48 protein-coding genes and 2 pseudogenes (1 of these 50 running past the window's edge) are annotated in these 57,671 nt (G+C 68.2%); 28 read left to right on the forward strand and 22 right to left on the reverse strand.

The genetic code is table 11. The features are described from left to right. Positions 1-910: pseudogene (locus AP428_RS37315) on the forward strand (hypothetical protein); the annotation flags it as partial. 274 nt (positions 911-1,184) lie between these two features. Here the strand turns inward: AP428_RS37315 and AP428_RS37320 are convergent. Together AP428_RS37320 and AP428_RS32090 are read right to left on the reverse strand one after the other, a co-directional pair. Beyond that, positions 1,185-1,355 (reverse strand): hypothetical protein, encoded by a 171-nt coding sequence (locus tag AP428_RS37320; RefSeq protein WP_006397039.1) that lies wholly within the window; start codon positions 1,353-1,355, stop codon positions 1,185-1,187. Positions 1,356-1,525: 170 nt separating this feature from the next. Further along, positions 1,526-2,437 carry a DUF72 domain-containing protein gene (locus AP428_RS32090; protein WP_011549922.1) on the reverse strand — a complete coding sequence of 304 codons (912 nt, stop codon included), beginning with the start codon at positions 2,435-2,437 and terminating at the stop codon, positions 1,526-1,528. A 279-nt stretch (positions 2,438-2,716) separates the two neighbouring features. Here AP428_RS32090 and AP428_RS32095 point away from each other — a divergent pair, with 279 nt between their 5' ends. Then, positions 2,717-4,894: a TonB-dependent siderophore receptor gene (locus AP428_RS32095; RefSeq protein ID WP_054928652.1), complete on the forward strand. Its 2,178-nt coding sequence runs from the start codon at positions 2,717-2,719 to the stop codon at positions 4,892-4,894. A gap of 21 nt (positions 4,895-4,915) precedes the next feature. On the opposite strand, the gene AP428_RS32100 is transcribed toward AP428_RS32095, so the two are convergent. Beyond that, positions 4,916-5,731 carry a response regulator gene (locus AP428_RS32100; RefSeq protein ID WP_011549920.1) on the reverse strand — a complete coding sequence of 272 codons (816 nt, stop codon included), beginning with the start codon at positions 5,729-5,731 and terminating at the stop codon, positions 4,916-4,918. Between the two features lie 380 nt (positions 5,732-6,111). Beyond that, entirely contained in the window at positions 6,112-6,255 is a 144-nt protein-coding gene (locus AP428_RS37035; RefSeq protein ID WP_156349366.1) for a hypothetical protein, read from the reverse strand. Positions 6,256-6,871: 616 nt separating this feature from the next. On the opposite strand from AP428_RS37035, the gene AP428_RS32105 reads away from it, so the two are divergent. Beyond that, entirely contained in the window at positions 6,872-10,465 is a 3,594-nt protein-coding gene (locus AP428_RS32105) for a YadA family autotransporter adhesin (protein WP_011549918.1), read from the forward strand. A 360-nt stretch (positions 10,466-10,825) separates the two neighbouring features. Then, positions 10,826-11,233 carry a VOC family protein gene (locus tag AP428_RS32110; RefSeq protein WP_012336869.1) on the forward strand — a complete coding sequence of 136 codons (408 nt, stop codon included), beginning with the start codon at positions 10,826-10,828 and terminating at the stop codon, positions 11,231-11,233. A gap of 27 nt (positions 11,234-11,260) precedes the next feature. On the opposite strand, the gene AP428_RS32115 is transcribed toward AP428_RS32110, so the two are convergent. After that, positions 11,261-11,800: a toxin gene (locus AP428_RS32115; RefSeq protein ID WP_054928653.1), complete on the reverse strand. Its 540-nt coding sequence runs from the start codon at positions 11,798-11,800 to the stop codon at positions 11,261-11,263. A gap of 89 nt (positions 11,801-11,889) precedes the next feature. After that, positions 11,890-12,276 (reverse strand): MerR family transcriptional regulator, encoded by a 387-nt coding sequence (locus tag AP428_RS32120; protein ID WP_011549915.1) that lies wholly within the window; start codon positions 12,274-12,276, stop codon positions 11,890-11,892. Between the two features lie 88 nt (positions 12,277-12,364). Here AP428_RS32120 and AP428_RS32125 point away from each other — a divergent pair, with 88 nt between their 5' ends. Beyond that, the gene (locus tag AP428_RS32125) at positions 12,365-13,273 is read left to right on the forward strand and encodes an alpha/beta fold hydrolase (RefSeq protein ID WP_011549914.1); all 909 of its coding nucleotides are present in this window, start codon (positions 12,365-12,367) and stop codon (positions 13,271-13,273) included. A 10-nt stretch (positions 13,274-13,283) separates the two neighbouring features. Here the strand turns inward: AP428_RS32125 and AP428_RS32130 are convergent, their stop codons facing one another. From AP428_RS32130 to AP428_RS32140, 3 genes are read right to left on the reverse strand one after another with little or no spacing between them, the layout of a single operon-like run. Next, complete coding sequence (locus tag AP428_RS32130; RefSeq protein ID WP_011549913.1) at positions 13,284-14,096, reverse strand: ABC transporter ATP-binding protein; 813 nt, start codon at positions 14,094-14,096, stop codon at positions 13,284-13,286. Beyond that, complete coding sequence (locus AP428_RS32135; protein WP_011549912.1) at positions 14,093-14,950, reverse strand: ABC transporter permease; 858 nt, start codon at positions 14,948-14,950, stop codon at positions 14,093-14,095. The genes AP428_RS32130 and AP428_RS32135 overlap by 4 nt, the downstream gene beginning before the upstream one ends. 17 nt (positions 14,951-14,967) lie before the next feature. Then, positions 14,968-15,960 (reverse strand): aliphatic sulfonate ABC transporter substrate-binding protein, encoded by a 993-nt coding sequence (locus AP428_RS32140; protein WP_011549911.1) that lies wholly within the window; start codon positions 15,958-15,960, stop codon positions 14,968-14,970. Positions 15,961-16,294: 334 nt separating this feature from the next. Between AP428_RS32140 and AP428_RS32145 the strand changes: the two genes are divergently transcribed. Then, positions 16,295-17,722: an MFS transporter gene (locus AP428_RS32145; protein WP_011549910.1), complete on the forward strand. Its 1,428-nt coding sequence runs from the start codon at positions 16,295-16,297 to the stop codon at positions 17,720-17,722. A 127-nt stretch (positions 17,723-17,849) separates the two neighbouring features. Here AP428_RS32145 and AP428_RS32150 read toward each other — a convergent pair whose 3' ends face one another. Together AP428_RS32150 and AP428_RS32155 are read right to left on the reverse strand one after the other, a co-directional pair. Next, complete coding sequence (locus AP428_RS32150; RefSeq protein ID WP_006483335.1) at positions 17,850-19,250, reverse strand: LLM class flavin-dependent oxidoreductase; 1,401 nt, start codon at positions 19,248-19,250, stop codon at positions 17,850-17,852. After that, complete coding sequence (locus tag AP428_RS32155) at positions 19,247-20,518, reverse strand: acyl-CoA dehydrogenase family protein (protein WP_011549908.1); 1,272 nt, start codon at positions 20,516-20,518, stop codon at positions 19,247-19,249. The genes AP428_RS32150 and AP428_RS32155 overlap by 4 nt, the downstream gene beginning before the upstream one ends. A gap of 307 nt (positions 20,519-20,825) precedes the next feature. Between AP428_RS32155 and AP428_RS32160 the strand changes: the two genes are divergently transcribed. Then, complete coding sequence (locus AP428_RS32160; RefSeq protein WP_054928654.1) at positions 20,826-22,064, forward strand: SfnB family sulfur acquisition oxidoreductase; 1,239 nt, start codon at positions 20,826-20,828, stop codon at positions 22,062-22,064. Positions 22,065-22,115: 51 nt separating this feature from the next. Here AP428_RS32160 and AP428_RS32165 read toward each other — a convergent pair whose 3' ends face one another. From AP428_RS32165 to AP428_RS32200, 8 genes are all read right to left on the reverse strand, one after another. Next, positions 22,116-22,943, reverse strand: a complete 828-nt coding sequence (locus AP428_RS32165) for an ABC transporter permease (RefSeq protein WP_011549906.1) — start codon at positions 22,941-22,943, stop codon at positions 22,116-22,118. Beyond that, positions 22,936-24,126, reverse strand: coding sequence for an ABC transporter substrate-binding protein (locus AP428_RS32170; RefSeq protein WP_011549905.1), 1,191 nt, complete (start codon positions 24,124-24,126; stop codon positions 22,936-22,938). Before AP428_RS32170 ends, AP428_RS32165 begins: the two co-directional genes overlap by 8 nt. Before the next feature lie 11 nt (positions 24,127-24,137). Continuing rightward, on the reverse strand, positions 24,138-24,932 hold the full coding sequence (locus AP428_RS32175; RefSeq protein WP_011549904.1) for an ABC transporter ATP-binding protein: 795 nt from the start codon (positions 24,930-24,932) through the stop codon (positions 24,138-24,140). Continuing rightward, a complete protein-coding gene (locus tag AP428_RS32180; RefSeq protein WP_054928655.1) occupies positions 24,929-26,044 on the reverse strand; it encodes an acyl-CoA dehydrogenase family protein in 1,116 nt (371 codons plus the stop codon). The genes AP428_RS32175 and AP428_RS32180 overlap by 4 nt, the downstream gene beginning before the upstream one ends. After that, on the reverse strand, positions 26,017-26,583 hold the full coding sequence (locus tag AP428_RS32185; protein WP_011549902.1) for a carboxymuconolactone decarboxylase family protein: 567 nt from the start codon (positions 26,581-26,583) through the stop codon (positions 26,017-26,019). The genes AP428_RS32180 and AP428_RS32185 overlap by 28 nt, the downstream gene beginning before the upstream one ends. Before the next feature lie 122 nt (positions 26,584-26,705). Further along, positions 26,706-27,665 carry an AraC family transcriptional regulator gene (locus AP428_RS32190; protein ID WP_011549901.1) on the reverse strand — a complete coding sequence of 320 codons (960 nt, stop codon included), beginning with the start codon at positions 27,663-27,665 and terminating at the stop codon, positions 26,706-26,708. A 175-nt stretch (positions 27,666-27,840) separates the two neighbouring features. After that, positions 27,841-28,929, reverse strand: coding sequence for an aldose epimerase family protein (locus AP428_RS32195; protein ID WP_011549900.1), 1,089 nt, complete (start codon positions 28,927-28,929; stop codon positions 27,841-27,843). Positions 28,930-28,956: 27 nt separating this feature from the next. After that, positions 28,957-30,150: a DNA-binding transcriptional regulator gene (locus AP428_RS32200; protein WP_011549899.1), complete on the reverse strand. Its 1,194-nt coding sequence runs from the start codon at positions 30,148-30,150 to the stop codon at positions 28,957-28,959. A 273-nt stretch (positions 30,151-30,423) separates the two neighbouring features. Here AP428_RS32200 and xylA point away from each other — a divergent pair, with 273 nt between their 5' ends. The 5 genes from xylA to AP428_RS32225 all read left to right on the forward strand — a co-directional run bounded on the left by xylA (position 30,424) and on the right by AP428_RS32225 (position 37,161). Beyond that, on the forward strand, positions 30,424-31,746 hold the full coding sequence (xylA, locus tag AP428_RS32205) for a xylose isomerase (protein ID WP_011549898.1): 1,323 nt from the start codon (positions 30,424-30,426) through the stop codon (positions 31,744-31,746). Positions 31,747-31,750: 4 nt separating this feature from the next. Beyond that, entirely contained in the window at positions 31,751-33,229 is a 1,479-nt protein-coding gene (gene xylB, locus AP428_RS32210) for a xylulokinase (RefSeq protein ID WP_011549897.1), read from the forward strand. 88 nt (positions 33,230-33,317) lie between these two features. Beyond that, positions 33,318-34,346, forward strand: a complete 1,029-nt coding sequence (gene xylF / locus AP428_RS32215) for a D-xylose ABC transporter substrate-binding protein (RefSeq protein WP_011695050.1) — start codon at positions 33,318-33,320, stop codon at positions 34,344-34,346. Positions 34,347-34,405: 59 nt separating this feature from the next. Continuing rightward, a complete protein-coding gene (gene xylG / locus AP428_RS32220) occupies positions 34,406-35,965 on the forward strand; it encodes a D-xylose ABC transporter ATP-binding protein (protein WP_011549895.1) in 1,560 nt (519 codons plus the stop codon). Next, a complete protein-coding gene (locus tag AP428_RS32225) occupies positions 35,962-37,161 on the forward strand; it encodes a sugar ABC transporter permease (protein WP_011549894.1) in 1,200 nt (399 codons plus the stop codon). The genes xylG and AP428_RS32225 overlap by 4 nt, the downstream gene beginning before the upstream one ends. 197 nt (positions 37,162-37,358) lie before the next feature. Here AP428_RS32225 and AP428_RS37625 read toward each other — a convergent pair. Beyond that, positions 37,359-37,529: pseudogene (locus AP428_RS37625) on the reverse strand (alginate lyase family protein); the annotation flags it as partial. Between the two features lie 171 nt (positions 37,530-37,700). On the opposite strand from AP428_RS37625, the gene AP428_RS32230 reads away from it, so the two are divergent. From AP428_RS32230 to AP428_RS32255, 6 genes are all read left to right on the forward strand, one after another. Beyond that, positions 37,701-39,191, forward strand: coding sequence for a PAS domain-containing sensor histidine kinase (locus AP428_RS32230; RefSeq protein ID WP_041489581.1), 1,491 nt, complete (start codon positions 37,701-37,703; stop codon positions 39,189-39,191). Continuing rightward, complete coding sequence (locus AP428_RS32235) at positions 39,173-40,549, forward strand: sigma-54 dependent transcriptional regulator (protein ID WP_011549892.1); 1,377 nt, start codon at positions 39,173-39,175, stop codon at positions 40,547-40,549. Before AP428_RS32230 ends, AP428_RS32235 begins: the two co-directional genes overlap by 19 nt. A gap of 421 nt (positions 40,550-40,970) precedes the next feature. Then, positions 40,971-41,543 carry a hypothetical protein gene (locus AP428_RS32240; protein WP_231691728.1) on the forward strand — a complete coding sequence of 191 codons (573 nt, stop codon included), beginning with the start codon at positions 40,971-40,973 and terminating at the stop codon, positions 41,541-41,543. A 42-nt stretch (positions 41,544-41,585) separates the two neighbouring features. Next, the gene (locus AP428_RS32245; RefSeq protein ID WP_011549890.1) at positions 41,586-42,134 is read left to right on the forward strand and encodes a hypothetical protein; all 549 of its coding nucleotides are present in this window, start codon (positions 41,586-41,588) and stop codon (positions 42,132-42,134) included. A gap of 21 nt (positions 42,135-42,155) precedes the next feature. Further along, on the forward strand, positions 42,156-43,421 hold the full coding sequence (locus tag AP428_RS32250) for an MFS transporter (protein ID WP_011549889.1): 1,266 nt from the start codon (positions 42,156-42,158) through the stop codon (positions 43,419-43,421). A 37-nt stretch (positions 43,422-43,458) separates the two neighbouring features. After that, positions 43,459-44,712, forward strand: a complete 1,254-nt coding sequence (locus AP428_RS32255) for an arsenic transporter (protein ID WP_011549888.1) — start codon at positions 43,459-43,461, stop codon at positions 44,710-44,712. A 35-nt stretch (positions 44,713-44,747) separates the two neighbouring features. Here AP428_RS32255 and AP428_RS32260 read toward each other — a convergent pair whose 3' ends face one another. Then, positions 44,748-46,853: a TonB-dependent siderophore receptor gene (locus AP428_RS32260; protein ID WP_011549887.1), complete on the reverse strand. Its 2,106-nt coding sequence runs from the start codon at positions 46,851-46,853 to the stop codon at positions 44,748-44,750. Positions 46,854-47,243: 390 nt separating this feature from the next. Between AP428_RS32260 and AP428_RS32265 the strand changes: the two genes are divergently transcribed. The 9 genes from AP428_RS32265 to AP428_RS32305 all read left to right on the forward strand — a co-directional run bounded on the left by AP428_RS32265 (position 47,244) and on the right by AP428_RS32305 (position 56,338). Then, positions 47,244-48,824, forward strand: a complete 1,581-nt coding sequence (locus AP428_RS32265) for an acetolactate synthase large subunit (RefSeq protein ID WP_054928656.1) — start codon at positions 47,244-47,246, stop codon at positions 48,822-48,824. Positions 48,825-48,873: 49 nt separating this feature from the next. Beyond that, positions 48,874-49,686 (forward strand): SDR family NAD(P)-dependent oxidoreductase, encoded by an 813-nt coding sequence (locus AP428_RS32270; RefSeq protein ID WP_011549886.1) that lies wholly within the window; start codon positions 48,874-48,876, stop codon positions 49,684-49,686. A gap of 15 nt (positions 49,687-49,701) precedes the next feature. Then, complete coding sequence (locus AP428_RS32275) at positions 49,702-50,739, forward strand: sialidase family protein (protein WP_054928657.1); 1,038 nt, start codon at positions 49,702-49,704, stop codon at positions 50,737-50,739. Positions 50,740-50,751: 12 nt separating this feature from the next. Then, on the forward strand, positions 50,752-51,267 hold the full coding sequence (locus tag AP428_RS32280) for a VOC family protein (protein ID WP_011549884.1): 516 nt from the start codon (positions 50,752-50,754) through the stop codon (positions 51,265-51,267). Positions 51,268-51,315: 48 nt separating this feature from the next. Further along, positions 51,316-51,921 carry an amino acid synthesis family protein gene (locus AP428_RS32285; RefSeq protein ID WP_054928669.1) on the forward strand — a complete coding sequence of 202 codons (606 nt, stop codon included), beginning with the start codon at positions 51,316-51,318 and terminating at the stop codon, positions 51,919-51,921. Positions 51,922-51,948: 27 nt separating this feature from the next. After that, positions 51,949-52,848, forward strand: a complete 900-nt coding sequence (locus tag AP428_RS32290; protein WP_011549882.1) for an alpha/beta fold hydrolase — start codon at positions 51,949-51,951, stop codon at positions 52,846-52,848. Further along, entirely contained in the window at positions 52,845-54,473 is a 1,629-nt protein-coding gene (locus AP428_RS32295; protein ID WP_011549881.1) for a bifunctional 3-(3-hydroxy-phenyl)propionate/3-hydroxycinnamic acid hydroxylase, read from the forward strand. The genes AP428_RS32290 and AP428_RS32295 overlap by 4 nt, the downstream gene beginning before the upstream one ends. After that, positions 54,463-54,795 (forward strand): NIPSNAP family protein, encoded by a 333-nt coding sequence (locus AP428_RS32300; RefSeq protein WP_011549880.1) that lies wholly within the window; start codon positions 54,463-54,465, stop codon positions 54,793-54,795. The genes AP428_RS32295 and AP428_RS32300 overlap by 11 nt, the downstream gene beginning before the upstream one ends. Positions 54,796-54,880: 85 nt before the next feature. Then, positions 54,881-56,338 (forward strand): NAD-dependent succinate-semialdehyde dehydrogenase, encoded by a 1,458-nt coding sequence (locus tag AP428_RS32305; protein ID WP_011549879.1) that lies wholly within the window; start codon positions 54,881-54,883, stop codon positions 56,336-56,338. A gap of 54 nt (positions 56,339-56,392) precedes the next feature. On the opposite strand, the gene AP428_RS32310 is transcribed toward AP428_RS32305, so the two are convergent. Next, on the reverse strand, positions 56,393-57,460 hold the full coding sequence (locus tag AP428_RS32310) for an IclR family transcriptional regulator (RefSeq protein WP_231691729.1): 1,068 nt from the start codon (positions 57,458-57,460) through the stop codon (positions 56,393-56,395). Between AP428_RS32310 and AP428_RS32315 the strand changes: the two genes are divergently transcribed. Further along, a protein-coding gene (locus AP428_RS32315) for a porin (RefSeq protein WP_011549877.1) crosses the window boundary here: on the forward strand, positions 57,433-57,671 show its 5' end (the start). The gene runs 817 nt beyond the window's last position; 239 of the gene's 1,056 nt are visible here — the first part of the coding sequence; it begins with the start codon at positions 57,433-57,435; the stop codon falls past the right edge of the window. The genes AP428_RS32310 and AP428_RS32315 overlap by 28 nt on opposite strands.

Consider the following 57,671-nt stretch of genomic DNA (forward strand, 5'->3'; position numbering starts at 1 on the left):
GGGCGGCGTCGGTGGCGGGACCGGCGGCCTCGGCGGCGTCGTCGGCACGGTGGCGAACACGGCCACGGGCGCAGTCGGAACGCTGACCGGCGCACTGGGTGGTGTTGGAGGCGGGACCGGTGGTCTTGGTGGCGTCGTCAGTACGGTGGCGAACACGGCAACCGGCGCAGTCGGAACACTGACTGGCACACTGGGCGGTGTCGGTGGCGCGACCGGCGGTCTCGGCAGCATCGTCGGCACGGTAGCCAACACCGGCACGGGTGTCGTCAACGCCGTCACCGGTGTCGCGGGCAACGGCGGCGCGCTGATCACGCCGATCACGAGCATCGTCGGCAATCTCGGCGGATCGCTGCCGGTTGGTGCCGCCACCGGCGCGATCGGCGCAGTGTCCGGCGCGGTAACCGGCGTCGCCGGCAGCGGCACGGCGGCGATCACGCCGCTCGCATCGGCGGTCACGTCATTGATCGGATCGGCCACGAGCGGCGCAGGCGGCATCGCCGGCGCCGGAACCGGCGTTCTCACGGGCGCAACCGGCGCGGCCGGCTCCCTCGCGGCGGTCACGACCGGCCTGACGGGTACGCTGGCGAACACCGTAACCAGCACGACGGGCGCGATCGCAGGCACGCTTCCGGCACTGAGTGTCGCGCTCAACGGTGGCACGGCGGCCGGTGCGGTCGGCGGCGCGACCAATGCAGTCGGCGCGCTCGTCTCCGGCGGCGCGACGATCGCCAACGCGGCGGTGCATTCGGTCGGTTCGGCTGTCGGATCGGTGGCCGGCGTGCTCCCGGCGCTGGCGGTTTCGCTGAACAGCGATTCCGCGCAAGGGGGCAGTGCCGGGGCAGGCGGCGGTCTGCTGGCGCCGGTGACGTCGCTCGTCAGCTCGCTGACCGCGCCGCTGCCGAGGAAGTAAGCGACGTGAGCACCCGGCCGCCGCAGTCAATGGGTGGCCGGGAACATTCGGGCGCGTCACGTACAAGCACGGCGGGATCACGATTCGGGATTCCCGCTTGCTCGTTTCGCTGACGCGCCGCTTTGCATTCGACTGCAGATCGCCACCGTAGCGATGACGCACGACGTCCCACGCTAGATCGACCAGAAGCGTAAGGAATGCGAAGAATCGGATTGACGCTCGCACGTCGAACCCGACGCAACGAGCGACTACCGGCGCGCGACGCGCCGTGACACTACGACCGGTCGCGATTCCGGGCGCGCGTCGCGCCGGTGATGACCGCGATGCCGAACAGGATGACGGCCACGATCTCGATGATGTGCTGAGAGACGTGCAGCGTCATCAAACCCCAGGCGACGCCGCCGATGAAGATGATCCATCCGACCAGATAGATAAGCAGGGTCATCGTTTTTCTCCTTGCAGTATTGGCCCATGATGCCGGTTGCCGGTCTTGCAAAATTTACCGGCGCGCGGCGAGCGCGATGAAGGGCGCGATCCGCGAGTGCAGGAGCATATTGCGCGCCTGCCCATGCGACGGCGGACGACATTCCCGATGGTCATAGCCTGCCGAGCGTTTCATTGCGGCGCCGCATCGTGCGCATGCAGCCCGAGCCGATCCATCAGCCGCCCGGCGTCGAACGGCGCTTGCGTTTTCGTGTCGTTGTCGAAATAGCAGTACACGTCGCGCGTCGCCGCGCGCGGCGGTGGCAGCGCCGGTGCGGCGAGACGCGCATCGTCCGGCTGCGTGCCCCGGCTCCACGCTTCGATTCTGCGCGCCCATCGTTCGAGTGCCGCATCGGCGTATTCGCCCGAATACTTCGTTTCGGTGCCGTGCAGCCGGATGTAGACGAAGCGTGCGCTCAGATCCTCGAACTGCGGCCACGCCTCGGTCGAATCCGACACGACGAGCGCGACCTTGTGGCGGCGCAGCAGTTTCACGAACGCCGGGTCCACGAAGCTGTCGTGCCGCACTTCCACCGCATGACGCAACGCTCGCTTGCGGTCGATCTGCAGATACGGTTCACGCACCCGCGCATCGTGCCGTCGGGCGAGCGCGAGCGCCGCTTCCGTGTCGGGCGGCAGCAGGCTCAGGAAGCGTTCCATGTGCGCCGGATCGAAACGCAGCGACGGTGGAAATTGCCACAGCAGCGGCCCCAGCTTGTCCTTCAGCGCGAACAGCCCCTGAGCGAAAAAATTCGCGCACGCGGTCGTGGCCGTTTCGCCGCGAAAGCGCAGCATGTGCGTCAGATAGCGCGAGCCTTTCACGCTGAACACGAACCCGGGCGGTGTGTCGGCGTACCAGCGCCGCCAACTGTCAGGCGCTTGCAAGCTGTAGTGCGTGCCGTTGATCTCGATCGTCTGCATGCGGCCCGATGCATACTGCAGCTCGCTGGCCTGTTTCAGGTCGGCCGGATAGAACGTCCCTCGCCAGCCGGGGTAGCGCCAGCCTGAAATGCCGATGTGAATCCTGCCGGATGTGCGTGTCACGTCGATGCCCGGTTGCGCCGGGTTCCTGGTGCGGTCCGTGCGACGAGCAATCTGCGTGCCTCCGCCTTCGTCGATTTGATTTTTTTAAAGACCGCGCCACGTTCGGCCGGTATGATCGCTGCGCTCGCGAACGGCGCGACCGGACGGTGCATCCCGACGCTCCACGCCTCACTGCCTTCGCCAGCACGGCAATCACGACACCACCGGACGGACCCCGGCGACCCGCGGTCCGCCGATCCGGCCGAACGGGCCAACCCAGCACGACGGAGTATCGAAACGATGTGGATGGAGACAGGGACGGGGCGGCGCGCGCGGGCGATCGCGGCAGGCGGAGCGTGGTGCGTGGCCGCCGCGGGCGCGGCGCACGCGCAGGCACCGGCGCCGGGCGCGGCGGTGGCGGTGCTGCCGGCCATCGACGTGCGAGGGCCGGTCGATGCTGCTTCGTCCGTCGGACTGGTCGGGCGGCGCACCGCCACCGGCACCAAGACCGACACGCCGGTCGACGAGATTCCGCAAACGCTCAACCTCGTGACCGCGCAACAGATCGACATGACCGGCGCGGCCGACCTGAACCAGGCGTTGCGCTACGTGCCGGGTTTCGCGACGTTCGGCGCCGACAGCCGCACCGACTGGTATGCGGCGCTGCGCGGCTTCACGCCGACGCTGTACGTCGACGGCCTGCCGGCGCCGAACACGGCCGTGATCGCGAACTGGCGCGTCGATCCGTACACGATCGACTCGATCGCGGTGCTGCGAGGGCCGACGTCGGTGCTGTACGGCGCGGGCGAGCCGGGTGCGATCGTCGATGCACATACGAAACTCGCCGACGGCGAGCGCGTGCGCGAAGCCGGCGTGCAGATCGGCAACGATGCGCGCAAGCAAGCCATGCTCGACGTCGGCGACAGGCTTGATCCGGATGGAAAGTATGCCTACCGATTCGTCGGCATCGCGCGCGACGGCAACGCGGTGACCGGCCCGAACGGCGACCGCCGCGTCGCGCTCGCGCCGTCGTTCCGGTGGCGGCCGAACGCCGACACGTCGCTGACGCTTTCCGCGACGTTCCTGCAGGACAGCGGCGACATCTCGTCGAACTTCCTGCCCGCATCGGGCACGGTGCTGCCGAACCCGAACGGCCGCCTGTCGCAGGACCTCTACATGGGCGACCCGTCGTTCAACGACTATCGCAAGAAGCAATGGTCGCTCGGTTACGCGCTGGAACACCGCGTGAATGCGATCTGGTCGTTGCACCAGGACGTGCGCTGGTCGCACCTGTCGCTCGACGATGCGACGGTGTTCGGCAACGGCCTCGCGCCCCGCAGCACGACGAACATGATGCGTTTCGCGGGGCTGTTCCAGCTCAACTACAGCCGGTTCGACATCGACAACCACGCGCAGGCGCGCTTCGGCACGGGGTCGCTCGAACACACGCTGCTGTTCGGCGTGCAGTTCGACCGGCAGACGACGACCAACAGCGTATGGCTCGCGCTCGCGCCGTCGCTCGACCTGTACCACCCCGTCTATCGGCCCGTGACGGCCGCGATCTTCTCCGGCCCGACGTCGCTCGGCCACGTCGATCAGTACACCGCGATGAACGGTGTCGGCGTGTACGCGCAGGACCAGATCCGCTGGCAGCGCTGGACGCTGACGCTCGGCGGCCGCGAGGATGTCGTGAATGCGCGCTTCGACGACCGCACCGCCGGCACGCATGCGCAGCAGGACGTCAGTGCATTCTCCGGGCGGGTCGGGCTCACCTATCGCGGCGACGCCGGATTGTCGCCTTACGTCAGCTATTCGACGTCGTTCGATCCCGTCATCGGCGTGCGGATGTTCGGCGGCGGCTTGCCGAAACCGACCCGCGGCACGCAGACGGAGGCCGGGCTGCGCTGGCAGCCGGCCGGCCGGAACCTGATGCTGAACGCGGCCGTGTATCAGATCGACCAGACCAACGTCGTGACGCCGACGCCGGTCAATCTCGACCCGACCGCCACGACGTCGGTACAGACCGGCAAGGTGCGCTCGCGCGGCATCGAGCTGAGCGCGGTCGGCAAGGTGACGCACGGGCTGTCGATCGTCGCGTCGTATGCGTATCAGGACGTCAAGAACGTGCAGGCGAACGACGTATCGCTGAATCACTGGCCAGTGTCCGTGCCGCTGCCGCGGCAGATGGCGTCGATGTGGGCCGACTGGACCTGGCATACGGGCGCGCTGGCGGGCCTCGGCGTCGGCGGTGGCGTGCGCTACCAGAGCGCGTCGGCGGGCGCGCCCGACAATTCGCTGACGGTGCCGAGCGCGACGCTTTACGACCTCGCGATCCATTACGACCTGCCGCGCTGGCGTTTCGCGGTGAACGTCGCGAACCTGTTCGACCGGCGCTATGTGAGCGGCTGCCAGTCGTACGCGGTGTGCGTGTTCGGCAACGAGCGGACCGTGCTGGCCAGCGCGAAATACAACTGGTAAGCGCCCTCGCGTTGCATCGGCCTACGCGCGGCGTTGCGGCTGCCGGGCCGCGGCGCGCGCACCCGCGTGGCCCTGGCGGCGCCATTCGGTCGGTGTGATGCCGAACCGTTCGCGAAAGGCGGTCGCGAAATTGGCCGGCGTGGAAAAGCCGATTTCCTTCGCGATGCTGGCGATGCTGAGCGAGGTGGAATCCAGCAGATCCTGCGCGATTCGCAGCCGCTCGTAGCGGAGATACTCGAACACCGTCTGGCCGAGATTGTCGCGAAACGCACGCGACAAGCGTTTTTCGTGCGTGCCGACCGCACGCGCCAGTTCTTCCACCGTCGGCGGATCGTTCAGCGTGCGCGACAAGTGGCGGATCGCCGCGCGAACGATGATGTCGTCCTCCTTGCCGCCCGCGGACGGCCCTTGCACCTGTTGCGCCGCGGCCGGCCGTTCGCGTTTCGTGCGCGAGAGCTGCACGCGAATCCGCGCGATCACTTCCGCCGGCTCGAACGGTTTCACCACATAGTCGACGCCGCCGATCTCGAGCCCTTCGAGCCGCTCGTGCAATGCGTCGGCCACGGTCAGGAAGATGACCGGGATCGCGCACGTCAGCGGATCGGCGGCGAGCAGACGGCATGCGGTGAAGCCGTCCATGCGCGGCATGCGCACGTCCATCAGGATCAGGTCGGGCATCAGTGCCTGCGCGCGCTGGCACGCTTGCGTGCCGTCGAATGCGATGCTGATCCGGCATCCCGTGCTGCGCAGGATGTCGATCAGCAACCTTAGCTGGTCGGGTTGATCGTCGACGATCAGGATATGCGCGTCGCTCAATGCGGAGATCGATGAAGACATCGTGCACCTGTTGTGAAAAGGCGGTTGACTGCGTTTCCGCGGGTGGCCTGCCCGGTGCGGAGGAAACGTCGGAAGCCGCTCTGTGGCGATGCATCCATTGCATCGCATGCTCGCATCGAATCCGTACAGGGCGGAACCGCGCGGCAGGCAATCGCTCGGCGCATCGCACGGCGTTCGTTGTTTTGATCGCCAAGCCAGTCGACACGCGAGGGATTGCCGTGCTCGCGTGGAAATGATCGCGACTGCCGGAATCGGTGCGAGCGGAATTGTAGGAGCATATTTCGAATCCGGCCAGACATGGCGGCCCTATTCGCACGATTCACCCTTCACGATTATCGAAAATGGCGGTTTGCGACAGGAGCGTGAAGCGTCGATGTGCGTCAATGCTCGTGGTTTACGCGTATATCCGGCGTAAAAGCGCCGAGTCGGCCGGTTTCGAGGTCGCCTTTTTCGGAAAGTTTTTTAATTGAATCCGCTTTGGCAAAGTATTTATCCGCCCGGTAAAAGATTTTGAATAACGGCATGGGTGCGAAATCGTTTGCGAGATGAGTATATTTTACGTAAGTCGTTGAATATTTTAGATTTTACAATCTATAAAGAATGTCGGCTTTAATAATTTAATCTCGTGTCTCATAATTCGTCCGAACTTTGAATGACGGGTGGAGCAGGGCAGCGGAAGTGCCGAAAGCGGCGACGGACGTTTTCAGACCCGGGGCCTGCGCATCAATTGATGCTCGCCCAGGCACATGCTTGCTGCACGGAAATGGAACCCGGTTGCCGGGGATGAAATAAAAGAAGCGTGGTGGGTCGCGGTCGGCGCGACGACAAATCGGGGATGTTCATGACGACGGGTTGGATCTCCGGATTCAGCCGGGGGAAGACTCGTCCATAAGAATCAATACGTATTCCTAATGCAATAGCCGGATTAGCGGAACGGGACGTCGAACCGACGACATGCCCGGGGCTTTCGAACGCCCTGTCGAAACGAGCGTGCGCGATACGTGTCGTCTCGACATGGCTTGTGTCCGGGCCGTGGAATCCACTTCCGAGAGAAGTCTCAACCGTAATCGAAGTCGAAGCTGTCAATAAAAGTAAGTAGTCCGTATTCAAACCAGACGCTACACAACGGAGCAGAAGACCATGAAGAGGAAGCAGATTTCGGCGCTCGCCGCCGCGATGTTCACGGGTGCGGGTGTGCTGATCGCCGGCGCCGCCCATGCGGACAATTTCGTCGACCGCGGCAACCCCGACAACGCGCTGAACGGCCAGTGTATCGACGGCACCAACCCGCTATGCGTGGCAACGAAGAACGGCAGTTACGTGGCGGTCAGCACCGCGAACGTGACGCAGGGCACCAATGCGAAGGCCGGCACCAGCGGCATCGCGATCGGCGACCAGTCGAATGCGAGCAGCAAGGGCGGCACCAGCAGCGGCGGCGCGATCGCGATCGGCGTCGGTTCGCAGGCGCTGGCGAACTCGGCCACCGCGATCGGCACGGTGGCGGTCGCGCAGGGTAATACCGCGCTGGCAATCGGCCGTCAGTCGGCGGCGGTCGGCGATTTCTCGATGGCGCTCGGCAACGTCGCGGATGCGCACGGCACGAGTTCGATCGCGCTCGGCCACTCGGCGCTCGCCAGCGGCGACCGCTCGGTCGCGATCGGCGGCGCGAACCCGACGTCGAGCGACGGCGTATCGGCCGGCGCATCGTACGACGCGGCGACGCAGACGCGTGCCGGCGGCACGCAGTCGGTGGCGATCGGCGCCGGCGCGCAGACGAACGACAACAACCAGGTGGCGATCGGCTCGGGCAGCGTCGGCGCGAACAACGGCGGCACGCCGGTGTTCGGCGGCACGGCCGCACCGGTCGGCGGCGCGGTGTCGTTCGGCGCGCTCGGCAGCGAACGCCAGCTCAAGAACGTCGCGGCGGGCGCGGCCGATACGGATGCCGTCAACGTCCAGCAACTGAAGAACGTGAACAGTACGCTGAGCACGGGCATCGGCAACGTCGATGCACGCGTGACGTCGGTCGGCAATTCGCTGTCAACCACGATCTCGAACGTCGACCAGCGCGTGACCAGCGTCGGCAACAGCCTCAGCACGAGCATCGTCACGGCCACCAAGAACGTCGTCAAATACACCGACGACTCGCATGCGGCGATCGCGCTCGACGGCGCCGCCGGCACGACGATCGGCGGCGTGGCAGCGGGCGTGGCCGATACCGACGCGGTCAACGTCGGTCAGTTGAAGGGTAGCCTCACGCCGCTGCAAACGTCCATTTCGACGGCGGCGTCGAACATCACGAACCTGCAGAACAGCGTGACCGGCATCAACGGCTCGCTGAGCACGGCGGCCTCGAACATCGCCGGCCTGCAGGCGGCCGATACGCGCAACGTCAAGTACGACGGCGCGAGCGGCTTCGACTCGGTGACGTTCGCCGGCCCCAACGGCACGACGCTGCACAACGTCGCGGACGGCAAGGACGCGCACGACGCCGTCAACGTCGGCCAGTTGAACGGCGGCCTTGCATCGCTCAGCACGAGCGTGACGAACAACCTCAGCACGACGCTCGGCAACCTGAGCACGTCGATCACCAGCCAGATCGGCAACGCGACGAAGAATGCGGTGCAGTACGACGACGATGCGCATGGCGGCGTCACGCTCGGCGGCAAGGGCGCAACGGCGCCGGTCGGCCTGCACAACGTCGCGGATGGCGTGGCGGCGGGCGATGCCGTGAACGTCGGCCAGCTCGGCAAGGCGACCGACGCGCTCAACCAGTCGATCACGACCGTCGGCAACCAGGTGACGACGAATACCGGCAACATCGCGGCGCTCCAGCAGGACGCGCTGCAATGGAACCCGGGCCTCGGCGCGTACGATGCGAGCCACGGCGGCCACGGCCCGCAGCTGATCAGCAACGTCGCGGCCGGCAAGAGCGGCACCGACGCGGTCAACGTCGATCAATTGAACGCGGCGATTCACGACGGCACGAGCCAGCTCGACGCGCTCGCCGTGAAATACGACGATGCGAGCAAGCAGCAGGTATCGCTCGGTGCAGGCAACGGCGGCAATCCGGTGCGCGTGACCAACGTCGCGGCAGGCAACGTCGCGGCCGGCAGTACCGACGCGGTGAACGGCGCGCAACTGCGGCGCGCGACCGACGGCACCGCGGCCGCGCTCGGCGGCGGCGCGACGGCGAACCCGGACGGCTCGATCGGCGCACCGAACTACAAGATCGGCGGCAGTGCGTTCAACAACGTCGGCGACGCGCTGACGAACCTCGACGGCCGGGTCGGCAGCAACACGACGACGCTCGCGAATCACGAAACGCGCATCGACAATGCCGAAACGAATATCGCGGGCAACACGGCGGCGATCGCCGGGCTGCAACAGGATGCACTGCAATTCGACCCGACGCTCGGCGCGTTCAACGCCGCGCGCGGCAGTGCGCCGACGAAGCTGACCAACGTGGCCGACGGCAACGTCGCCGCGGGCAGCACGGATGCGGTCAACGGCGGCCAGTTGTCCGGCGTGAAGACCACGCTCGAACAGCAGATCACCAACGTGTCGAACCAGGCCGGCGAAGCGGTGAAGAACGTCGTCAAGTACGACGTCGACGCGAGCGGCAACCGGCTGAATTCGGTGTCGCTCGTCGGCGGCGACGCCACCTCGGCCGTCGTGCTGAAGAACGTCGCGGCGGGCACCAGCGATACCGACGCGGTGAACGTGAAGCAGTTGAAGGACGTGCAGTCGAACCTGAACCAGCTCGGCGCGCTCGCGGTGCAGTACGACGACAGCTCGAAGAGCACGATCACGCTCGGCGGCGCGGGCGGCACGCGCATCACCAACGTGCAGGCCGGCACGCTGAGCGCCACCAGCACCGACGCGGTGAATGGCTCGCAGCTCTATGCGACCAACCAGCAGGTGTCGAAGAACACCACCGACATTTCCAACCTGCAAGGCAGCGTGACCAACATCGCGAACGGCAAGGCCGGCCTCGTGCAGCAGCAGGACCCGAACGGCGCGATCACGGTCGGAAAGGATTCGGGCGGCACCAGCGTGAACTTCTCCGGTACGGCGGGCGACCGCGTGCTGACCGGCGTCGCGGCGGGCGTGAACGCGAACGACGCGGTCAACGTGGGCCAGTTCAACGCCGCGCTGCAGAACGTCGCGGCCAACGACAAGATCCGCGCGGCCGCGACCGATGCGAACACCACGTGGATCGCGCGCGCCGATGCGGGGGCGATCGGCTCGACGGCGACCGCAACCGGCAAGAATGCGGTGGCCGTTGGCCAGGGCTCCGTCGCCGATCGCGACAACTCGTTCTCGGTCGGCGCGAAGGGCAGCGAGCGCCAGATCACGAACGTCGCGGCCGGCACGGCGCCGACCGACGCGGTGAACGTGCAGCAGCTGAACGACAACCTCGCGACGGCGTCGACGCAGGCGAAGGGGTATACCGACCAGCGCATCGGGCAGGTGTACAACTCGTTCAACGACCTGAAGAAGGACATGTACGGCGGTGTCGCGTCGGCGATGGCGGTGGCCGGCTTGCCGCAGCCGACCGGCGCGGGGCGCTCGATGGTGTCGGCGGCGACGTCGAACTATCACGGCCAGCAAGGCTTCGCGGCCGGCTACTCGTACGTGACGGAGAGCAACCGCTGGGTCGTCAAGGCATCGGTGACGGGCAACACGCGCTCGGACTTCGGCGCAGTGGTCGGCGCGGGTTATCAGTTCTGATGCAGCTCGCGTAGCGTTGAGCGATGCGCGGGTGCCGGGCAATGCATGTCATGCCCGGCACCCGCGGTCGAGCGGTGGCCCGGGGTTCGTTTGCGAATCCCGGGCCGTCGTCGTTTGGCGCCTTCATCTGACCGGCCATCCCGCATCGACGGCACCTGTCGCGAATGCGAGTGGCGCCGTCCGCCGAGATCGCCTTCATCGCTCGACTACCGGCCCCGCAAGGGTTTCGCCCGCGTCCGGCGCAACGTTCAATGCGAGTTGTTGAATGTGAGCCCGCGCTCGTATTCTGAAGTCCTCGGGCGGCACGGCATGGGGCCTCCGCCCACCACCGCATCGGAGAGCACGACCATGACCATGACCATGACCGAAACGACACCCACGATGAAGCTCAACCACCTGAGCTTCCCCTCGGCCGATACGCTGGCGACGGCCCGATTCTTCGAGCGATACCTCGGCTTCACGATCGCGGGAAGCTGGGACAAATCCTGGATTCTCAAGCGCCCGGGCTTCGACGTCGTGATCGATCACGTCGGCGATGGCGTGCCCGCATGGCCGACCAATTTCCACGTCGGCTTCGAACTGCCGAGTCTCGATGCCGTGCACGCGTTGTTCGCGCGCTTCAAGGAAGAGGGCGTTGCAATGGAGACGGACGTGTTCAACAACGGGCGCGGCTCGCGCTTCTTTTGCCGCGCGCCGGGTGGCGTGATGTTCGAACTGAATACGCGTGCGGATGCCGCGCCGGAATATCAGGGTACCTTCGACGATTGACGCGAGGTGGCCGTTGTCGTGCCGCGTTCAGTCGCAGAGGCCGGTGCGGGCCAGCATCTCGATGACTGCGCGGGTATGCGACGGCTCGGTGATTTCCATCCATTGCAGATGCGCGTATTTCGGGTCGTCGCGCAAGCCGGCGAACTTGACGCGGTTTTTCGTGAACGTCGTGTACGACCACAGCAGCACCGAGTCGCGCGAACAGAACGCCATCCGCAGCGATTCCCGGTTGCCGTGAGAGAGCCGGGTGCGCATGAGCCCGCGGCCGATCGTGCGCCGCAGCACACGGGAAAACACCGTCCATCGGCCGAAGTTGAGCCACACGACGTGCGTGGCCCGCGACCACAGCACGTCGCACACCGCGCTGTAGTTTCCGTCGGCGACCCAGCGGTCGCCGGTCGTCGCCGCCAGCACCGCATGTTCGAACTGCGCGGGCGGCACGGCGGTCCAGCCGGGGCCCCAGTAGAGCCGATCGAGTTCGATGTATGGGCACGCTGCGGCGGTTGCCAGCGCGCTGGCGAAGGTGGATTTTCCCGATCCGCTCGTTCCGACGACGATGACGCGCATGAGTGTGACCACGGGCAAAAAGGTGAGGGCGCGTATTGTGCCCGATGCGCGTGGATGGGCTCGCATCCGTAGCGGGAAAGACGCACTGATCAATCGAGCGGCGGCACCGCACCATCCCGCAACATTTTGACGAGCCTTGCGCGTCGCTTCTCGAGATCGGCGATCTGACGGTCGATCGCTTCGAGGCGTTCGCGCTGGACGTCGGTGATCTGATCGCACGAACGCGCACCTTCGATCAGCAGCATGCAGTCCGGAAAACCGCGAATGTCGTCGAGGGTGAAACCGGTCGCGATCATGCGCTGAATCTGCTTGACCTGCGTCACAGCCTTGTCGGGAAACAGGCGATAGCCGTTGTCCGCGCGCACCGACGCGAGCAGGCCGTGCTCGTCGTAGTGCCGGATCGAGCGCACGCTCGCGCCGGTGAGCTGCGCGAGTTTGCCGATGGTCAGCAGCGGCTGGGTAGGCGGATTTTTCATGAAGGGCAGGTTAGCACGATTCGCTTGACTCTCACATCAGTGTGAGGGTTGAGACTGAGCGTCCGTTCATGCCTGGAGGAAAGAACCCATGACTACCCGAGTGCTGATCCGCTGGCTGATCGCCGTGATCTGGTGGGTGACGCCGTTCGCGTTGGCGTACGATGCGGCCGCCGCGCCGCTGACCTATACCGTGACGTCGACGGACGGCGTGAAGCTGGCCGTTCAGGAAAGCGGCGACCCGGACGGCGTGCCGGTCATCCTGATCCACGGCCTGCTCGGCAGCCGCCTGAACTGGGACGCGCAAGTCCAGAGCCCGGAACTGCGCGGCTTCCGGATCATCACGTACGACCTGCGCGGCCACGGGCTGTCGGACAAGCCGTCCGGCGCGCAGCCGTATCGCGACGGAACCCGCTGGGGCGACGATCTCGCCGCGGTCATCGACGGCGCGCATGCGCGCAAACCCGTCGTGGTCGGCTGGTCGCTCGGCGGCGTGGTGATCTCGAACTACCTCGCCAGGTACGGCGATCGCGCGATCGCGGGCGCCGTGTATGTCGACGGCGTGGTCGAGCTTGCGCCGGGCCAGATCGTCGATCATCCGGACGTGTATCGGGACATGAACGTGCCGGATCTGAAAACCCATCTCGACGGCGAGCGCACGTTCGTCGGCCTGTGCTTCAACCGTCGGCCGGACACCGCCACGTTCGAGCGCTTGCTCGCGAACGCCGCGATGGCGTCGTGGGACATGCAAAAGGCCATTCCAACGATGTCGGTATTCGCCGCCGCGGGGCTCGGCCACGCGCGCGTGCCGTTGCTGTTCCTCTACGGCGGTCGCGATGCGCTGGTCGATACGCACGCGACGCTGGCCCGCGCGGCTGAGCTGAATCCGCGTATCGCCAGCAAGGTGTACGCGGAATCCGGGCACGCGCCGTTCATCGAGGAAGCCGAACGGTTCAATCGCGATCTGGCCGCGTTCGTCCGGTCGGCGGCTGCTCAGTGAAGTGGCGAGGTCAGGCCGACGTGATCGGGATGCCTGCCGGGTCGCCCGCCGCGCGATCGTGAAAGCGCTGGAACGCATCGATGAGCCGCGCGCGCTGCGCGGCCAGCGACGGATCGCGCCGGTCGCGCGGCCGTGCGACGTCGACCTGGATTTCGTCGTCGACGCGGCCCGGGTTCGGCGCGAGCATCAGCACGCGATCGCCGAGATACAGCGCCTCGTCGAGATCGTGCGTGACGACGATCGCGGCCATCCGGTGCCGGTGGACGACGTCGAGCAGCAGCGTCTGCAAGCGCATCCGCGTGATCGCGTCGACCGCGCTGAACGGCTCGTCGAGCAGCAGCAGATCCGGCTCGCCGAACAGCCCGCGCGCGATCGCGGCGCGCTGCGCCATCCCGCCGGACAACGTGGCCGGCAGTTGCCGCGCGACGCCGGCCAGCCCAACCTCGTCGAGCAACCGCTCGACGCTGGGGTCGCGGCCGCCCCGCGCGCCGGACGCGAAGCCGACGTTGTCTGCGATCGACAGCCACGGCAGCAGCCGCGGCTCCTGAAAGATCACGCCGACGCGCGCGGACGGCCCGGCCAGCGCGCTGCCGTCGAGCGTCACGCTGCCGCGGAAATCCGGGTCGAGGCCGGCGACGATCCGCAGCAGCGTGCTCTTGCCGCAGCCGCTCGGGCCGACCACGCAGACGATTTCGCCGCGTGCGACCTGCAACGCGATATCGGAAAGGATCGTGCGATCGCCGTACAGCTTGCGGGCGATCCGCAGATCGAGCAGCGGCGGGGCGATGCCGGCTGTCGGGCGGATGGAAGGGGAGGCGCTCATTTCCTGCCCTCGCGCGATGCGCCATCGAACGCGTCGCGCCAGCCGAGCCAGCGCGACTCGATGCGGCGCATCGCGCCGTCGGTCAGCTTGCCGAGCAACGCGAGCAGCAGGATCGCGCCGAACACGAGATCGGGCCGCCCGGTTTCGCGACCGTCGCTCAGCAGGAAGCCGAGGCCGCGCGTGGCCGCGATCAGTTCCGCGGCGACCATGAACATCCACGCGAGACTGAGGCCGGTGCGCAGGCCGGTGACGATCTGCGGCAGCGCGGCCGGCAGCAGGATGCGGCGGAACAGCGCGAGCGGGCCGAGCCGGTACACCGCGCCGAGCTCGACGAGCTTGCGGTCGACGTCGCGAATGCCGGCGACCACCGCGAGGTGAACCGGAAAGAACGCGCCGATCGCGATCAGCGTGATTTTCGGTGCTTCATCGATGCCGAGCCACAGCAGCAGCACCGGCACCCACGCAAGCGACGGAATCGCGCGCAGTGCCTGGAACGTCGGTTCGAACAGCGCGTCGATCCGGCGGCTCAGGCCCATCGCCGCGCCGACGACGAGCGCGAGCCCGGCGCCGGCCGCAAACCCGGCCGCGACGCGCAGCGTGCTCGCGCCGACGTGACGTGCGACCCGGATGACGCCCATCCGCGCCAGCGTATCGAGAATCTCGCTCGGCGCCGGCACGAGATGATCGGGCAGCCAGCCGCGCCGCACCACGATCTCCAGCAGCACGAGCGCGGCGAACGGCAGTGCGAGGCCAGCGATTCGCCACGCGCGCAGCGGATCACGTCGGGCTCCAGGAGGCGGCGAAGCGGGCGGGTGCGACGCGAGCGCGTCGCCGCGCGCGGTGGTGTCCGTCATCGGCGGCACGCTCGGTCTCAGTGCGACGCGGCGACGATCGGGCGCGCGAACGACGGATCGATCAGCGTATCGACGATCTTCGCGGGATCGACGCCCGGTTTGGTCAACTGCTCGGCCGTCAGCACCGGCGCCGCGGCCTTCAGCGCCGCGCGCTGCGTGTCGCCCGGCACCGGATCGCTGAAGTCGTTGCGCTGAAGCTGCAGCTTCGCGACCGGCAGCGACACCTTCGATTCGTCGGCAATGATCTGCGCGGTTTCGGCCGGATGCGCGCCGATCCACTGGCGTGCGCGGTCGTAGACCTTCAGCACGCGCTCGACCGCCTGCGGATACTGGCTGGCGAACGCGTCGCGAACATTCAGGAACCCGTACGTATTGAACGCGACGTTGCGATACAGCAGGCGCGCGCCATCGTCGAGCTGGGCGGCGGCCATGTGCGGATCGAGCCCGGCCCACGCATCGACCTGACCGTTCGCGAGCGCGGTGCGGCCGTCCGGATGCTGCAGGTTGACGATCTCGACGTCGTCGCGCGTCAGGCCAACGGTGTGCAGCGCGCGCAGCGTGAACAGGAACGGATCGGTGCCGCGCGTCGCGGCGATCTTCTTGCCCTTCAGATCGGCGAGCGAACGGATCGGCGAATCCTTGCGTACCACGAGCGCCGTCCATTCGGGGCGCGAGAACACGTAGACCGTGTGGATCGGGTTGCCGTTCGCGCGGGCGAGCACCGACGCGAGCCCCGCGGCCGAGCCGAAATCGACCGCGCCGCTGTTCAGGTATTCGAGCGCGCGGTTGCTGCCGAGGCTCAGCACCCAGCGAATCGACGTACCGTCGGCCTTGAACGCATCGTCGAGCCAGCCGAAGTGGCGGATCACGAGACTCTCGGGCGAGTAGTACGCGTAGTCGACGCGGATTTCCGCAGGCGTCGCCGCCTGCGCTTGCATGGACATGAGGCCGGCAAGCGCGGCAACGACGAGGGCCGCGGATTGCCACACGCGGGACCAGAACGGCTTCATCGGGGATTCTCCGGAAGAGCGGCAACGCGCCGCGAACAGGCAGGTGACCGGCTAATGTAACGAAGCGCAAGCGATCCGTTAACGAAGAAATCCACGTTTGAACATGCGTGCGGCTGCTAAGCGCCGCCCGCGCAACTTTATGACGCACGCCGATTAATTTATCGGTTTATATCGCTTGGGATTGCCGGATCGAGGGAACAGAATTTCCGCTGCCGGAACCCGGCCGCAGCGGGGCCGCATGCGCTCGGCGCCGCGATGGTCGCGAAGGCGCCTGACCGGTTCCCCGGCTTCACGATCACCTTGCCGTGCATTCGGCATCAAACTAAGGAATCCGATGAGTTCGATCGATCTTGGCTCAGTCACGCCGGTTTCTTCCCCCATCCGCTCGGCCAGCGACGTCGCGCGCCTGATCAATACGGTGGACAGTTCGGTGAGCCACGCACGGATGATCGTGCTGCTGGCGCTCGGCGGCGTGTTTCTCGATGCGTACGACCTCACGACGCTGTCGTACGGCATCGACGACGTGGCGCGCGAATTCGGGCTGACGCCCGCGCTGACCGGGCTGGTCGGTTCGGCGATCATGATCGGCACGATCTTCGGCAGCCTGATCGGCGGCTGGCTGACCGACCGGATCGGCCGCTACCAGGTGTTCATGGCCGACATGCTGTTCTTCGTGGTCGCGGCGATCGCGGCCGGGCTCGCACCGAACGTGTGGGTGCTGATCGGCGCCCGCTTCGTGATGGGGCTCGGCGTCGGCATCGACCTGCCCGTCGCGATGGCGTTTCTCGCGGAATTCTCGAAGTTCAACGGCCGCGGCAACAAGGCGTCGCGGCTCGCCGCGTGGTGCCCGATGTGGTACGTCGCGTCGTCGGTGTGCTTCCTGCTGATCTTCGGCCTGTATTTCCTGCTGCCGGCCGAGCATGCGGGCTGGCTGTGGCGCGCCTCGCTGATCTTCGGCGCGGTGCCGGCGCTCGTCATCATCCTGTTCCGCAACCGCTTCATGAACGAATCGCCGCTGTGGGCCGCGAATCAGGGCGACCTGGCCAACGCAGCGCGCATCCTGCGCGAGTCGTACGGCATTCACGCGCACGAAGCGGACGATGCGCGGCGCGAACCGAGCCCGCCGCCGGTGCGGATTCGCGTGCTGTTCCAGCGTCCGTATCTGGGGCGCACGATCGTCGCCAGCGTGATGAACCTGTGCATCCCGTTCGAATACACGGCGATCGCGTTCTTCCTGCCGTCGATCCTGTCGCAATTCCTCGGCGCGGGCGTGTTCGAGACGATCGCGGCGTCGCTCGCATTGAACGTGCTGTTCGCGTTCACCGGCGGCTTGCTCGGCATGCGCCTCGCGTATCGCTATCCGTCACGGCATGTCGCGATCGCGGGGTTTGCGTTGCAAACGGTCGCGCTCGTCGCGCTGGCGCTGGCGGGGCATCCGCACGGTGCATTGGCGGTCGGCGTCGTGCTGCTGATGCTCGGTACCTGGCTGTTCGCCGAAGGTTTCGGGCCGGGCGCGCAGATGATGATCTATCCGACGCTGTCGTATCCGGCCGCGATCCGCGGCACCGGCGTCGGCTTCGGGCGGTCGCTGTGCGGCATCGGCCAGGCGCTCGCGCTGTTCGTGCTGCCGATCCTGCAGGCGCGTCTCGGCACCGACATGTTCTGGGTCGTCGCGATCAGTGCGGTCACGCCGATCGTGTTTCTGCTGATCATTCGCTATGAGCCGACGGCGAACGACGTCGACGACGAAAGCGTGGCGTAACTGTCGACGCGAAGCGCTCGTTGTTTCCCGGCAAATACAAACGGCTTCGTCAGACTGCACGAAGCCGTTTGTACTGAAGCCGGCCGTCGCATGAATGCGGACAGACCGGCTTCGACGTTGCCCGACGCTACGCGCTGACCGCTTCCCGCTCGGCCGCGCGCTTGACCTGTTCGATATCGCGAAACTGCGCGGCCGGATGCTCATCCGGCAGCCGCGCCGAGCCGCCGAAGAGTTTTTCGCGCAGCGTGCCCGGCGCATACGCGGTCGGATACACGCCGCGGCGCTGCAGCTCCGGCACGAGATGGCGCACGACGTCCTCGAAGGTTTCATGCGCGACCGCATACGCGAGATTGAAGCCGTCCACGTCGGTCGCGGCCACCCATTCCTGCAGGATGTCCGCGACGGTCGACGCCGACCCGACGAACACCGGGCCCATCCCGCCGATGCCGCCCCAGGCCGCCAGCGCCTCGATCGTCCACGCGGTGTCGCCGCCCGACAGGTGTTCGACCGCCGACACGATCGCGTTCGTTTCGACACGCCTGACGGGATCGGTCGGCGCGTACTGGCCGAAGTCGATGCCGGTCCAGCCGGACATGAACACCAGCGAGCCGTCGTACGACACGTAGCGCCGATACTCGTCGAACTTCGCTTGCGCCTTCTCGTCGGTCTCGTCGACGATCACCGTCACGAGGTTGTAGATCAGCACCTTCGCCGGGTCGCGCCCGGCGGCCGCGGCCTGTGCGCGCACGTCGGCCACGTAGCGCGCGAGCTGGTCGCGGGTCGGCGCGGCGACGAACACGCATTCAGCGTGCTGCGCGGCGAACGCCTTGCCGGGGCCCGACGCGCCGGCCTGGAACAGCACCGGCGTGCGCTGCGGCGACGGCTCGCACAGGTGATAGCCGGGCACGTCGAAGAAGCGGCCCTTGTGGCCGATCTCGTGCACTTTCTCCGGATGCGTGAACACGCGGCCGTCGCGATCGCGCACCACCGCGCCATCCTCCCAGCTACCTTCGAACAGCTTGTACAGCACCTCGACGTATTCGGCCGCGACCGCATAGCGGTCGTCGTGCGTGCGCAGCCCGTGATCGCCGACGTTCTTCGCGCCGCTCTCCAGATACGACGTGACGATGTTCCACGCGAGCCGGCCCTTCGTGTGATGGTCGGCGGTCGATAGCCGGCGGGCAAACGTGTACGGGTGCTCGAACGTCGTCGACGCGGTGATGCCGATGCCGAGATGCTCGGTCGCCATCGCGATCGGCGCGGCCAGTTGCAGCGGATCGTTGACGGGAATCTGTGCGGCCTGGTGCAGCGCGTGATAGTTGCTGCCCTTGTACACGTCGTAGTAGCCGATCACGTCCGCGATGAAGATCGCATCGAAGATCCCGCGTTCGAGCACGCGCGCGAGGTCGGTCCAGTAGTCGAGATCCTTGTACTGCCACGAGCGGTCGCGCGGATGCGCCCACAGGCCGGGCGACTGGTGGCCCACGCAGTTCATCTCGAATGCGTTGAAGCGGATCGTCTTGCTCATTGCGCGGCCCCCGTTCCCGCACCGGCACCCGCGTTGGCGTCCGCCCCGTTGCCGACGCGCCAGACGAACGGCGGCGTGCGGCCGTTGATGATCCAGTCACCGACGATGCGCGCCTTGTACACGAGCGGATTGTGCGACGACACCGTGCGCGCGTTGCGCCAGTGGCGATCGAGCGCGGTCGTGCTGCGGGTGGCCGACGCGCCGAGCGCGTCGAACAGGCGCGTCGCCGCGCGCAGCACGAGTTCGGACACGACGAGCTGGCTCTGCGCGGATTCGATTTCGGCCGCGACGTTCGCGGCCTGCTCGGCCGCTTCGTCGCCGCCGAAGCGCGCTTCGTACGCGTGCTGAAGCGGCTGTGCGGCACGCAGTGCGAGCGCGTCGGCCGCGTACGCCCATGACGCGATCTCGCCGATCACCTGCTGCAGCTGCGCATCGTCACCCGCACGCGGCGCATTGCCGTGGCTGTACACGCGCGTGCGGTTGCGCACGAGCTCGCCCGCGTCGCGCACGATCGCGTGGCCGATGCCGGCCAGCGTCGCGACGTGGAACAGCTGGTAGAACGCGGTCTGGTACTTGAAGCGGCGCGCGAAATCGATCACGTTGTCCGCGTCGATCGTCGCATTCTCGAAACGCGTCGTGCCGCTGCCGGTGGTGGTCTGGCCGAAGCCGTCCCAGTCGTCCTCACGGATCACGCCCGGCTGCGCGGTCGCGACGGCGACGATCACGTCGCTGCCGTCGTGCGCGCGCTGCGCGAACACGTCGATCCAGTCGGCGAACAGGCTGCCGGTGCTGTAGAACTTCCGGCCGTTCAGCACGAGCCGGCCGTTCTGCTCCGACACCTTGGTAACGGTCTGGCCGAGCGGCACGTCGCCGGCTTCCGACCACGCATTGCCGACGAGCTGGCCGCTCGCGAAGCGGTCGAACCAGGTCGTGCGCTGCGGCCCGGCCGGCGCGTTCAGCCAATCCTCGACGAACGCGAAATGCCCACGCAGCGCCTGCGGCAAATTGGAATCGGCGGCGGCCAGCTCGGTCAGCAGCCGGAACAACTGCGGCAGCGATGCGCCCGCGCCGCCGGCGCTCGCCGGCAGCCGGATTGCGCCGAAGCCGGCCGACTTCAGCCAGCCGATCGCCTCGTGCGGGAGTTCACGGTTGCGTTCGCGCTCGGCGGTGCCGGCGGCGATACGCTCGAAGATCGGCCGGAACCGGCTCGCGAGCGCATCGTAATCGGTACCGGTGGAAAGGTCGGGAGCTGCGTGCGACGAAGTCATGCGGGTTTCCTCGAAGGGCGTGCGCCGGGAGCCCAGTATAGGAAGCGCGACGCGAGCGTTCCAATAACGGATTCTCGGATCGTTATCGTCGCTGCGTATTACAGCGCTGCGACCGAGACTGCGTCCGCAACCGCGCGGGGACGCATCGACGTTCATGCATCCGTTGCGACGTCGAAACGCCGATTCACCTGCGTCGGGATCGACGTCGTTTGTTCTCCAAAGGAATATCGTTCCGAGAATCGCTCGGTTTTCCGGCCCGCGCGGCGCTGCTAGATTGAATGCTTTCGCCATTCGACAGGAGAGCCCGATGTCAGACACGAGCGCGACGATTCAGGAGCGGCCGGCCGATGCACGACCGCAGGTGGCCCGCGTGATCGCGGACGATGCGGAAGCGATCGCGGTCGCGCATGCGCTGGCGCAACGCCTCGCGCAAGGGGCTGCCGAGCGCGATCGCGATCGCCGCCTGCCGCGCGAGGAAATCGAATGGTTTTCGCAATCGGGGCTGTGGGCGATCACGGTGCCGAAGGCATACGGCGGCGCAGGCGTGTCGCACGTGACGCTCACCGAGGTGATCAAGATCATCGCCGCGGCCGATGCGTCGCTCGGGCAGCTTCCGCAGAATCATTTCGGGCTGATCGACGTGATCACGCTCGTCGGCACCGATGCGCAAAAGCGTCATTTCTTCGCCGAAGTGCTGAGCGGCAAGCGGTTCGGCAACGGGTTCTCGGAGAAGGGCACGAAGCACGTGCTCGACCTGAAGACGCGCGTGCGCCGCGACGGCGACGACTATGTGGTCGACGGCACGAAGTTCTACTCGACCGGCGCGCTGTTCGCGCATTACGTGCCGGTGCTCGGGCTCGACGACGCGCAGCAGGCCTGGCTCGCGTACGTGCCGCAACCGACGCCGGGGCTGACCGTGATCGACGACTGGTCGGGATTCGGCCAGCGCACGACCGCGAGCGGCACGGTCGTGCTCGACGCGGTGCGCATCCCGGCGTCGCACGTGCTGCCCGCGCAGCGCGTGTCGGACGTGCCGACGCTCAACGGCCCGCTGTCGCAGATCATCCAGGCGGCGATCGACGCGGGCATCGCGAAGGCGGCCATCGACGATACGCTCGCGTTCGTGCGGACCCGCACGCGGCCGTGGGTCGACAGCGGCGTCGAGCGGGCGGTCGACGATCCGCTGACGATTCGCGAAATCGGCCGCCTGCACATCCAGCTGCATGCGGCCGACGCGTTGCTCGAACGTGCGGCGCGCACGCTCGACGAGATCACGGCCAAGGGCGACGTGACCGAGGACGACGTCGCACGGGCGTCCGTCGCGGTCGGCGAAGCGAAGGTGCTGACGACCGAGGTCGCGCTGCTCGCCGGCGAGAAGCTGTTCGAGCTGGCCGGCACGCAGTCGACGCTCGCGGAGCACAATCTCGACCGGCATTGGCGCAACGCGCGCACGCATACGCTGCACGATCCGGTGCGCTGGAAATATCACCTCGTCGGCAACTACTACCTGAACGGCGCCCGCCCGGCGCGGCATGCGTGGAATTGAGCCGCCCACGGCAAACGGTCCGCCCGAGCGCTGCCTGTCTCCATGGCGGTGCTAGCGGTCGGACGCCAGCAGCGCGCGGGTCAACACCCGCGCGATGCCGTCGAGCGTGAAGCCGAGCGCGCCGATCACGACGATCACCGCCGTCAGTTCAGAATACGCGAGCCGGTCGCGCGTATCGAGGATCAGGTAGCCGAGGCCCGCATTGACGCCGAGCATCTCGGCCGGCACCAGCACGATCCACAGAATGCCGATCGCGAGCCGGATGCCGTTGAGCAGCGGCCCCGCGATCGCGGGCAGCACGATATGGACCAGCAACTCGCGGCGGGTGGCCGCGAGGCTCGCGCCGAGCTGCAGCCAGCGCCGGTCGATCTGCGTGACGCCGGCGGCCGTGCTCATCAGCACCGGCCACAGCGCGGCGAACCCGAGCAGGAAGTAGATCGCGCGGTCGCCGATGCCGAACGACATGACCGCGAGCGGCATCCACGACAACGGTGACACCATGCGCAGGAACTGGAACGTCGGCGACAGCATCCGCTCGACCCATCGCACGCGGCCGAGCAACAGGCCGAGCGGGACGCCGATCAGCAGCGCCGTGCCGAGCCCGACGCCGATGCGTCGCAGGCTGACGAGCGCGTGTTCGAGCAGCTGATCGTCCGCACACAGCGCGCGCAGGCTCGCGAACGCGCTGTCCGGCGCGAACTGCCGGCCAAGTGAGCCGGGCTCGGTCAACAGGTGGATCGCGGCCCACCAGACGGCGACCGTCGCCACGAGCCCGGCCACGCCGAGCCAGCCCGCGGCAACGCGTGCCGGGTAGCGGGCGCCGCCGGCCCGGCGCGTGTCGGGTGCGGACGAGCGACGGGTGGCGAGCGCGTCAGACAACGATGATCTCCTCGCGCTGGAACGCGCCCGATTGGCCGAACGCGGCCAAGCCACCGACCGCGTCGATGCTCTTGCGCACGAACCGGTCGTCGACGAGATCGCGGGCCGCGAACGCCGGGTCGAGCGATGCGAGGAAGGTGCTGTCGCCGTCGACCACCGTCCGCTTCAGCCGCTGAACCAGCGCCTCGGTATAGCTCGGGAACGGATACGGCTGGAAGTCGATCCGCTTCGCGTGCCAGTCGGCATGACGGATCGCGCCGCTCGCCCGATAGGTGTCGGCCAGCGACGCCGACGGCACCAGCACGCGATCGAGCGACGCGAGTGTATGCGGCGAATAGCGGTGCGTGCCGTCCTTCGACAGCAGTTGCGCGGTTTCCTGCGGATGCGCGCGCCCCCAGAGCTGCGCCTTCACGATCGCGTTGACGACCTTTTGCGACCACGCGGGGCGCTGCGTCAGATCGTTCTCGTGCATGAACACGACGCAGCACGCATGGTTCTTCCACACGTCGCCGGTGAAGCGCAGGATCTTGCCGATCTTCATCAATTCCGCGGTCGCGTTGAACGGCTCCGCGACGATGTACCCGGCGATCTGGCGCGCGGCGAGCGCGGGCAGCATGTCCGACGGCGCCATCACGACCAGGTTGACCTCGTTCGCCGCGGGCGTGCCGCGCCGCTTGAGCACCGGCGTAAGCCCCTGCTGGCGCAGCAGGTCCTGCAGTACGACGTTGTGAATCGAGTACCAGAATGGAATCGCGACGGTCTTGCCGCCGAGATCGCGCAGCGAATCGATGTCGGGCGCGACCGTCAGCCCGGAGCCGTTCACGTGGTTCCACGCGACCACCTTCGCCGGCGCGCGGCTGCCGTAGCGTGCCCACAGCGTCATCGGCGACAGCAGGTGCACGACGTTGACCTGGCCGGACAAGAACGCTTCGACGAGCTGCGCCCAGCTGCGCAGCAGCTTCGGTTGCTCGACCGTCAGCCCTTCGGATGCGAAATAGCCGTTGTTGTGGGCGACCAGCAGCGGGGCCGCGTCGGTGATCGGCAGGTAGCCGATGCGAACCGGCGCATCCGGTTCGGCCGCGGCGTGCGCATTTGCCATCGACAGCAACGGGGCGGCGCCCGTCGCGGTGAACAGGGCCGCGAGCTTCAGCCATTCGCGGCGCGACATCGGAATCTGGCACATGGATAGGGAGGTCAGTTCAAGGGATGGAGTTCGGACGCGTGCGGGCGCTTCATGCCGGCCTGCAACGCCTTCAGGATGTCGATGCGCATCGTGCCGAGTTCGCTGACGAACGCGTCGCGCGGGTGCGGATAATCGACGTGCCACGCGTCGATGAAGCGGCCCTGCGTGCCGAGCAGCACGATGCGATCGGCCACTAGCAGCGCCTCGTCGATATCGTGGGTCACGAGCACCGTCGCGCAGCGCGTCGTCGCGACGATGTTCACCAGCAACTGCTGCATCGCGGCGCGCGTGACTTCGTCGAGCGCCGAGAACGGCTCGTCGAGCAGCAGCGCGTGCGGTTGACGCGCCAGCGCGCGGGCGAGCGCCGCGCGCTGCGCCATGCCGCCGGAAAGCTGGGCCGGGCGCAGCGACGCGGCGGCTTCGAGCCCGACCGCATGCAGCGCCGAGCGAACGCGTTCGCGTTGCTGATCGCGCGTGAGGCGCTCCTGATGTTCGAAGGCGAGACCGAACGCGACGTTCCGTTCGGTCGACAGCCACGGCAGCAGGCACGGGTCCTGAAACGCGATCGCGATCCTCGGGTGCGGGCCCTGCAGCGTCGTACCGTCGATCGACACGGTGCCGGATTGCGGTCGCTCCAGCCCGGCCAGTGCGCGCAGCAGGCTCGACTTGCCGGTGCCGCTCGGGCCGATCAGCGCGACGATTTCGCCGCGCCCGACCGACAGCGAGACATCGGCGAGCACGGTATTGCGCCGCTCGCCGTCGTAGCCGAGCGTCAGATGGCGGGCGTCCAGCAGCGGGCGCGTCATGCGGCGATGCTCCGCGTCCGTGCGGCGAGTTGCGCCTTCAACTGCACGACGCTCGGCGTGACGATCGGAATGAACGCCGCTTCGCGCCAGCGTCGCTCGAAGCCGAGCCCCGCATCGCGCAGATAGCCGCGGCCGCCGCTCGCCTCGAGTTCGAGGTTCACGGCCGTGCCCACGTGCGTCGCGAGCGCGATGCGCAACTCGAACAGGCGGTCGGGATGCAGGCGCAGGCTGCCGTCCGCGATGCCGGTGGACAGTTGCGCACACGCGGCAGCCAGTTCGGCCGCGCAGGATTCGACTTCGGGGCCGAGAATGCCGCGCGTCGTTTCCGCCGCGCGTCGCGCTTCGGCCAGCGAGCGCCGCGCGAGCCCGATCGACAGCCCGCACTGCAAGCCGAGGAATGCCGGTCGCACAGCGGACAGGAAGGTTTGTGCGTCCGGATGGATCAGCCACGCGGCGTCGCCCGGTACGGCGTCGAGGTGCAGCGCGGCGGTGTTGCTGCCGCGCAGCGCGATCAGGTCGAGATCGGGGCTGCGAGTCAGGCCGGGCGCGTCATCCGGAATCGCGACGATCGCGGACGGCCGGCCATCGCCAAATGCCACCGCTGCCGCCACCACGAACCGTTCGGTGCGCAGGTTCGTCACCCACGCCATCCGGCCGGTCATCCGCCAGTCGTGGGCGCGTTCCGCGTGCGGCGTCGCGTCGATCTGAAGCGACTCGATGCCGGACAGATATTTCATCGCATTCGACAAGCCGCTGGCGCCGGCACAACGGCCGTCGAGCAGCGCCGGCAGCCATCGCTCGCGCAGCGCGGTATTCGGGCTTTGCAGCAGGTATTCGATGAAGCTGCGCTGGCCCCACAGCACGAAGGCCGCGGTCAGCGAATGCTCGGCCACCGCGGCGATGCCGGCAATGGCGTCCGCGGTCGTGCCGCCCGCGCCGCCGAGGCTCGCCGGCACGCCGGTCCGGAACAGTCCGGCGTCCGCGAGGCGCGGCACGATTTCCGCTTTCAACGCGGCGCTCGTGTCGAGCTGCGTGGCGTTCGCGTCGAGCCAGTCGACGAGCGATGCGTCGAGCGCGGGCGCCGTCAGGCGGCTTGTGTCCGGGGTTCCCATCGGTATGCCGCCAGTTCGGGGTTGAGTTCGTTGCGCGCCAGATTGTTCGCGAAGTTGCACAGCGTCGCGAGGCTCACGCCCAGCACCACTTCGAGCGCGTTCGCTTCGGTGAAACCGACGGCCAGGAACGCGTCGAGCGCGTCGTCGGTCACGGCGCCGCGCGTCGCGATCACGGCGCGCGTGAAAGCAGCGACGGCTTCCAGCCGCGGCTCGGCGACCGGCTCGCCGTCGCGCAGCGCATCGACGTCGGCGCGCTCGACCTGGGCTTTTTTCAGTGCGGCGGCGGTGTGGCCGGCCACGCAGAATGCACAGCCGTGGACGGCGGCCGCGGTGATCTGCACGGCTTCGCGCTCGGCGAACGTGAGGCCCGCGCGGCCGTTGATCTCCGCGACGGTCAGATAGGTTTCGAGGGCGACCGGCGCATTCGCGAGCGAACGGACGAGGTTCGGCAGGAAGCCGTTCGCGCGCTGCGATTTTTCGAGGAAGGGCTGGCTGGCCGCGGGGGCGGTCTCGATGGTGGGCAACGGCAGGCGGCTCACAGGATTCTCCGAAAAGGGCAGTGAGATCATTGTCGAGGCGCTGCTGCCGCCGGACAATGCGCGAACATCCGCGATTCCTGTGCGTTCGTCCCGCGCCGCGCGCCGCGGTGTCGCGATGCTCGCTAGTGCAAGCGCGCCGCCGATCGCGACGCGTCGTCGCGCTCGCGGCGCCATGCGCCGGGCTGCATGCCCATCGTGCGCTTGAACGCGTGCGCAAACGCCGATTCCGACTGATAGCCGACGAGTTCGCCCGCCCGCGAAATCGGCAGGCCTTGTTGCAGCAGGTCCGCCGCGAGCCGCATCCGCACCATCGTGACGAACTGCATCGGCGGATGGCCGGACGCTTCGCTGAAGTGCTTGCAGAACGCGGTGCGCGACATGTTCGCGAACGCGGCCATCGATTCCGTGGTCCATGCGTCGGCGGGCGCGTCGATGATCGCGGCAACCAGCGTGCCGAACCCAGTCCGCTGCATCAGCATGGCGAGCCCGCTGGCCACGGTATCGTGCCCGGCGGCATCCCGCACCGCATAGAACAGCAGCAGTTCGACCAGCTTGTCGATCAGCGGGGACGGCGCGTCGACGCCGTGACGGCCTTCGGCGCGAATCAGGTCGAACAGCCCGTGGATGCCGCGATACGCGTCGTCGCCGCGCCGCACGATCAGATACTCGGGAAAGAGCGACACGATCGCGCGCGACACGGTGGAGTGGAATTCGATGAAGCCGCAGGCGAGCCCGACGCTGCCGTCGACCGACGGATCGAGCGGTTGCATCGACCCGCGCCGCTCGAGCGGATGGCCGCCCGCGACCGCGCAGGCCTGCGGGTTGACCGGGCTCGGCGACAACCCGTGCGGCACGTCGCGCAGCAGAAACACGGCTTCACCCGCGGCGACCGGAATGCTGTCGCGCCCGTCGGCGAAATGCAGCCACGCCGATCCATGCAGGATGACGTGGAAGCTCGCTTTCGCCCGGCCGGCGGTGGACGCCTGCCAGTCGCCGCAATACTGGCCGACGTGAAAAAGCTGGCTTTTCGGCTCCAGGCTGGACAGCAGCCAATGGACGACCTTGTCTGTTTGCGCGGACATTCCGATGCTGGAGGATGGGTGACGCGCCCATGCTACGGGCTGCGCCGCGCCGCTCAAACCAACGAATCGTAGAAAGCATTTTCCTGCCGTCGCAATGTCTCGCGAGGCGGCGCGGCCCGGCGTTCGGCCGGGATGCGCGCGGCGCTGGCCGGGTGCCGACGATACGGCACGCGCGCTATGCCTGCACGCCCACCCGATACCGCGTGGTCTGCCGGTACACGTCGCCCGGACGAACGATCACGTCGTCGCGCAGGCCGTCCATGTTGACCTGATCCGGAAAGCCGCCCGCTTCGACGCACAGCGCCGCGTGTGGCACGCAACGCGTGCCGCCGCTCACGCGCAAGCCGTCGAGATAGTTGCCCGTATAGAGCTGCAGGCCGCGCTGGTCGGTCGACACGATCAACTCGCGGCCGCTTTCCGGATCGTAGATCCGTGCCACGGGCCGGACCTCGCGCGCGCCGTTGCCGACGACGTAGCAGTGATCGAAGCCGCGCGCCCGCGCCAGTTGCGCATGCGGCCAGTCGAGGCGCGCGCCGAGCGGCGCGCTTTGCCGGAAATCGAACGCCGTGCCCGTCACGTCGGCCGCGCCGGTCGGGATCAGCGCGTCGTCCACTTCGAGGAATGCATCGGCGTCGATGTGCAGCAGATGGCCGCGCACGTCGCTGCCCGCGCGCCCGTTCAGGTTGAAGTAACTGTGATTCGTCAGGTTCAGCGGCGTCGGCGCGTCGGTCCACCCCGAATAGTCGATGGTCAGCGTGCCGTCGTCGTCGAGCGTGTAGCGCACCTGCACGCGCACGTTGCCGGGGAATCCCGCGTCGCCTTCCGGCGAATCGAGTTGCAGCGTCAGCCCGCCGCCATCGTCGAGCACGTCCCACCGCGCGCGATGAAAACCGTTCGCACCGCCGTGCAGCAGGTTGCCGTTCTCGTTGCGGTCGAGCAGGTAGTCGACGCCGTCGAGCGTGAAGTGCGCGCCGGCGATCCGGTTCGCCCAGCGGCCGACCGTCGCGCCGAGATAGGCGCCGGATTCGAGGTACTCGGCCGGCGTGTCGTGCGCGAGCACGATATCGGCCAGGCGTCCGGTGCGATCGGGCGCGAGCCACGACACGACGGTCGCGCCGAGGTCGCTGACGACGACGCGCATCCCGTGCGCGTTGCGCAGCGTATAGCGCCGCACGGGCTCGCCGTCGGGCAACGTGCCCCACGGCTCGGAAAGCACGCGTGCCGCGCCGGGCGTCAGGTATGAGGAATCGGTATCGATATGCATGGGTGGAGGTCGGATGGGCGGCGGGTGTCAGTGGGAGGCGGCCGCGCGTTCCTGGTATTCGCGCGGCGTACAGCCGAGTTCGCGCCGGAACACCGCGTACATGTATTGAAGCGACGTGAATCCGCAACGGATCGCGACTTCGGCGCTCGACGCCTGGCGGCCGGCGAGCAGCGCCTGCGCGGCTTCGAGCTTGTGGCGCAGGATCTCCTGGTGCACGGTGCGTTGCAGTTCGCGCCGGAAGTGCTCCTCGAGCAGCGAGCGCGACACGCCGACATAGTCGGCGACCTGTTCGGTCTTGATGCCCTGGCACGCGTACTGGCGGATGAAATGCCGGGCACGCATCACGTGCGGGCTCGCCAGCGGCTGGTGCCGCGTCGATTCGAGCACGTTGATGCCGACCGGCGGCACGAGAATGCGCTGCCCGGGAAAGCGCGCGCCGCGCAGCATCCGGTGCAGCAGGTGCGCGGCGGTGCGGCCCATTTCCTCGGTGCCCTGGATCACCGACGACAGCGGAATGCGCGTCAGCGTGCGCGTGAGCGGATCGTTGTCGATGCCGATGATCGCGACCTGTTCCGGCACCGCGAGGCCGGCGATCAGGCACGCCTGCAGCAGGTGCCGCGCGCGCGCATCGGTCACCGCGATCACGCCGACCGGCTTCGGCAGCGCATGCAGCCAGTCGATCAGTTGCTCGATCGCGTGATTCCACCCGGACGCACTCGTCGACAGCCCGCGGTAGATCGGCGCATCGAGCCCGTCCGCGCGTGCGAGCCGGTCGAACGCGAGTTCGCGCTGCTGCGCCCAGCGGTTCTCCTGCGCGACCGGCAGGCTGTACATCGCGAAGTGCGCGAGTCCGGCGCCGATCAGGTGCGTATAGGCGAGCGACACGAGCTTCGGGTTGTCCGTCGCAATATATGGGACATCGTCCGGGTACTGCGTCGGGTCCTCGTACGACGATCCGATCGCGACGATCGGCAGCGGCGAACCGGCGAGCGCGTCGGCCACGGCCGGGTCGTCGAAGTCCGCGATGATGCCGTCGCCGTCGAAACGCTCGATCCCGGTGAGCCGGCAGCGGAAGTCGTCTTCGAGGAACAGGTCCCACACGACGCGCGTCGTGTGCAGGTACTGGCCGATGCCGCTGATGATCTCGCGGTCGTAGACCTTGTTCGCGTTGAACAGCAGCGCGATGCGGTGCGGTGTCTGGGCGGAAGGGGCGCGTGTCATCTGGGTGTCGGGGCGCGCGCCTAGCGGGCGCGGTGCCGTTGTCTCCGGGGCGCGCCCGGACGGCGGCGCGCGATATCTGGTGTACGTGGTGTACGGCGATTGTAGGACGGAACGTGTGCCGCACGTAGCGGCTGGCAAGAAACATCAAGCGCGCTGCGCAATTTCGCAATTGCCGGCCGATAGGCGCGCGGGCACGATCCAGTCAACCGAATTCGGCCGCGTGCGTCGTCGCGACGCGCGTTGCGCTGCAACAAGAACCCCTACGGAGACGCCATGTCGTATTTCGAGCACATTCCCGCGATTCGCTACGAAGGCCCGCAGTCGGACAACCCGCTTGCGTATCACCATTACGACCCCGACAAGCGCGTGCTCGGCAAGACGCTCGCCGAGCATCTGCGGATCGCGGTCTGCTACTGGCACACGTTCGTATGGCCGGGCCACGACATCTTCGGGCAGGGCGCGTTCCAGCGGCCGTGGCAGCAGCCGGGCGACGCGCTCGAGCGGGCGCGGCAGAAGGCGGACGCGGCGTTCGAATTCTTCACGAAGCTCGGCACGCCGTTCTATACGTTCCATGACACCGACGTCGCGCCGGAAGGCGACAGCCTGCGCGACTACGCAGCCAATTTCGCGCGGATGGTCGACTATCTCGGCGAGCGTCAGCAGGCAAGTGGCGTGCGGCTCCTGTGGGGCACCGCGAACCTGTTCTCGCACCCGCGCTTCGCGGCCGGCGCCGCGACCAACCCGAACCCCGACGTGTTCGCATGGGCGGCGACCCAGGTGTGCCACGCGCTCGACGCGACCCACCGGCTCGGCGGCGAAAACTACGTGCTGTGGGGCGGACGGGAAGGCTACGAGACGCTGCTCAATACCGACCTGAAGCGCGAACGCGACCAGTTCGCCCGCTTCCTGTCGATGGTCGTCGAGCACAAGCACCGGATCGGCTTCAAGGGCGCGCTGCTGATCGAGCCGAAGCCGCAGGAGCCGACCAAGCACCAGTACGACTACGACGTCGCGACCGTGCACGGCTTCCTCGTGCAGTACGGACTCCAGAACGAGATTCGCGTGAACATCGAGGCGAACCACGCGACGCTCGCCGGTCATTCGTTCCATCACGAGATCGCGAACGCCTTCGCGCTCGGCGTGTTCGGCAGCGTCGACGCGAACCGCGGCGATCCGCAGAACGGCTGGGACACCGACCAGTTCCCGAACAGCGTCGAGGAGCTGACGCTCGCGTTCTACGAGATCCTGCGCCACGGCGGCTTCACGACCGGCGGGATGAACTTCGACGCGAAGGTGCGGCGCCAGAGCATCGATCCGGAAGACCTGTTCTACGGCCACGTCGGCGCGATCGACGTGCTCGCGCTCGCGCTCGAACGCGCGGCGGTGCTGGTCGAGAACGACCGGCTCGACGCGCTGCGCCGGCAACGCTACGCGCAGTGGGACGACGCGTTCGGCCGCAAGATCCTGTCCGGCGGCTATACGCTGGAATCGCTGGCGGCCGACGCGCTCGCGCGTGGGGTGAACCCGCGGCATGCGAGCGGCGCGCAGGAGCGGCTGGAGAACATCGTGAACCAGGCGATCTACGGGCTGCGCTGACGCCATGTACATCGGACTCGATCTCGGCACGTCGGGCGTGAAGGCGGTGCTGCTCGACCGCGACGGCGCGGTGCGCGCGAGCGCAAGCCGCCCGCTGACGGTGAGCCGGCCGCAGCCGCGCTGGTCCGAGCAGGCGCCGCGCGACTGGTGGGACGCCGCCTGCGGCGCGCTCGCTGCGCTGGTCGCGGATGCGCGCACGGCCGGCATCGACCCGCGCGACATCGACGCACTCGGGCTGACCGGGCAGATGCACGGTGCGACGCTGCTGGATGCGCATGGCGACGTGCTGCGCCCCGCGATTCTGTGGAACGACGGCCGCGCGGACGCGGAGTGTGCGGAACTCGAACGGCTCGCGCCCGCATTGCGCACGGTGGCCGGCAACATCGCGATGCCGGGCTTCACCGCGCCCAAGCTGCTGTGGGTGCGTCGTCACGAGCCCGACGTGTTCGCACGCGTCGCCTACGTGCTGCTGCCGAAGGATTATCTGCGCTACCGGCTGACCGGCGCGTTCGCAACCGATCCGTCGGATGCCGCCGGCACGCTGTGGCTGGACGTCGCGAAGCGCGACTACGACGACACGCTGCTCGCCGCCTGCGGGCTGTCGCGCACGCAGATGCCGCCCGTATTCGAAGGCAACCGCATTACCGGCACGCTGCTGCCGGCCGTCGCGCGGGCGCTGGGCCTGCGCGAGATCCCGGTGGTGGCCGGCGGCGGCGACAACGCGGCCGGCGCGGTCGGCGTCGGGATCGTGCGGCCCGGCGACGCGCTGCTGTCGCTCGGTACGTCGGGCGTGTATTTCGCGGTGTCGGACGGGTTTCGCGCGAATCCCGAATCGGCGGTGCACAGCTTCTGTCATGCGCTGCCGGACACGTGGCACCTGATGTCGGTGATGCTGAACGCGGCCGGCTGCGTCGACTTCACCGCGCAACTGGCCGGTTACGACGGCGTCGCGGCGCTGCTCGACGACGCCGAGACGAACGCACGCGCGAGCCGCCCGTGGTTCCTGCCGTATCTGAGCGGCGAGCGCACGCCGCACAACGACGTGAACGCGAAGGGCGTGTTCTACGGGCTCACGCCCGACACGCGGCGCGCCGATCTCGCGAACGCGACGCTCGAAGGCGTCGGCTTCGCGCTGCTCGACGGCATCGACGCGCTGCATGCGGCCGGGCTCGCACCCGACAGCATCACGGTGATCGGCGGCGGCTCGCGCAGCGCGTACTGGACGCAGATGCTCGCCGACCTGAGCGGCCGTGCGCTGACGCTGCGCGCGGGCGGCGAAGTGGGGCCGGCGCTCGGCGCCGCGCGCCTCGCGCATCTCGCGCTCGAACCGCATGCGCGGCTCGGCGACGTGTGCCCGCAGCCGCCCGTCGTCGCGGTGCGCGAGCCCGATCCCGAGCGGCACGCGTGGTATCGCGACGTGCGGCGGCCGACGTTTCGCGCGCTGTACCGTGCGCTCGAACCGGTGTTTGCGACGGGCGCCTGACGCACATTGCAGTGACTCGATGCGGGCGGTGCAATCCGGCGGCCGCCCGCGGTTCGTGAGGTGGTTCCATAACAAGGAGTCTGGAGACATGAAAACCGTGACGCGTCGTACCGTATTGCATTCCCTTGCCGGCGCCGCCGCGCTGGCGATCCTCGCGCTGGGCTCGCCGCTCGCCCACGCGAGCAAGGACAAGCCCGAGATCGGCTTCTGTATCGACGACCTGCGCGTCGAGCGCTGGTCGCGCGATCGCGACTATTTCGTCGCGGCCGCGACGAAGCTCGGCGCGAAGGTGTCGGTGCAGTCGGCCGATGCGAACGAGGCGCGGCAGATTTCCCAGATCGAGAACCTGATCTCGCGCGGCGTCGACGTGATCGTGATCGTGCCGTTCAACTCGAAGACGCTCGGCAACGTCGTCGCCGAAGCGCGCAAGGCCGGCATCAAGGTCGTGTCGTACGATCGCCTGATCCTCGACGCCGACGTCGACGCCTACATCTCGTTCGACAACGAGAAGGTCGGCGAGCTGCAGGCGCAGGGCGTGTTCGACGCGAAGCCGAAGGGCAACTATTTCCTGCTGGGCGGCGCGCCGACCGACAACAACGCGAAGATGCTGCGCGAAGGACAACTGAAGGTGCTCAAGCCGGCGATCGACCGCGGTGACATCAAGGTGGTCGGCCAGCAGTGGGTGCCCGAATGGAGCGCCTCGACCGCGCTGCGGATCGTCGAGGACGCGCTGACCGCGAACAACAACAAGATCGATGCGATCGTCGCGTCGAACGACGGCACGGCCGGCGGCGCGATCCAGGCGCTCGCCGCGCAGCATCTAGCCGGCAAGGTGCCGGTGTCCGGGCAGGATGCGGATCTGGCCGCGGTCAAGCGCGTGATCGCCGGCACGCAGACGATGACCGTCTACAAGCCGCTGAAGCTGATCGCGAGCGAAGCTGCGAAGCTCGCGGTCGATCTCGCGAAGGGCACGAAGCCCGCGTTCAACGCGCAATACGACAACGGCAAGAAGAAGGTCGACACGGTGCTGCTGCAGCCGACGCTGCTGACCAAGCGCAACGTCGACGTCGTCGTGAAGGACGGCTTCTATACCCAGGCCCAGCTGGCGAGCCAGTAACGGCACGACGCGCGGGCGGCTCACCGGCCGCCCGCGCGTATCCTGCGAGGCATGAACGAATGACGGAACCCTTGCTGACGATGCGCGGCATCGTCAAGGCATTCGACGGCGTGAAGGCGCTCGACGGCATCGACCTGACCGTGCGCCCCGGCGAATGCGTCGGGCTGTGCGGCGAGAACGGCGCCGGCAAGTCGACGCTGATGAAGGTGCTGTCGGGTGTGTACCCGCATGGCACGTGGGACGGCGAAATCCGCTGGGAAGGCGCGCCGCTCGCGGCGTCCGGCGTGCGCGACACCGAGCGCGCGGGCATCGTGATCATCCACCAGGAACTGATGCTCGTGCCCGAACTGTCGGTGGCCGAGAACATCTTCCTCGGCAACGAGATCACGCTGCCGGGCGGGCGCATGAACTTCGCGGCGATGGTTCAGCGCGCGGAGGAGCTGCTGCGCGAGCTGCGGATCGACACGATCAACGTCGCGCAGCCGGTGATGAACTACGGCGGCGGCCACCAGCAGCTGATCGAGATCGCGAAGGCGCTGAACAAGCACGCGAAGCTGCTGATCCTCGACGAACCGTCGTCGTCGCTGAGTGCGTCGGAGACGCGCATCCTGCTCGACATCGTGCGCGACCTGAAGCGTCGTGGGGTGGCGTGCGTCTACATCTCGCACAAGCTCGACGAGGTGGCGGCCGTGTGCGACACGGTCACCGTGATCCGCGACGGACGCCACGTCGCGACCGAGCCGATGGCCACGCTGACCACCGACCGGATCATCGCGATGATGGTCGGCCGCGAGATCCGCGACCTGTATCCGCGCGAGCCGCACGAGATCGGCGACGTCGTGCTCGACGTGCGCCACGTGACGTGCCGAGACGTGACGAACGCACGCCGCAAGCGCGTCGACGACGTGTCGTTCAGCGTGCGGCGCGGCGAGATCGTCGGCGTCGCCGGGCTGGTCGGCGCGGGCCGCACCGAGTTGATGCAGGCGATCTTCGGTGCGTATCCGGGCGCGTGCACGGCGAGCGTGACGATGAACGGCAAGCCGCTGTCGATCCGCTCGCCGGCCGACGCGATCCGCGCCGGTATCGCGATGGTGCCGGAGGACCGCAAGCGCCACGGCATCGTGCCGCAGCTCGGCGTGGGCCACAACATCACGCTCGCGGTGCTGCGGCGCTTCGCGGCGCGCGGGCGGATCGACGCGGCCGCCGAGCTCGATACGATCCGCACCGAGATGCAGCGGCTGTCGGTGCGCGCAGCGCACCCGTTCCTGTCGATCGCGAGCCTGTCGGGCGGCAATCAGCAGAAGGCGGTGCTCGCGAAGATGCTGCTGACCGAGCCGCAGGTGCTGATCCTCGACGAACCGACGCGCGGCGTCGACGTGGGCGCGAAGGCGGAGATCTACCGGCTGATCTTCGCGCTGGCCCAGCGCGGTGTCGCGCTGATCGTCGTGTCGTCGGAATTGCCGGAGGTGCTCGGCCTGGCCGATCGCGTGCTGGTGATCGGCGAGGGCGAGCTGCGCGGCGATTTCGTCAACCAGGGCCTCACGCAGGAACAGATCCTCGGCGCCGCGCTGAAGCCCGCGCGGCTGGCCGCCGAACCCACCGCAGCGAGTGCGACATGAATTCCGAACTTTCTTCCTCGACCCCGGCGACGCCGGATGCAGGCGCCGGCCGCGCGCCGCGGCTGCCATTGCGCCATGTCTTCACGCGCTACAAGGTGCTCGCGCTGCTGTTCGCGGTCGTCGCGATCTGGGCATTCTTCTCGGTGCTGACGGACGGCGCGTTCGTCACGCCCCGCAACGTATCGAACCTGCTGCGGCAGATGTCGATCACCGGCATGCTCGCGTGCGGCATGGTGTTCGTCATCATCGCGGGCGAGATCGACCTGTCGGTCGGCTCGCTGCTCGGGCTGCTCGGCGGCGTCGCCGCGATCCTCGACGTCAACCGCCACTGGCCGGTCGCGGCGACGGTCCCGGCCGTGCTCGCGCTCGGCGTGCTGATCGGGCTCTTCAACGGCTGGTGGTCGACCTATCGGCGCGTGCCGTCGTTCATCGTCGGGCTCGGCGGGATGCTCGCGTTTCGCGGCATCCTGCTCGGCGTGACGGGCGGCTCGACGATCGCGCCCGTGTCGGACGGCTTCGTGTTCATCGGGCAGGGCTATCTGCCGCGCGTGGCCGGCGACGGCCTCGCGGTCCTGCTGTTCGTGGTCGCGACGCTGCTGGTGGTGCGGCAGCGCGGCACGCGGCGGCGCTACCGGCTCGCGGTCGCCCCGCTGTGGCAGGACGTCGCGAAGATCGTCGGCGCGGGGGCGGTGCTGTTCGCGTTCGTCGCGACGCTCGACCGTTACGGCGGTATTCCGGTGCCCGTGCTGCTGCTGCTCGCGCTGCTCGGCGTGTTCTCGTGGATCGCGACGCAGACGGTATTCGGCCGGCGCATCTATGCAGTGGGGTCGAACCTGGAGGCGACGCGGCTGTCGGGCGTGGACACCGATCGCGTGAAACTCGCGATCTTCGCGCTGATGGGCCTGATGTGCGCGTTCGCCGGCCTCGTCAACACGGCGCGGCTCGCGGCCGGGTCGCCGTCCGCCGGCACGATGGGCGAGCTCGACGCGATCGCCGCGTGCTTCATCGGCGGCACCTCGATGCGCGGCGGGTCGGGCACGGTCTACGGCGCGCTGATCGGCGCGCTCGTGATGGCGAGCCTCGACAACGGGATGTCGATGCTGGACGTCGACGCGTACTGGCAGATGATCGTCAAGGGCGCGGTGCTGGTGCTGGCGGTGTGGATCGACGTGGTGTCGCGCTCGAACCGGCGGTGACGCGCGGCCCGGTCGCGCGGCGCGATGATCGCCGGCAGGCGGCGATCGTGAAAGCGTGCGTAGTACGGCTCGACCCAGCTCCGTTCGTCGCGGAACATCCACGGAAACAGGTCCTGCCTGATCGGCGTGATTTTCCTGAAACTCGCGGGATCTCCCACCGCGTCGATCACGAGGTTCGCGAGGCGGCCGATCGCGCCGTCGTTCTCGCGGTAGAGATCGATGTTGCGCCGCTGAACGAGTTCGGCCGCGAACACGAGCGGCAGCAGCGCGAAGGTGTGATAGGGGAGCGCGCGGTCGCCGCGCTTCACCTCGCGCGCGAGCGAACCGTCCGGGCCGATGTCGCGAATGCCTTCGCGTACCCGCAGCAAACCGGAATCGGGACCGAAGGCAGTCTAGCCCCCGGGGCTTTCGCCAGGCTTTCCACGGCGAGCCGTTACCGTTCCGATCTGCCGGCCGTCGGTGCGACGCATGGCGGTCGTGGCGGCTTCGCATGGCATGCAATGCGCTATTCTGTCGTCCTCAACCGCCAGCCCCATCCGATGAAGCGTCCGTCGTTCTCCACCCAACTCGTCATGCTCTGGGCACTCGTCGCGGCGTTGTGCGCGACGCTGGTCGCGGTCGTCTGGGTCACCGCGAGTTCCGCCGAGAGTCAGCAGGTGGCCAGCGCCAAGGCCGCCGGCGCGTCGGCCTGCGAAGCGGTCGCGTCGCGTTACGGCGCGTCGTCCGCGTCCGCGGGCGCCGGGCCCGCTCCGGATCTGATGCACGCGATCCTCGACATCGTGCTCTCGCGGGCGCCGGACATGGAGGGCGGGTTCTGGATGCCCGGCGCCGCACCCGACGCGAGCGGCTTTCTCGCGTATTCCTTTCCCACTTATCAGGGCAGCGGCGTCAAACGCGACGTTCCGGAAGCGGAAACGCCGCTGATCCTCCGCACGCTGCATGCCGCGGCCGCGACGCATGCCGCGACGACGAACGTCGTCGAAGGCGCGCAGGATGCCGTGATCGCGGCGGCCTGTCCGGTACGCGGCGGTGCGGGGCTGTACGTGTGGATGCTGACGCGTGCGCGCCCGCCGCTGGGCCGGCACGGGGAATTGCTGGCCACGGGGCTCGCCGCCGTGCTCGCGGTGATTCTGGCGATCGCGGCGGCGCTGGCCGTGGCGCTGCGCCGCTGGAAACGCAATCTCGCGCGGATCGAGAGCGGGCTGGGGCCCGACGGTCGCGAACATCACCTGCCGTACGTCGGCGAACCCGATCTCGACCGCGTCATCGATGCGTTCAACGAGCGGGCGCGCCGCGCCGACCGGCTGCAACAGCAGGCCGACGAACTGCGTACGCGGCTCGCGCAGGCCGAGCGCTTCGGCATGCTGGGCAAGCTTGCCGCGCAGGTCGCGCACGAGATTCGCAATCCGATGGGCGCGATGCGGCTGAAGGCGGAAAACGCGCTGGCCGGCGACGGCCGGCGGCAGCAGGACGCATTGCGCGTGATCCTCGCGCAGATCGAGCGCATCGATGCGCAATTGTCGAGCCTGCTCGCGCTGACGCAGCCGGTGCGCCCCCATGCGACACTCGTCGACGTCGACGCGTGGCTCGCGCAAGTCGTCGACGCGCACCGCGAGCTGGCGCAGCGGCAAGCGATCGACCTGACGGTGTCGCTCGCGGGGCAGGGCGAACGGCTCGCGTGGCCATCGGATCGTCCGGCCTTCGATCCCGACCAGATGCGGCGGGCGCTCGATAACCTGCTGCTCAACGCGCTGCACCATGCGGGCGACGGCGGCGCGGTCACGCTCACCGCCGAGCGGCGCGCGGTCGCCGGGCGCGACTGGCTGTGTATCACCGTGTCGGACAGCGGCCCCGGTGTGCCGGCCGCGCAGCGCGAGCGGATCTTCGAGCCGTTCGTGACGGGTCGCGCGGACGGCACGGGCCTCGGTCTTGCCGTGGTCCGTGAAGTGGCGGCGGCGCATGGCGGACACGCGCGCCTCGACGGCGGCGCCGCATTCGTGATTGAAATTCCATGGCAAACATCCTCATAGTCGACGACGACGCGGCCTTTCGCGACGGCCTCGCCGAAACGCTGGCCGATCTCGGTCATCGGGCCGTCGAGGCCGCATCCGGCCGGGCCGCGCTCAGCGCGCTGCGCGACGGCGGCGGCATCGAATGCGTCTTTCTGGATTTCCGCCTGCCGGATCTGGACGGGCTGGCCGTGCTCGCGCAACTGCGTGACGATCCCGCGCTGGCCGCGATTCCGGTCGTCATGCTGACGGCCCACGCGACCAGCGACAACACGATCGAAGCGATGCGGCTCGGCGCATTCGATCACCTGACGAAGCCGATCGGGCGCCGGGACATCGCGCAACTGCTCGAACGTATCGTGTCGGCGAATCAGCCGCCCGCGCCGGCGCCATCCGACAGCGGTTTCGCGGGCGAACCTTCCGCGGACCGACCACGATTGCTGGGCGTGAGCGCCGCGATGCGCGACGTGCAAAAGCAGATCGGCCGGGCCGCGATGAGCGACGCAACCGTGCTCCTGACCGGCGAGACGGGCACGGGCAAGGAGGTGGCGGCGCGCGTGCTGCATGCCGCATCGGCTCGCCATGCGGGGCCGTTCGTCGCCGTCAACTGCGCGGCCATTCCGGCCGATCTGCTCGAAAGCGAGTTGTTCGGGCATCGTCGCGGTGCGTTTACCGGCGCGCATGCCGATCGCGCGGGGCGCCTCGTCGAGGCCGACGGCGGCACGCTCTTTCTCGACGAGATCGGCGACATGCCCGCCGCGATGCAGGCGAAGCTGCTGCGCGCGCTGCAGGAGCGCCAGGTGATGCCGCTCGGCGCGGACCGCGCGACGACGATCGACATTCGCGTCGTGGCCGCGACGCATCGCGATCTCGCCGCGGCCGTCGCGAACGGCACGTTCCGCGAAGATCTCTTCTATCGGCTGAACGTCATTCCGCTGCACCTGCCGCCGCTCGCGGAGCGTGTAGCCGACATCCTGCCACTGGCCGCGCATTTCCTGGGCAGCGCGGCAGGCATGCGCGCGCTGCATCTGACGAACGACGCTCAGCGCGCGCTGCTCGATCACCGCTGGCCGGGCAACGTCCGCGAACTGCGCAACGTGATGGAGCGGGCGGCCGCGCTCGCCCCCGGGCCGGCCGTCAGCGCGGCCGATCTCGGCCTCGGCGCCGTGCCGGCGCGCCAGTCGGGCGCCGATGCGGTGCCGGCGCACCTGCTCGACATGCCGCTGCCCGATGCGCTCGCGACGGTCGAGCGCGCGGCGATCCTGCACGCGCTCGAGCGCGCGAACGGCAATCGCGCGGAAGCCGCGAGGCAGCTCGGGATCGGCCGCCAGTCGCTCTATGCGCGCATGGCGAATCTCGGGATCGAGCGCGACGAATAGGGCCAGCGCCAGCTCGTTATCGGTGTGAGCGGGCCGCTGGTCGCGTTGTTTCGACTGTCGGGAATGCCGACATGCGGTGAATCGACGTGTCGGGAAATCCGACACGTTTGGCGCGCGTCGTCGTTCGGCGCACGGCCACGCGGTGCGCCGCAGGTTGGCACGGGTATTGCGGATACCGATGCATCGCAACCCGTCGCCGGAGCCCGCCATGAACTCGTGCCTGCCTGTCGTCCGATCGCGGCCGCGGTGCCGCGCTGCCGTTCGCCGCTCGTATCGCATGCTCTGCGCTGCCGCGCTCGTTGCCGTCGCAACGGTCAGCGTGGCGCAGGTGCCGCCGGCGCCGCGCGCGGAAGACCCGGCCGGCGCCATGCCGCCTCCGCCGCCTCCGCCTCGGCCTCGGCCTCGTGCGCTTGTGCCTGCCATGCCCGGAAACGACACCGCCTCCGACGCGCTGGTGTCCGGCACGCTGTCGCGCCTGACGATCAATCCGGAAGGGGCGGTCGACGGCTTCGTGCTGACCGACGGCACGCTCGTCCTCCTGCCGCCGCATCTCGGTTCGCAACTGACGGCGCTCGTGAAAACGGGCGACCGCGTGACGGTAGCCGGCGAACGACGCGTCGACGATGAAATCCGCGCACGCGTGGTCCGCAACGACGGCACCGGCGCGTCGCTGTCCGATCAGCCGCCCGCGCCCGTCGCGCCCGTGCCGCCCACGCTGCGCGGGGTCAACCTTGCCCGCCTGAGCGTGTCCGGCGTCGTGCGCCGCGTGACGCGCGCGCCGCGCGGCGAGCCGGACGGCGTGATGCTCGACAGCGGAGCGATCGTCAAGCTGACCGTGCCGGCCGCCCAGCAATTCGGCGCGCTGCTCGCGCCCGGCGAGCGCGTGGCCGCGGTCGGCTACGGCACGCGCAACGCCTACGGTGAAGCGCTGCAGGCGACGGCGTTCGGCGCGCCGGGCCATGTCGTGAATCTCTATGACGATGTCGCGCACTGATCGCGCGACGTCGTTCCTCAATCCATCGAAAGGAGTCCTGCCATGCACTGGATCGATCCCGCCTGCCTGCCCGAAACGCGCGGCCGCGTCACGCAGTTCCTGCTCAATCCGCACGGAGAAATCGACGGCCTGATCCTGAACGGCGACCTGCAGGTTCACGTGCCGCCGCACCTGGGCCGCGAACTGGTGCGCCGTGTCGCGGTCGGCGACCGCATCCGCGTGCGGGGCGTCAAGCCGCGTCGTGCCGCGATGGTCGCGGCCGTGCAACTGACCGGGCGCGACGGCGTCGACATCAACGACGATGGGCCCGCGCACGCTGCGCCGCCGAAGCCGACGCACGCCGCTCGACAGCCGATGGAATCGAACGGCGAAGTCGCGTTCGGGCTGCATGGGCCGAAAGGCGAATTGAACGGCGCGTTGCTGACGAGCGGCGTCGCGCTGCGGGTGCCGCCGCATGCAGCTGAAGCGCTGCACGATTATCTGCGTCCCGGTGTTCATGTGCAGGCGTGGGGGCATGGCGTCGTCACGCCGCACGGCACGACGCTCGACGTGAGCGAGATCGCCGAGCTCGTCGATGCGGATGCCGAATGATCGTGCGACGGTGAGGCGACCATGAGGCCGGCACGCGCGCTCGAAGCGCTCAACTTCTTCCTGGCCGACGTGCAGGCCGGCATCGGCCCGTTCATCGGCGTCATCCTGCTGTCGCGCGGCTGGGGCGCCGATGCGATCGGTTCGGTCATGACGCTGGCCGGGCTCGCCGCGATGGCCGCGACGCCGCTGGCCGGCGCGCTCGTCGACGCGGTGCGCGCGAAGCGGGCGCTGATCGTCGTCGCGGCCGCCGCGACGGCACTGGCCTCGCTCGCGCTGATGTTCGTCCACGGCTATCCGGCGGTGGCGGCGTCGCAAATCCTGGCGGCGGTCAGCGGCGCGGCGCTCGCGCCGGCCGTCGCGGGCGTGACGCTCGGCATCGTGCGGCGGCAGGGGTTCGACCGGCAGTTCGGGCGCAACCAGATGGCGAACCATGCCGGCAACGTCGCCGGCGCGGCGCTCGCGGGGTGGCTCGGCTGGCATGCCGGATTCGACGCCGTGTTCGCGCTCGTCGGCGTGTTTACGGTCCTCGCCATCGTGAGCACGCTGGCGATTCCCGGGCAGGCGATCGATCATGCGTCCGCCCGTGGTCTCGATCCTGCCGGCGTCACACCGGGCACGGATGCCGCGCATCCCGATGCGGTCGGCGCGGCGCCGACGTCGCGCGTCAGCGGTCTGCGCACGCTCGCCGAAAACCGGCCGCTGGTGCTGCTCGGCGCGTCGCTCGCGCTGTTTCACCTCGGCAATGCAGCGATGCTGCCGCTCTACGGGATGGGTGTCGTCGTCACGCATCGCAGCAACCCGAGCGCGTTCACCGCACAGACCATCGTCATCGCGCAGTTCGTGATGGTCGCGGCGGCGTGGCTCGCGCCCCGTCTGATTCGCTCGCACGGTTACTGGCGCGTGCTGCTGTTCTCGTACCTCGTGCTGCCGGTGCGCGGGGTGGTCGCCGCGGCGTGGATGAGCGAAGCGGGCGTGTGGCCGGTGCAGGTGCTCGACGGCATCGGCGCCGGCCTGCAAAGCGTGGTCGTGCCCGCGCTCGTGGTTCGGCTGCTGCATGGCTCTGGCCGCGTGAATGCCGGGCAGGGCGCCGTCGCGACCGCGCAGGGCATCGGCGCGGCGCTCAGCCCCGTGCTGGGCGGCGTGCTCGCGCAGCACTTCGGTTATCCGGCCGCGTTCGTCGTACTGGGCGCCGTGTCGACGGGCTCGCTCGCGCTGTGGCTCGGTCACGCGCGCTCGCTGAGCAGCGTATGCGGCAAGCCGGCCGATCTGTCGGCGACATCATTGTGAAAGCGATATCGATTCCCATGCCTCCATCCACTTGCCCATGAATCCTGTTTCGCTTGCCTGGCTGATTTCCGCGCTCGCCACCGCGGGCGTCATCACGCGCCCGTTCGGCTGGCCCGAGGCCATCTGGGCCGTGAGCGGCGCGCTGCTGCTGGTCGTGTTGAACCTGTTGCCCGTCGCGCAGGCGCTGGACGCCGTCGCGAAAGGCGGCGACGTGTACCTCTTTCTGACGGGCATGATGCTGCTGTCCGAGGCGGCCCGTCGCGAGGGGCTGTTCGACTGGGTCGCGACGCACGTCGTCAATCTCGCGCAGGGCTCGCCGCGGCGGCTGTTCGCGCTGATCTACGGCGTCGGTGTCGTCACCACGGTGTTCCTGTCGAACGACGCGACCGCCGTCGTGCTGACACCCGCGATCCTGGCCGCCGCGCGTCGCGCGAAGGCCGACCCGATGCCGCTGCTGTACAGCTGCGCGCTCGTCGCCAATGCCGCGAGCTTCGTGCTGCCGATTTCGAATCCGGCGAACCTGGTGCTGTACGGCGCGCACATGCCGGCGCTCGGCGTCTGGCTCGCGCACTTCGCGGCGCCGTCCGTCGCGTCGATCGCGTGCACGTTCGTCATGCTGAGGATCGTGCAGCGACGTGCGCTTGCCGGCCGTTGCGAGTCGGGGCTGCCGGTGCAGCCGCTGACGAGCGGTGGACGCATCGCGCTCGCGGGCATCGCCGCAACGGCCGTCGCACTGATGGCGGTGTCGGTGTTCGACCGCCCGCTCGGGTTGCCGACCGCGCTGGCGGGTGTCGTCACGGTCGCGTGCGTGGTGATGCGGGATCGCGCGGCCTGCGTGCCGATCGTTCGCGCGATTTCATGGAGCGTGCTGCCGCTCGTCGCGGGCTTGTTCGTCGTCGTCGAGACGCTCGACCGGACCGGCGCGGTGCGCGTACTAGCGGGGCTGCTGCATACGCTGATGCAAAGCGGCGAGCACGTCGCCGCGGCCGTGGCCGGCGTCGCGGTCGCGCTGGTGTCGAACGCGGTCAACAACCTGCCTGCCGGGCTGATCGCGAGTTCGACGATCCAGGCCGCGCACAGCCCGCAAACGGTGGTCGACGCGATTCTGATCGGCGTCGATCTCGGCCCGAACCTGTCGATCACCGGTTCGCTCGCGACGATTCTGTGGCTCGCGGCGATCCGGCGCGAAGGGCTGCAGGTCGGTTTCCGCGCATTCCTCGCGGTCGGGGCGTGCGTGATGCTGCCGGCGTTGCTGCTCGCGCTGGGGGCGCGCTTCGTGGTAGGCGGCTGACGCGCGATGGCGGTCGCGTCAGCCGCCCGGCCGCGCTAGAACGAGTAGGCGAGCGATGCTAACAGGCTGCGCGGCGCGCCCGGCGTGACCCACAGGCTGTTGTACGAGCTGACGTAGGTGGTGCGGTTGAACAGGTTGTTCAGCACGACCGACGCACGCAGGTGCTTGTTGACCTGAAGGTAGCCGTTGAGCTGCACGGTCGCGTAGGCCGGCAGCTCGAAGCCGTCCTGCGTGTTGGCCGTGTTGCCGGCGCGGCGCCCGACGTAGATCACGCCGGCACCCGCGCCGGCCTTGTCCGCGAACGGCAGGGTCGTCTCGTACATCAGCAGCGCGCTGCCGCTCAGCCGCGGTACGTCGACGAGGCGCGAGCCGGGCGCCAGCACCGAATCGCGCGTGACCTCGGCGTCGACGTACGCGAGGTTCGCGATGCCGCGCAGGCCGTGACCGAGGTCGCCGCTCCATTCGAATTCGATGCCGCGGCTGCGCACTTCGCCGGCCGCGCGCGAGAAGCCGGCATTCGCTGGATCGGCGGTGAGCACGTTGCGTTTGGTGACGTAGAACGCCGAGACGGTCGTGAGCGAGCGCGCGCCGGCCCATTTCGCGCCGGCTTCGTAGCCGTGGCCCTTTTCGGGATCGAACGCGCGGCCGTTGATGTCGGCACCGTTGTTCGGCCGGAACGAATACGCGGTGTTCGCATAGAACGACCACGCGGGGCTCATTTCATACACGACGCCGATACGCGGACTCACCGCGGTCTGCAGCTGGCTCGTCGTCATGCCCTTCAGGCGGTTGTCGATCGACTGGTGGAAGCGATCCCAGCGCAGCCCGGCCAGGATTTTCCAGTGCGGCCCGAACGCGAGCGTGTCCTGCGCGTAGACGCCTTGTCCGTCGTCGCGTTCGAGCAGGTTGGTCGCGGTGCGCGGCGTCGGCGCGGGCTGGCCGTAGACCGGATCGAAGATGTCGATCGCATACGGCACCGAAGCGCTCGGCGTGGAGCGCGTGACGAACTGGTCGTAGTTGAAGCGATACGCATCGACGCCCATCACGAGCGTGTGGCCGATGCTGCCCGTGCGGAACGCGCCGGTGGTTTCGAGACGGCCTTGCAGGTCGTTCGAGTGAAACGCGACCTGCCGGTAGCGGCGCCACAGCGTGCGGCCGTCCGGCTGCAACGCGAAGGCCTCGGACGAGCGCCCCGTCAGGTCGGTGTTGCGTTGCGCGACGCCGGCATTGATCGACCAGCTTGAATCGATGCGATGCTCGAGCGTGAACTGGTGACCCGTGTTGCGCACGTCGTAGTCGCCGTCGCGCGGCTCGCCGAGAAAGCGCGACGCGGGGATCACGCCCAACTGCCCGTTGACCGCCAGCACGCCGCGATCGAGCGGCGCGCGCTGACGCGCGCTCTCGAATTCGTAGTGGAGCGTCGTGTCCGCGCCGATGTCCCACGTGAACGACGGCGAGAACAGGTAGCGTTTGCTCGACACAGTGTCGCGAAAGCTGCCGTTGTTCTCGTTCATCGCGACGAAGCGGTACGCGAGCGATTTCGTGACGGGGCCGGTCGAATCGAGTGTCTGGCGCAACGCGCCGTAGCTGCCGGCCGACACGCCGATGGTGTTCGCGCGGGCGAACTGAGGCTGCTTCGTCGTATAGCTGATGATCCCGCCCGGATCGCCGCGGCCATACAGCGCGGACGCCGGCCCCTTGAGCACTTCCATGCGCTCGAGGTTGACGGTGTCGCGCGGCACGCTCATGCCGCGATTCCACGAAAAGCCGTTGACCAGGTAGTCGGTGCCGGACGTGTTGCCGTCGCCGGCGAAGCCGCGCACCGCGTAGTTGTCCCACAGGCCGCCGAAGTTGTTCTGGCGCGAGACGCCCGCGACCCAGTCGTAAAGATCGTCGCCGCGCGTGGCGGCCACGGTCTGGATCAGCTTCGTGTCGACGCTGCTGACCGCGAACGGAATCTCCATCACGTCCGCCTCGCTGCGCGTCGCACTCGTCGATTCGCGCGTGCGAAACGGCGCCGTCGCGCGTTGCGCGGAGACCTCGATGGTGGGCAGCGCCGTTTCCTGCGCGTCGGCTGCGCCCATGCCGGTCGTGCCGACGACGATGGCCATCGGTGCGGCCGCCCAGTTCCTCCTGCTCATACTCCTCCCGTGCTGTGTCGGTGCGTTCGGGCACGGCGGGCGGCCTCGCGTCGACATCTGTGTTCCAAACAGTACATTTGCGCGGCAATTTAATGCAAATGAGAGGCATTTGCAATCGTAATTTTGAGAATTGATGGGGAGGGGAAGGGTGCACGGCACGGAGGCGGTCGATCTGGTGTGCGGGTTTTGCAAAATACCGAATTGTGGGAAATTAATCGTTTCGTGGAGGGGATCGGATAGTGCCTCCATCTCGTTCGTACGGTGAAATTGCGAGAAATGTCGGGTAGACGTGATCCGTCGTGGATCGGAAAAACGGAGTGGGTCGTTTGACAAATACCGTAATTCGGGATTACATTAAAACCACTTCAGCCAAACCCGTCGAGCAGCCGCATGAACATCCCACAGTCGGACAGCGATATCGAAACAAGCAGCGGGGCGAGCGTCGTCCTCACCACGGCGCGCGACGCCGGCGTCGACGTCTGTTTCGCCAATCCCGGCACGACCGAGATGCCGTTCGTCGGTGCGCTCGATACCGTGGCGGGCATGCGCTCGATCCTCGGGCTGTTCGAGGGGGTGTGCACGGGCGCCGCGGACGGCTATGGCCGCATGGCCGGCAAGCCCGCGATGACGCTGCTGCACCTCGGGCCCGGCCACGCGAACGGCATTGCCAACCTGCACAATGCGCGCCGCGCCCGCACGCCGATCCTGAACATCGTCGGCGATCACACGCGGGAGCATCTGAAGTACGACGCGCCGCTGACGTCCGACATCGAGTCGCTCGCCCGTCCGGTGTCGGTGTGGTATCGCAGCGTGGCGCGCGACACGGATCTCGCGACCGATACGGCCGATGCGATTTCGGCCTCGATGGGCGCGCAGCGCGGCGTCGCGACCCTCGTGCTGCCCGTCGATCTCCAGTCGGCCAGGGTGCGCGGCGCGGCGTCGCCCGCCGTCGTGCGCCCGGCCGCGGTGTCGTTCGATGCCGCTCGCGTCGAACGGGTTGCCGATCTGCTGCTCAGTGGCCATCGCGCCGTCCTGCTGATGGGCGCGCGCGCGCTGTCGGCCCGCGGGCAGCGTGCGGCGGCGCGCATCGCGGCCGCGACCGGCGCGACCTGCTTCAGCGAGACGTTTCCCGCGCGCGAGGAGCGCGGCGGCGGCCTGCCGGACATCGACCGCCTGCCTTATTTCCCCGAGCCGGCGCTGGCCGCGCTGGCCGGCCGGCGCGTGGTGCTGGCCGGCGCGCTTGCGCCCGTCACCTACTTCGGCTACGAGGGCATTCCCGGCGAACTCGCGCGACCGGAGGACATCGTCACGCTGGCCGCGCCGGGCGACGCGGCGGACGACGCGCTGGAGGCGCTGGCCGATCGCATCGGCGCGTCGACGAACGACGCGGGTGTACGCGTCGAGCGCTGGCGCGTGGAGGATGGCCCGCTCACGCCGCAGGCCGTCGGCCGCGTGCTCGCGAATGCGTTGCCCGACGACGCGATCGTGTCGATCGAGGGCGGCACGTGCGGCTATCCGTTCGTGACCGCATCGGCGCGCGCGCGTCGCCACACGATTCTCACGAACACGGGCGGGGCGATCGGCCAGGGCCTGCCGGTGGCACTGGGCGCCGCCGTCGCGTGCCCGGACCGCCGCGTGTTCGCGCTGCAGTCCGACGGCAGTGCGCAGTACACGATCCAGTCGCTGTGGACGATGGCGCGCGAGCGTTTGCCGATCGTGATGCTGATCGCCTCGAACCGGCGCTACGGCATCCTGCAGACCGAACTCGCGCGCAGCGGCCTGCCGGCGGATACGCCGCATGCCAGCCGCCTGACCCAACTGGACGACCCGCCGATCGACTGGCTCGCGCTGTCACGCGGCTACGGCGTGCCGGCTCAACGCGCGAGCGACACCCGTGCGCTGGTGCAAGCGCTCGACGATGCGCTTGCGCGCACCGACGGGCCGACGCTCGTCGAAATGCAGTTGTCCTGATCGCGCAACCCGCTCCTTTCCTCAATCCCGACTCTCACCTTTCATCGACATGGATCTGCAACTGCACGGAAAAGCCGCGTTCATCACCGGCGGCAGCATGGGCATCGGCAAGGCGGTCGCGCTCGAACTGGCGCGCGAAGGCGTCAACGTCGCGATCGCCGCGCGCCGCATCGAACACCTCGAAGCGGCCGCCGCCGAGATTCGCACGGCGCTTGCGCCGCTCGGCGACGCGGCCGGCGAGATCCTGCCCGTCACGGTGGACACGACCGACATGGCGTCGATCGAAGCGGCGATGGCCGCGAGCGTCGAGCGTTTCGGCCGGCTCGACGTCCTGCTGAACGGCGCCGCGCATCCGGGTGGGCTCGTGCGCGCGGAGCTGGAGCACGCCGATCCGCAGGGGCTGCTGCAGGACATCGACATCAAGGTGGTCGGCTACCTGCGTTGTGCGAAGGCGGCCGCGCCGTATATGCGGCGCAACGGCTTCGGCCGGATCGTCAATATCGGCGGCCTGACCGGCCGCGGCAGCAAGCAGCTGTCCGGCATGCGCAACGTGGCGATCGTGCACCTGACCAAGACGCTGTCCGACCAGCTCGGTCCGTTCGGCATCACGGTCAACACGATTCACCCGGGCGTCGTCGAGACGCCGCACATCCACGAGCTCTACGAGAAGGAAGCGCAGAAGCAAGGGCTCACGGCCGCGGAGGTCGCGGCCAACTACGTGAAGGTCACGCCGATCCGTCGCGTGCTGCAGCCGGAAGAAATGGGGTGGATCGTCGCGTTTCTCGCGTCGCCGAAGTCCGGCTCGATCACCGGCGAGTCGATCGGCTGCGACGGCGGGCTCACGCGCGGCATTTTTCTCTGACACAAGGAGCATTTCATGACCGCAACCGTACTGGTCGCCACCGCCGGGCAAGGCATCCTGCGCTCGAACGACGACGGCAAGACCTGGCATCGCCTCGGGCTCGCCGAACCGATCGAGTTCGACGGCATCGTGCGCGCGCTCGCGGTGTGCCCCGCGACGCCGTCGCGGATCTATGCCGGCGCCGATTCGGGCCTGTGCATCAGCGAGGATGGCGGCGCGCACTGGTTCCGGCCTGACAACCTGCTGAACGGGCAGACGGTCTGGTCGATCGCGATCGATCCGGCGAACCCGGCGGTGCTCTACGCGGGCACCGGCGCGCCGTCGCGCGCCGCGCTTTACAAGTCGAGCGACGCGGGCGTGACCTGGGAGAGAACGGCACCCGCGTTTCCGGAGTTTTGCTCGGGCGTCAATCGTCCGCGGCTGCTGACGATCTGCGTGGATCTGGACGACAGCCGCAACGTCTGGTACGGCGTGGAGGAGGGCGGCGCGTGGCGCAGCCGCGATGCCGGTGCGAGCTGGACGCGCGTGGACGGCCCCGGCACCGCGATCCGCAACAGCGACATTCACGCGATCGCCATCCTGCCCGCCATGCAAGGCCGCCCGAAGACCACGGTGCTGCTGACGGTCAACGCGGTGTACGTGAGCGAGGACGACGGCTTGACGTGGGACGGCACGCTGTCGCGTGACCGCTTCGACGGGCTGTACTACACGCGCACCGTCGTGCAACTGCCGGAACCGGAAGGCGACCTGCTGATGGCGATCGGCGACGGTACGCCGGGCACCCGCAGCCGCATCTATCGCTCGACCGACCGCGGCCATGCGTGGCACGAGACGGATCTGCACACGCCGCCGAACTCCACGTTCTGGGCGTTCGGCGCGCATGCGGCCCGGCCGGCGCTCGTTTATGCGGGCACCAAGTACGGGCACCTGTTCCGCTCGCGCGACGGCGGCCGTAACTGGACCAAGGAATGGCGCGAGTTCAGCGAGATCACGGCGGTCGCGTGGACGCCGTTCGAGGCGCCGCTGGCCGCCCACGCGCAGTCGACCCATTGAGCGGAGCGAACGATGACACTGTCCGATATCCGCCAACGCGCCGAGCGTGCGAACGCGAGCGGCCTGCCGCTGCCGACGCCGCGCGTGCAGCGCACCCACCTGTCGCTGTTCGTGCGCGACCCCGTCCGCTCGAGCATCTGGTACGCCGACGTGCTCGGCATGACGGAAACCGCGCGCGACGCGCAGTGGGTGTTCATGTCGTTCGGCCAGAAGCACCACGACATCGCGCTGATTCGCGCGGCATCCGATGCGGAGCTCGGCACGATCGGCCTGCAGCACTACGGCCTCGAAATCGCCGGCGGGCTGACCGAATTGCGCCGCCTGTACGGGATGCTGATTCGCCGCGACGTGCCGATCGTCAAGATCACCGATCACAAGGTCGGGATCGGTGTGTATTTCACGGACCCTGACGGCAACCGGCTCGAATTCTTCTGCGAAATGGTCACGGACGACGAAGAGGGCAAGCGCGTGCTGCATCGATACAACGCGCCGAGCGATCCCGTCCAGCTCGAACCGCTGTTCGACTGAAACGCCGCCTTTCAATCCGCATCATCGACGTCTTATATAGGAATGCAAATGAGCAAGACCGCCAATTTCGAAGGCTTTCACATCCGCAAGTGGTACACGCAGATCGAGGATTCGCTCGCGAACGAAACCGGCCAGCTCGCGGATGGCGAGCCGCTGCGCAAGATCGTGATCGCCGCGGCCGTTCACAACCCGTACGCGGGGCGATTCAGCGAAAACCTCGACGATCTCATGCGCCCGTCGCCCGCGCTCGGCAAGGAGTTTGCGCGACGCATCGAGTCGCTCGCGGACGGCCGCGGGATCGAGAGCTACGGCAAGGCGTGCCTGGTCGGCTCGGCCGGCGAATACGAACACGGCAACGCGTTCCTCACGTCGATCTTCGCGGAGCCGATCCGCGCGGCGCTGGGCGGCGGCAAATCGTGGGTGCCGTCGAGCGGCAAGCGCGGCCCGATCAATACCGTGATCGACGTGCCGCTCGCGCACAAGGATGCACTCTACGTGCGCTCGCACTACGACACGGTGACGTGCCTGTTTCCCGATGCACCCAACGACGACGAAGTGCTGGTGATCTTCGCGTTCGCGACGCGCGGCCGGCTGCACGCACGGCTCGGCGGCCTGAAGGCGAGCGAGATCGTCGGTCGCGACGGTCTGGTCTGAGCGCGCATGCCGATCGGGGAGCACATCATGAACACGGCATCCGTCAAGGATGGATGGGTCGACAGCGATGGACTGCGGCTGCACTACGTGAGCTGGGGGCGCGACGATGCGCCGACCGTGGTGATGCTGCACGGCTTGCGCAGTTACGCGCATACCTGGGCGCCCGTCGCCGATGCGCTGGTCGACCGCTACCGGGTCGTCGCGCTCGATCAGCGCGGGCGCGGGCTGAGCGACTGGGATCCGCGGCGGGACTACTACGCGGCAGCCTACGTGCGCGATCTCGACGCATTGGTGCGCGCACTGGGCCTGCGACGATTCGTGCTGGTCGGGCACTCGATGGGCGGCGCCAATGCGTTCGTCTACGCAGCGTCGCAAGCGGAACGGCACGCCGAAAGGCTCGCCGGCCTCGTGATCGAGGACATGGGCCCCGGTGCGTCGGCCGGCTCGCCGGGTTCCGAGCGCATCAAGCGCGAGTTGCAGGAAACCCCGGACGCGTTCGCGTCGTGGGACGACGCGCGCGCATTCTGGCGACGCCAGCGGCCGAACATCACGGAATCCGCGCTCGATTCGCGCCTCGCACATTCGCTGAAAGAGGGCGAGCAAGGCCGGATCGTCTGGCGTCACGATGCGCAAGGGATCGCGGTGGCACGGCTGGCCGCGACGCCGGAGCAGCTCGTCCATCTGTGGCCGCTGATCCTCAACCTGCACGTGCCCACGCTGTTGTTGCGCGGCGGCGACTCGGATTTCCTGTCCGCGGACGTGGCGGCCGAAATGGCGGCCGCCCATGCGGAAATCGAGCGGATCGACATTCCCGGCGCGACGCATTACGTGCACGACGATCAGCCCGATGCGTTCAATCGCGCGCTGCGCACCTGGCTCGATCGTCTCGATGATCCTGCATGGCGCGTGGGAGGCGCGGGCGAATGAAAGCGAACAACCGGAACCGGACCTCGGTCGCCATCGTCGGCGCGGGGCCGAACGGCGCGGCCATGGCGAACCTGCTCGGCCTGTATGGCGTCGATACGATCGTCGTCGAACGGGCGCCGCAGATCGTCGAATTCCCGCGCGCGGTCGGCATCGACGACGAGGCGCTGCGGCTGTTTCAGACGGCCGGCCTGGCCGACGAACTGAGCCGCGACATCATCCAGAACGTGCCGCTGCGCATGTTCAAGGCGAACGGCGAATGTTTCGCCGACATCCGTCCGTCGATACGCGAGTTCGGCTGGTGGCGCCGCAACATCTTCATGCAGCACCTGGCCGAACGCACGCTGCGCGATGCACTGGCACGCTATCCGCACGTGTCGCTGCGTACGGGGGAAGAGGTCGTCGGTCTGGAACAGGACGACGAATGCGTGACGCTTCAGGTACGCGCCGCCGACGGGCAGCAATACGAACTCGATGCCGACTACGTGGTGGCGGCCGACGGCGGGCGCAGCCCCGTCCGCGAGATGCTCGGCATCAGGCTGGCCGGTACGACGCATCCAATGAAGTGGGTCGTGGTCGACGTGAAGAACGCGCGGCTCGACCAGCCGTGTACCGCGCTGAACTGCGATCCGCGCCGCCCGAACGTCTGCATTTATCTGCCGTTCAACTATCGACGCTGGGAATTTCTCGTGTTTCCGCACGAGGACGAGGAGGCGATCGCGCAACCGGAGTCGATCCGCGCGCTGATCGCGCCGTACGTCGACGACGTCGATCGCATCGAGATCGTGCGTGCGCGGACCTACACGCATCACTCTCGTGTGGCCGAACGTTTCGTCGCCGGCCGGGTGGCGCTCATCGGCGATGCCGCGCACCTGAGCCCGCCGTGGATCGGCCAGGGGCTGAACGCGGGGCTGCGCGACGTGGGCAATCTGGCCTGGAAGCTGGCGGGGGTCGTGAACGGCACGTTGCACCGGCGCGTGATCTCGACGTACGAATCGGAGCGGCGCGACCATGCGAAAGCGATGATCGATCTCGCGGACACGTTCGGCGCGATGCTGATGCCGACCAGCCGTCTGGTCGCGTTCCTGCGCGACCGGTTCCTCGGGCTCGCGCGGTATGCGCCGGGTCTGAAGGACTACGTGCTGCAGATGCGCTTCAAGCCGATGCCCAGCTATACGCACGGGGTCGTGGTCACGGGCACGTCGGACGCCGTCGGGCGCATGATCGTCCAACCCGACGTCGAGACGGCCGACGGTGCACGTCGCAAGCTCGACGACGTGCTCGGCCCGTGGTTTGCGATCATCGGCTGGCGATGCGATCCACAGGCATGCCTGAGCGACGACGATCGCGCGTTCTGGACCGCGCTGGGCGCGAAATTCGTGCAGATCGTACGGTCGCGCAGCGGAACGTGCCGTGAGCAGCGCATCGCGAGCGCGCACGACAGCGTGTGCGTCGAGGACGTCGACAACGCGATGGCCGAATGGTTCGACCGGCACGCGGCGCCGCTCGTCGTCGTCCGTCCGGACCGCTATGTGGCGGCGCAGACGGACGCCGCCGGCATGGCCGGCGTGACCGCGGCGTTCCAGGCGTTTGCAGCGCGACAACGGGAGACCGCGGATGTTTGTTGAGCAACGCACCTACACGCTGGTGCCGGGCGGCGTCGCCGAGTATCTGCGGCTGTATGCGGAATGCGGTCGCGCGCCGCAGGAGCACGCACTCGGCACGATGGTCGGCTGTTTTGCGACGGAGATCGGGCCGCTGAACCAGCTCGTCTATCTGTGGGCGTTCGAGTCGCTGGACGATCGCGCCCGGCGTCGCGCGGTGCTGATGGCCGATCCCGAATTCAGGACGTTTCGCGGCAAGGTCCGGCATCTGCTCGTCCGGCAGGACAACCAGATCCTCCGACAGGAAATCGGCGGCCTGTTGCATGCACCGCCATCGGCCGCGTGATGCGACCGTCGCCCTGTCCATCACGCATCGCGCCGTCTCTACCGAGGTATCCGTCTTGATCCCGTTTACGCCCCTGACTTCCCGCATGACACCCGACGCGCAACGCGATTACGCGTCGCTCCATCTGTATATCGACGGCCGGTTCCTTCAGGCCGACGGCCGGCGCACGCAGCCCGTGCTCGATCCGGGCACCGGCGGCGTGCTCGGCGACCTGCCGCATGCGACGTCGGACGATATCGATGCAGCGGTGCGCGCCGCGCATCGCGCGTTCGCGACGTGGCGCCGCGAGTCGCCGCTCGCGCGCTCGGACATCCTGCGCCGCGCGGCCGCGCTGGTGCGCGAGCGGGCCGAGGCGATCGGCCGCCACATCACGATGGACCAGGGCAAGCCGCTTCGCGAGGCGATCGCCGAGGTCGTGTCGTCCGCCGAACAGCTCGAATGGCACGCGGAGGAAGGGCGTCGCACGTACGGCCGCGTCGTGCCGTCGCGCTCCCCGGATGTTGCCCAGACGGTGCTGCGGGAGCCGATCGGCGTGTGCGCGGCGTTCTCGCCGTGGAATTTTCCGTTCAGCCAGGCGATGCACAAGATCGCGGCCGCGCTTGCATCGGGGTGCACGCTGGTGCTGAAAGGGCCGGAGGAATCGCCGAGCGCGATCGTCGCGCTCGCGCGCATCTTTCACGATGCCGGCTTGCCCGCGGGCTGCCTGAACATCGTCTGGGGCGTGCCGGCCGACGTGTCCAGGCAACTGATCGAGTCGCCGCTGGTGCGCAAGATCTCGTTCACGGGTTCGGTGCCGGTCGGCAAGCAACTGGCGGCGCTTGCCGCGTCGCACATGAAGCGCATGACCATGGAGCTCGGCGGGCATGCGCCGGTGCTGGTCTGCGCGGACGCGGAAATCGAACGCGCGGCGACGATGCTGGCCGCGTACAAGTTTCGCAACGCCGGGCAGGTTTGCGTATCGCCGACGCGTTTCTTCGTGCAACGCCCGGTGTTCGACCGGTTCGTCGCCGCGTATCTCGACGCGGTCGGCAAGATTCGCGTCGGCTACGGGCTGGAGGCGACGACCACGATGGGCCCGCTCGCGCATGCGCGACGCGTATCCGCGATCGACGCGTTCGTCGCCGACGCGAAGGCAAAAGGGGCAGAGATTGCCGCGGGCGGGGCGCGCTTGGCGGGCGCGGGGCCGGGGCACTACTTCGCGCCGACGGTCGTGCTGGGCCCGGCGCGCGACACGCGGCTGATGAACGAGGAGCCGTTCGGCCCGATCGTCGGGATCGTGCCGTTCGATGCGCTCGACGATGCGCTCGACGAAGCCAACCGCTTGCCGTTCGGCCTCGCGTCGTACGCGTTCACGACGTCGTCGCGCCATGCGCACCGGATCGGCCGTGCGCTCGAGGCCGGCATGGTCAACATCAATCACTTCGGCATGGGGCCGGCGGAGATCCCGTTCGGCGGCGTGAAGGACAGCGGTTTCGGCAGCGAGGGCGGCACGGAGACGTTCGACGGCTATCTGGTCACCAAATTCATCACGCAGATGAATTGATCGGGCGCCGGTAGACGATCGGGCGCGGCCTCGTTCGCGACGCCGCGCGAATGCTCAGGTGGCGTTGCCGATCTGGGCGGTGGCGTCGATCAGGAGCTTGCCGAGTACGTGTTCGTCGAACAGTGCGAAGTGCTCGGCGCGAAAGATCAGCGACAGGCTGCTGTTGACCTCGCCGCTGCTGGCGGTGCGAATCGGTGCGGCGATGCCGACGAACCCGGCGTCGAGCTCGCCGCGCGAGATCCAGTAGCCCGCGTCGACGATCTGCTGGCAGGCGCGCCAGAACTGCGTCCAGTCGGCGGCGAATTCGCCCAGCTCGGCGTTGTGCCGCTCATGCAGGCGCTTCAGCCGCGCGCGCGACATCGCGGCCACGATCACTTTCGACGAAGCGCCCTGGAACAGCGGCATGATGCGGCCGCGGCCGAAACCCAGTTGCAGGTTCTCGGCGCCGGTTTCGTGCATCACGTTGATGATCTGCTCGTCGAACAGCGTCGAGACGAGCGCATCGCCGCCGGTGACCTGAACCAGCTTCTGGATCACGGGCTTCGCGGCGGTGAGCGTCGGGTCCGACTGCCGCATGTTGTAGTCGAGATGGATGATGCGCGGGCCCAGCGTATAGCGGCCGTTGGTGCCGACGAGCAGGCCGACGGAAGCCAGTTCCTTCACGTAGCGATAGCACGTGGTGCGCGAAAAGCCCATGTGTTCGGCGATTTCCTCGGCGGTCATCGACGTCGCGGACGAAGAGAAAACGTCGAGGATGGACAGCATTTTGGTGAGGCTCGACATGACGTGATCCGGGATCAGGCGGCTTACGGCTATGGAACGGGAAGGACGAACGCGGCTCGGCCCGTCGGGCTGCGGCACGGCATGCGGCGCCGCGGGCGACAGGCCGTAGTCTAACGTAAGTCGTGCGGGCGGCAACCGGAACCGCATTGGCGAATGGGCGGGAAGCGGGCCGGCCGTGTCGGGTTGGATCACTTCACTGTAAATCATACGGATTCCTATTTTAAGAGATGAAATCAAGCTGGATCGATGTTGCTGCCGCGCCGGTCGGTTCACGGGCGCATCGGCCGGGAAAATTCGATGAGGAGAAGCAGATGAAAGGGTGGTTCCGGATGGCGGCATGGTGCGGCTGCAGTGCCGTCGCACCGGCGTTCGCGCAATCGAGCATGACGCTCTATGGGTCGCTGGACACGGGCGTGACCTATACGAGCGACGTGGCGTCCGCCCCGCGAGGCGGGCGTCAGCTCGCGTTGCAGGCCGGCGTGTCGCGCAACGACGTGTGGGGCCTGACGGGTAGGGAGGATCTCGGCGGCGCCAACTTCGCGGTGTTCCG

The sequence above is a fragment of the Burkholderia sp. E168m22 genome, assembly GCF_001319805.1.
Classification (GTDB): Bacteria; Pseudomonadota; Gammaproteobacteria; order Burkholderiales; family Burkholderiaceae; genus Burkholderia; species Burkholderia orbicola.

Excerpts from the sequence above, each read along its gene's own strand:
- AP428_RS32240 (WP_231691728.1), top strand. The coding sequence starts at position 40,971 with ATGCCCGGAAACGACACCGCCTCCGACGCGCTGGTGTCCGGCACGCTG.
- AP428_RS32095 (WP_054928652.1), top strand. The coding sequence starts at position 2,717 with ATGTGGATGGAGACAGGGACGGGGCGGCGCGCGCGGGCGATCGCGGCA.
- AP428_RS32190 (WP_011549901.1), bottom strand. The coding sequence starts at position 27,665 with ATGTCCGCGCAAACAGACAAGGTCGTCCATTGGCTGCTGTCCAGCCTG.
- AP428_RS32290 (WP_011549882.1), top strand. The coding sequence starts at position 51,949 with ATGAACACGGCATCCGTCAAGGATGGATGGGTCGACAGCGATGGACTG.
- AP428_RS32135 (WP_011549912.1), bottom strand. The coding sequence starts at position 14,950 with ATGACGGACACCACCGCGCGCGGCGACGCGCTCGCGTCGCACCCGCCC.
- xylF (WP_011695050.1), top strand. The coding sequence starts at position 33,318 with ATGAAAACCGTGACGCGTCGTACCGTATTGCATTCCCTTGCCGGCGCC.
- AP428_RS32225 (WP_011549894.1), top strand. The coding sequence starts at position 35,962 with ATGAATTCCGAACTTTCTTCCTCGACCCCGGCGACGCCGGATGCAGGC.
- AP428_RS32230 (WP_041489581.1), top strand. The coding sequence starts at position 37,701 with ATGAAGCGTCCGTCGTTCTCCACCCAACTCGTCATGCTCTGGGCACTC.
- AP428_RS32300 (WP_011549880.1), top strand. The coding sequence starts at position 54,463 with ATGTTTGTTGAGCAACGCACCTACACGCTGGTGCCGGGCGGCGTCGCC.
- AP428_RS32255 (WP_011549888.1), top strand. The coding sequence starts at position 43,459 with ATGAATCCTGTTTCGCTTGCCTGGCTGATTTCCGCGCTCGCCACCGCG.
- AP428_RS32150 (WP_006483335.1), bottom strand. The coding sequence starts at position 19,250 with ATGAGCAAGACGATCCGCTTCAACGCATTCGAGATGAACTGCGTGGGC.
- AP428_RS32270 (WP_011549886.1), top strand. The coding sequence starts at position 48,874 with ATGGATCTGCAACTGCACGGAAAAGCCGCGTTCATCACCGGCGGCAGC.
- AP428_RS32245 (WP_011549890.1), top strand. The coding sequence starts at position 41,586 with ATGCACTGGATCGATCCCGCCTGCCTGCCCGAAACGCGCGGCCGCGTC.
- AP428_RS32170 (WP_011549905.1), bottom strand. The coding sequence starts at position 24,126 with ATGTGCCAGATTCCGATGTCGCGCCGCGAATGGCTGAAGCTCGCGGCC.
- AP428_RS32180 (WP_054928655.1), bottom strand. The coding sequence starts at position 26,044 with ATGGGAACCCCGGACACAAGCCGCCTGACGGCGCCCGCGCTCGACGCA.
- AP428_RS32250 (WP_011549889.1), top strand. The coding sequence starts at position 42,156 with ATGAGGCCGGCACGCGCGCTCGAAGCGCTCAACTTCTTCCTGGCCGAC.
- xylB (WP_011549897.1), top strand. The coding sequence starts at position 31,751 with ATGTACATCGGACTCGATCTCGGCACGTCGGGCGTGAAGGCGGTGCTG.
- AP428_RS32120 (WP_011549915.1), bottom strand. The coding sequence starts at position 12,276 with ATGAAAAATCCGCCTACCCAGCCGCTGCTGACCATCGGCAAACTCGCG.
- AP428_RS37320 (WP_006397039.1), bottom strand. The coding sequence starts at position 1,355 with ATGACCCTGCTTATCTATCTGGTCGGATGGATCATCTTCATCGGCGGC.
- AP428_RS32310 (WP_231691729.1), bottom strand. The coding sequence starts at position 57,460 with ATGCCGCCATCCGGAACCACCCTTTCATCTGCTTCTCCTCATCGAATT.
- AP428_RS32285 (WP_054928669.1), top strand. The coding sequence starts at position 51,316 with ATGAGCAAGACCGCCAATTTCGAAGGCTTTCACATCCGCAAGTGGTAC.
- AP428_RS32235 (WP_011549892.1), top strand. The coding sequence starts at position 39,173 with ATGGCAAACATCCTCATAGTCGACGACGACGCGGCCTTTCGCGACGGC.
- xylA (WP_011549898.1), top strand. The coding sequence starts at position 30,424 with ATGTCGTATTTCGAGCACATTCCCGCGATTCGCTACGAAGGCCCGCAG.
- AP428_RS32160 (WP_054928654.1), top strand. The coding sequence starts at position 20,826 with ATGTCAGACACGAGCGCGACGATTCAGGAGCGGCCGGCCGATGCACGA.
- AP428_RS32125 (WP_011549914.1), top strand. The coding sequence starts at position 12,365 with ATGACTACCCGAGTGCTGATCCGCTGGCTGATCGCCGTGATCTGGTGG.
- AP428_RS32115 (WP_054928653.1), bottom strand. The coding sequence starts at position 11,800 with ATGCGCGTCATCGTCGTCGGAACGAGCGGATCGGGAAAATCCACCTTC.
- AP428_RS37035 (WP_156349366.1), bottom strand. The coding sequence starts at position 6,255 with ATGCCGTTATTCAAAATCTTTTACCGGGCGGATAAATACTTTGCCAAA.
- AP428_RS32275 (WP_054928657.1), top strand. The coding sequence starts at position 49,702 with ATGACCGCAACCGTACTGGTCGCCACCGCCGGGCAAGGCATCCTGCGC.
- AP428_RS32130 (WP_011549913.1), bottom strand. The coding sequence starts at position 14,096 with ATGAGCGCCTCCCCTTCCATCCGCCCGACAGCCGGCATCGCCCCGCCG.
- AP428_RS32280 (WP_011549884.1), top strand. The coding sequence starts at position 50,752 with ATGACACTGTCCGATATCCGCCAACGCGCCGAGCGTGCGAACGCGAGC.
- AP428_RS32145 (WP_011549910.1), top strand. The coding sequence starts at position 16,295 with ATGAGTTCGATCGATCTTGGCTCAGTCACGCCGGTTTCTTCCCCCATC.
- xylG (WP_011549895.1), top strand. The coding sequence starts at position 34,406 with ATGACGGAACCCTTGCTGACGATGCGCGGCATCGTCAAGGCATTCGAC.
- AP428_RS32100 (WP_011549920.1), bottom strand. The coding sequence starts at position 5,731 with ATGTCTTCATCGATCTCCGCATTGAGCGACGCGCATATCCTGATCGTC.
- AP428_RS32305 (WP_011549879.1), top strand. The coding sequence starts at position 54,881 with ATGACACCCGACGCGCAACGCGATTACGCGTCGCTCCATCTGTATATC.
- AP428_RS32105 (WP_011549918.1), top strand. The coding sequence starts at position 6,872 with ATGAAGAGGAAGCAGATTTCGGCGCTCGCCGCCGCGATGTTCACGGGT.
- AP428_RS32175 (WP_011549904.1), bottom strand. The coding sequence starts at position 24,932 with ATGACGCGCCCGCTGCTGGACGCCCGCCATCTGACGCTCGGCTACGAC.
- AP428_RS32265 (WP_054928656.1), top strand. The coding sequence starts at position 47,244 with ATGAACATCCCACAGTCGGACAGCGATATCGAAACAAGCAGCGGGGCG.
- AP428_RS32140 (WP_011549911.1), bottom strand. The coding sequence starts at position 15,960 with ATGAAGCCGTTCTGGTCCCGCGTGTGGCAATCCGCGGCCCTCGTCGTT.
- AP428_RS32200 (WP_011549899.1), bottom strand. The coding sequence starts at position 30,150 with ATGACACGCGCCCCTTCCGCCCAGACACCGCACCGCATCGCGCTGCTG.
- AP428_RS32195 (WP_011549900.1), bottom strand. The coding sequence starts at position 28,929 with ATGCATATCGATACCGATTCCTCATACCTGACGCCCGGCGCGGCACGC.
- AP428_RS32110 (WP_012336869.1), top strand. The coding sequence starts at position 10,826 with ATGACCGAAACGACACCCACGATGAAGCTCAACCACCTGAGCTTCCCC.
- AP428_RS32260 (WP_011549887.1), bottom strand. The coding sequence starts at position 46,853 with ATGAGCAGGAGGAACTGGGCGGCCGCACCGATGGCCATCGTCGTCGGC.
- AP428_RS32295 (WP_011549881.1), top strand. The coding sequence starts at position 52,845 with ATGAAAGCGAACAACCGGAACCGGACCTCGGTCGCCATCGTCGGCGCG.
- AP428_RS32155 (WP_011549908.1), bottom strand. The coding sequence starts at position 20,518 with ATGACTTCGTCGCACGCAGCTCCCGACCTTTCCACCGGTACCGATTAC.